The sequence below is a fragment of the Brevundimonas sp. genome, assembly GCF_031412435.1.
Lineage (GTDB): Bacteria > Pseudomonadota > Alphaproteobacteria > Caulobacterales > Caulobacteraceae > Brevundimonas.
Map to the genome: position 1 here is coordinate 1 of NZ_JANODA010000026.1, position 55,669 is coordinate 55,669.

At 66.4% G+C, this 55,669-nt stretch carries 52 protein-coding genes, 1 tRNA gene and 2 pseudogenes (1 of these 55 cut by a window edge); 36 read left to right on the top strand and 19 right to left on the bottom strand.

Annotation, left to right across the window (positions count from 1 at the left end; all coding sequences use genetic code 11):
- A pseudogene (locus RMO01_RS05100) lies at window positions 1-911 on the bottom strand (hypothetical protein); the annotation flags it as partial.
- A 153-nt stretch (window positions 912-1,064) separates the two neighbouring features.
- Between RMO01_RS05100 and RMO01_RS05105 the strand changes: the two are divergent.
- Complete coding sequence (locus tag RMO01_RS05105) at window positions 1,065-1,481, top strand: DUF983 domain-containing protein (protein ID WP_309627964.1); 417 nt, start codon at window positions 1,065-1,067, stop codon at window positions 1,479-1,481.
- Between the two features lie 5 nt (window positions 1,482-1,486).
- On the opposite strand, the gene RMO01_RS05110 is transcribed toward RMO01_RS05105, so the two are convergent.
- Window positions 1,487-1,563: transfer RNA gene (locus tag RMO01_RS05110), tRNA-Arg, on the bottom strand.
- Window positions 1,564-1,729: 166 nt separating this feature from the next.
- Between RMO01_RS05110 and RMO01_RS05115 the strand changes: the two genes are divergently transcribed.
- The 6 genes from RMO01_RS05115 to RMO01_RS05140 all read left to right on the top strand — a co-directional run bounded on the left by RMO01_RS05115 (window position 1,730) and on the right by RMO01_RS05140 (window position 8,426).
- Window positions 1,730-3,613, top strand: a complete 1,884-nt coding sequence (locus RMO01_RS05115; protein ID WP_309627965.1) for an ATP-binding protein — start codon at window positions 1,730-1,732, stop codon at window positions 3,611-3,613.
- Window positions 3,614-3,777: 164 nt separating this feature from the next.
- Window positions 3,778-4,218: an ABA4-like family protein gene (locus tag RMO01_RS05120; RefSeq protein WP_309627966.1), complete on the top strand. Its 441-nt coding sequence runs from the start codon at window positions 3,778-3,780 to the stop codon at window positions 4,216-4,218.
- Between the two features lie 39 nt (window positions 4,219-4,257).
- Window positions 4,258-4,992, top strand: a complete 735-nt coding sequence (locus tag RMO01_RS05125; RefSeq protein WP_309627967.1) for an SDR family NAD(P)-dependent oxidoreductase — start codon at window positions 4,258-4,260, stop codon at window positions 4,990-4,992.
- A complete protein-coding gene (locus RMO01_RS05130) occupies window positions 4,992-5,591 on the top strand; it encodes a 2-hydroxychromene-2-carboxylate isomerase (RefSeq protein ID WP_309627968.1) in 600 nt (199 codons plus the stop codon). The genes RMO01_RS05125 and RMO01_RS05130 overlap by 1 nt, the downstream gene beginning before the upstream one ends.
- A 70-nt stretch (window positions 5,592-5,661) precedes the next feature.
- A complete protein-coding gene (locus RMO01_RS05135; RefSeq protein ID WP_309627969.1) occupies window positions 5,662-8,142 on the top strand; it encodes a helicase-related protein in 2,481 nt (826 codons plus the stop codon).
- Window positions 8,139-8,426 carry a S4 domain-containing protein gene (locus RMO01_RS05140; RefSeq protein WP_309627970.1) on the top strand — a complete coding sequence of 96 codons (288 nt, stop codon included), beginning with the start codon at window positions 8,139-8,141 and terminating at the stop codon, window positions 8,424-8,426. Before RMO01_RS05135 ends, RMO01_RS05140 begins: the two co-directional genes overlap by 4 nt.
- A 3-nt stretch (window positions 8,427-8,429) precedes the next feature.
- Here RMO01_RS05140 and RMO01_RS05145 read toward each other — a convergent pair whose 3' ends face one another.
- Window positions 8,430-9,062 carry a YceI family protein gene (locus tag RMO01_RS05145; protein ID WP_309627971.1) on the bottom strand — a complete coding sequence of 211 codons (633 nt, stop codon included), beginning with the start codon at window positions 9,060-9,062 and terminating at the stop codon, window positions 8,430-8,432.
- A 197-nt stretch (window positions 9,063-9,259) separates the two neighbouring features.
- On the opposite strand from RMO01_RS05145, the gene fdxA reads away from it, so the two are divergent.
- Both fdxA and RMO01_RS05155 read left to right on the top strand, forming a co-directional pair.
- On the top strand, window positions 9,260-9,601 hold the full coding sequence (fdxA, locus tag RMO01_RS05150) for a ferredoxin FdxA (protein ID WP_309627972.1): 342 nt from the start codon (window positions 9,260-9,262) through the stop codon (window positions 9,599-9,601).
- 302 nt (window positions 9,602-9,903) lie between these two features.
- Complete coding sequence (locus tag RMO01_RS05155) at window positions 9,904-10,464, top strand: CarD family transcriptional regulator (RefSeq protein WP_309627973.1); 561 nt, start codon at window positions 9,904-9,906, stop codon at window positions 10,462-10,464.
- A 58-nt stretch (window positions 10,465-10,522) separates the two neighbouring features.
- Here the strand turns inward: RMO01_RS05155 and RMO01_RS05160 are convergent, their stop codons facing one another.
- On the bottom strand, window positions 10,523-10,990 hold the full coding sequence (locus RMO01_RS05160) for a DUF3617 family protein (RefSeq protein ID WP_309627974.1): 468 nt from the start codon (window positions 10,988-10,990) through the stop codon (window positions 10,523-10,525).
- Window positions 10,991-11,228: 238 nt separating this feature from the next.
- Here RMO01_RS05160 and rpmB point away from each other — a divergent pair, with 238 nt between their 5' ends.
- The 6 genes from rpmB (at window position 11,229) to RMO01_RS05190 (ending at window position 16,039) form a co-directional block, all read left to right on the top strand.
- Window positions 11,229-11,525 carry a 50S ribosomal protein L28 gene (gene rpmB, locus RMO01_RS05165; protein ID WP_303695109.1) on the top strand — a complete coding sequence of 99 codons (297 nt, stop codon included), beginning with the start codon at window positions 11,229-11,231 and terminating at the stop codon, window positions 11,523-11,525.
- An 82-nt stretch (window positions 11,526-11,607) separates the two neighbouring features.
- Entirely contained in the window at window positions 11,608-11,946 is a 339-nt protein-coding gene (locus tag RMO01_RS05170; RefSeq protein WP_309627975.1) for an MmcQ/YjbR family DNA-binding protein, read from the top strand.
- Window positions 11,947-12,049: 103 nt separating this feature from the next.
- Window positions 12,050-13,783 carry a M1 family metallopeptidase gene (locus tag RMO01_RS05175; protein ID WP_309628019.1) on the top strand — a complete coding sequence of 578 codons (1,734 nt, stop codon included), beginning with the start codon at window positions 12,050-12,052 and terminating at the stop codon, window positions 13,781-13,783.
- Between the two features lie 5 nt (window positions 13,784-13,788).
- Window positions 13,789-15,483, top strand: coding sequence for a M1 family metallopeptidase (locus tag RMO01_RS05180; protein WP_309627976.1), 1,695 nt, complete (start codon window positions 13,789-13,791; stop codon window positions 15,481-15,483).
- 67 nt (window positions 15,484-15,550) lie between these two features.
- Window positions 15,551-15,691 (top strand): hypothetical protein, encoded by a 141-nt coding sequence (locus RMO01_RS05185; RefSeq protein WP_309627977.1) that lies wholly within the window; start codon window positions 15,551-15,553, stop codon window positions 15,689-15,691.
- A 93-nt stretch (window positions 15,692-15,784) separates the two neighbouring features.
- Entirely contained in the window at window positions 15,785-16,039 is a 255-nt protein-coding gene (locus tag RMO01_RS05190; protein WP_309627978.1) for a hypothetical protein, read from the top strand.
- Between the two features lie 3 nt (window positions 16,040-16,042).
- Here the strand turns inward: RMO01_RS05190 and RMO01_RS05195 are convergent, their stop codons facing one another.
- Window positions 16,043-16,843, bottom strand: coding sequence for a transglutaminase family protein (locus tag RMO01_RS05195; RefSeq protein ID WP_309627979.1), 801 nt, complete (start codon window positions 16,841-16,843; stop codon window positions 16,043-16,045).
- Window positions 16,844-17,282: 439 nt separating this feature from the next.
- On the opposite strand from RMO01_RS05195, the gene RMO01_RS05200 reads away from it, so the two are divergent.
- On the top strand, window positions 17,283-18,053 hold the full coding sequence (locus tag RMO01_RS05200) for a sulfite exporter TauE/SafE family protein (protein ID WP_309627980.1): 771 nt from the start codon (window positions 17,283-17,285) through the stop codon (window positions 18,051-18,053).
- Between the two features lie 184 nt (window positions 18,054-18,237).
- Here the strand turns inward: RMO01_RS05200 and RMO01_RS05205 are convergent, their stop codons facing one another.
- Window positions 18,238-19,380 carry a DUF2332 family protein gene (locus RMO01_RS05205; protein WP_309627981.1) on the bottom strand — a complete coding sequence of 381 codons (1,143 nt, stop codon included), beginning with the start codon at window positions 19,378-19,380 and terminating at the stop codon, window positions 18,238-18,240.
- Window positions 19,381-19,753: 373 nt separating this feature from the next.
- Here RMO01_RS05205 and RMO01_RS05210 point away from each other — a divergent pair, with 373 nt between their 5' ends.
- The 4 genes from RMO01_RS05210 to RMO01_RS05230 all read left to right on the top strand — a co-directional run bounded on the left by RMO01_RS05210 (window position 19,754) and on the right by RMO01_RS05230 (window position 27,915).
- Complete coding sequence (locus RMO01_RS05210; protein ID WP_309627982.1) at window positions 19,754-21,673, top strand: methyl-accepting chemotaxis protein; 1,920 nt, start codon at window positions 19,754-19,756, stop codon at window positions 21,671-21,673.
- Between the two features lie 385 nt (window positions 21,674-22,058).
- A complete protein-coding gene (locus RMO01_RS05215) occupies window positions 22,059-24,530 on the top strand; it encodes a TonB-dependent receptor domain-containing protein (RefSeq protein ID WP_309627983.1) in 2,472 nt (823 codons plus the stop codon).
- Window positions 24,531-24,927: 397 nt separating this feature from the next.
- A complete protein-coding gene (locus tag RMO01_RS05225; protein WP_309627984.1) occupies window positions 24,928-25,188 on the top strand; it encodes a methyl-accepting chemotaxis protein in 261 nt (86 codons plus the stop codon).
- 354 nt (window positions 25,189-25,542) lie between these two features.
- On the top strand, window positions 25,543-27,915 hold the full coding sequence (locus tag RMO01_RS05230) for a TonB-dependent receptor domain-containing protein (RefSeq protein WP_309627985.1): 2,373 nt from the start codon (window positions 25,543-25,545) through the stop codon (window positions 27,913-27,915).
- A 158-nt stretch (window positions 27,916-28,073) separates the two neighbouring features.
- Here the strand turns inward: RMO01_RS05230 and RMO01_RS05235 are convergent, their stop codons facing one another.
- From RMO01_RS05235 to RMO01_RS05245, 3 genes are all read right to left on the bottom strand, one after another.
- The gene (locus RMO01_RS05235) at window positions 28,074-28,634 is read right to left on the bottom strand and encodes an HNH endonuclease (protein ID WP_309627986.1); all 561 of its coding nucleotides are present in this window, start codon (window positions 28,632-28,634) and stop codon (window positions 28,074-28,076) included.
- Between the two features lie 120 nt (window positions 28,635-28,754).
- Complete coding sequence (locus RMO01_RS05240; RefSeq protein ID WP_409013049.1) at window positions 28,755-29,429, bottom strand: trimeric intracellular cation channel family protein; 675 nt, start codon at window positions 29,427-29,429, stop codon at window positions 28,755-28,757.
- A 40-nt stretch (window positions 29,430-29,469) separates the two neighbouring features.
- On the bottom strand, window positions 29,470-30,117 hold the full coding sequence (locus RMO01_RS05245) for a DNA-3-methyladenine glycosylase 2 family protein (RefSeq protein ID WP_309627987.1): 648 nt from the start codon (window positions 30,115-30,117) through the stop codon (window positions 29,470-29,472).
- A gap of 45 nt (window positions 30,118-30,162) precedes the next feature.
- Between RMO01_RS05245 and RMO01_RS05250 the strand changes: the two genes are divergently transcribed.
- From RMO01_RS05250 to RMO01_RS05265, 4 genes are all read left to right on the top strand, one after another.
- Window positions 30,163-31,287, top strand: a complete 1,125-nt coding sequence (locus RMO01_RS05250; RefSeq protein WP_309627988.1) for a JmjC domain-containing protein — start codon at window positions 30,163-30,165, stop codon at window positions 31,285-31,287.
- Between the two features lie 88 nt (window positions 31,288-31,375).
- Window positions 31,376-32,503, top strand: coding sequence for a JmjC domain-containing protein (locus tag RMO01_RS05255; protein ID WP_309627989.1), 1,128 nt, complete (start codon window positions 31,376-31,378; stop codon window positions 32,501-32,503).
- A gap of 4 nt (window positions 32,504-32,507) precedes the next feature.
- Complete coding sequence (gene gluQRS, locus RMO01_RS05260; RefSeq protein WP_309627990.1) at window positions 32,508-33,353, top strand: tRNA glutamyl-Q(34) synthetase GluQRS; 846 nt, start codon at window positions 32,508-32,510, stop codon at window positions 33,351-33,353.
- Between the two features lie 41 nt (window positions 33,354-33,394).
- A complete protein-coding gene (locus RMO01_RS05265; protein WP_309627991.1) occupies window positions 33,395-34,306 on the top strand; it encodes a DMT family transporter in 912 nt (303 codons plus the stop codon).
- 31 nt (window positions 34,307-34,337) lie between these two features.
- Here RMO01_RS05265 and RMO01_RS05270 read toward each other — a convergent pair whose 3' ends face one another.
- The 3 genes from RMO01_RS05270 to RMO01_RS05280 all read right to left on the bottom strand — a co-directional run bounded on the left by RMO01_RS05270 (window position 34,338) and on the right by RMO01_RS05280 (window position 36,647).
- Window positions 34,338-34,541, bottom strand: coding sequence for a cold-shock protein (locus RMO01_RS05270; RefSeq protein ID WP_077356590.1), 204 nt, complete (start codon window positions 34,539-34,541; stop codon window positions 34,338-34,340).
- 207 nt (window positions 34,542-34,748) lie between these two features.
- Window positions 34,749-35,510 (bottom strand): extensin family protein, encoded by a 762-nt coding sequence (locus RMO01_RS05275; protein ID WP_309627992.1) that lies wholly within the window; start codon window positions 35,508-35,510, stop codon window positions 34,749-34,751.
- 48 nt (window positions 35,511-35,558) lie between these two features.
- A complete protein-coding gene (locus tag RMO01_RS05280) occupies window positions 35,559-36,647 on the bottom strand; it encodes a serine hydrolase domain-containing protein (protein ID WP_309627993.1) in 1,089 nt (362 codons plus the stop codon).
- Window positions 36,648-36,729: 82 nt separating this feature from the next.
- On the opposite strand from RMO01_RS05280, the gene ppk2 reads away from it, so the two are divergent.
- Window positions 36,730-37,476, top strand: a complete 747-nt coding sequence (gene ppk2 / locus RMO01_RS05285) for a polyphosphate kinase 2 (RefSeq protein WP_309627994.1) — start codon at window positions 36,730-36,732, stop codon at window positions 37,474-37,476.
- 56 nt (window positions 37,477-37,532) lie between these two features.
- Window positions 37,533-38,405 carry an alpha/beta hydrolase gene (locus RMO01_RS05290; protein WP_309627995.1) on the top strand — a complete coding sequence of 291 codons (873 nt, stop codon included), beginning with the start codon at window positions 37,533-37,535 and terminating at the stop codon, window positions 38,403-38,405.
- A gap of 19 nt (window positions 38,406-38,424) precedes the next feature.
- Here the strand turns inward: RMO01_RS05290 and RMO01_RS05295 are convergent, their stop codons facing one another.
- Window positions 38,425-38,778: a hypothetical protein gene (locus tag RMO01_RS05295; protein ID WP_309627996.1), complete on the bottom strand. Its 354-nt coding sequence runs from the start codon at window positions 38,776-38,778 to the stop codon at window positions 38,425-38,427.
- A gap of 114 nt (window positions 38,779-38,892) precedes the next feature.
- Here RMO01_RS05295 and uvrC point away from each other — a divergent pair, with 114 nt between their 5' ends.
- Window positions 38,893-40,788 carry an excinuclease ABC subunit UvrC gene (uvrC, locus tag RMO01_RS05300; protein WP_309627997.1) on the top strand — a complete coding sequence of 632 codons (1,896 nt, stop codon included), beginning with the start codon at window positions 38,893-38,895 and terminating at the stop codon, window positions 40,786-40,788.
- Between the two features lie 279 nt (window positions 40,789-41,067).
- Window positions 41,068-43,056, top strand: coding sequence for an ATP-binding protein (locus RMO01_RS05305; RefSeq protein ID WP_309627998.1), 1,989 nt, complete (start codon window positions 41,068-41,070; stop codon window positions 43,054-43,056).
- A 69-nt stretch (window positions 43,057-43,125) separates the two neighbouring features.
- Here the strand turns inward: RMO01_RS05305 and RMO01_RS05310 are convergent, their stop codons facing one another.
- Window positions 43,126-43,764, bottom strand: a complete 639-nt coding sequence (locus RMO01_RS05310) for a methyltransferase domain-containing protein (protein ID WP_309627999.1) — start codon at window positions 43,762-43,764, stop codon at window positions 43,126-43,128.
- A gap of 86 nt (window positions 43,765-43,850) precedes the next feature.
- On the opposite strand from RMO01_RS05310, the gene RMO01_RS05315 reads away from it, so the two are divergent.
- From RMO01_RS05315 to pgsA, 3 genes and pseudogenes are all read left to right on the top strand, one after another.
- Window positions 43,851-44,729, top strand: a complete 879-nt coding sequence (locus RMO01_RS05315) for a LysR family transcriptional regulator (protein ID WP_309628000.1) — start codon at window positions 43,851-43,853, stop codon at window positions 44,727-44,729.
- Between the two features lie 120 nt (window positions 44,730-44,849).
- Window positions 44,850-45,476, top strand: a complete 627-nt coding sequence (locus RMO01_RS05320; RefSeq protein ID WP_309628001.1) for a carbonic anhydrase — start codon at window positions 44,850-44,852, stop codon at window positions 45,474-45,476.
- 59 nt (window positions 45,477-45,535) lie between these two features.
- Window positions 45,536-46,156 (top strand): annotated as a pseudogene (gene pgsA / locus RMO01_RS05325) (CDP-diacylglycerol--glycerol-3-phosphate 3-phosphatidyltransferase); the annotation flags it as partial.
- Window positions 46,157-46,307: 151 nt separating this feature from the next.
- Here pgsA and RMO01_RS05330 read toward each other — a convergent pair.
- Entirely contained in the window at window positions 46,308-48,398 is a 2,091-nt protein-coding gene (locus RMO01_RS05330) for a S46 family peptidase (protein ID WP_309628002.1), read from the bottom strand.
- A gap of 173 nt (window positions 48,399-48,571) precedes the next feature.
- Between RMO01_RS05330 and RMO01_RS05335 the strand changes: the two genes are divergently transcribed.
- Genes RMO01_RS05335 through RMO01_RS05345 form a run of 3 tightly spaced genes read left to right on the top strand, consistent with a single transcriptional unit; the run spans window position 48,572 to window position 51,555 of the window.
- Window positions 48,572-49,744 carry an ABC transporter permease gene (locus RMO01_RS05335; RefSeq protein ID WP_309628003.1) on the top strand — a complete coding sequence of 391 codons (1,173 nt, stop codon included), beginning with the start codon at window positions 48,572-48,574 and terminating at the stop codon, window positions 49,742-49,744.
- Window positions 49,741-50,508 carry an ABC transporter ATP-binding protein gene (locus RMO01_RS05340; RefSeq protein ID WP_309628004.1) on the top strand — a complete coding sequence of 256 codons (768 nt, stop codon included), beginning with the start codon at window positions 49,741-49,743 and terminating at the stop codon, window positions 50,506-50,508. The genes RMO01_RS05335 and RMO01_RS05340 overlap by 4 nt, the downstream gene beginning before the upstream one ends.
- A 24-nt stretch (window positions 50,509-50,532) precedes the next feature.
- Window positions 50,533-51,555 (top strand): HlyD family efflux transporter periplasmic adaptor subunit, encoded by a 1,023-nt coding sequence (locus RMO01_RS05345; RefSeq protein ID WP_309628005.1) that lies wholly within the window; start codon window positions 50,533-50,535, stop codon window positions 51,553-51,555.
- Between the two features lie 230 nt (window positions 51,556-51,785).
- Here RMO01_RS05345 and RMO01_RS05350 read toward each other — a convergent pair whose 3' ends face one another.
- A complete protein-coding gene (locus RMO01_RS05350) occupies window positions 51,786-51,938 on the bottom strand; it encodes a hypothetical protein (protein WP_309628006.1) in 153 nt (50 codons plus the stop codon).
- A gap of 151 nt (window positions 51,939-52,089) precedes the next feature.
- On the opposite strand from RMO01_RS05350, the gene RMO01_RS05355 reads away from it, so the two are divergent.
- Window positions 52,090-52,305 (top strand): DUF1289 domain-containing protein, encoded by a 216-nt coding sequence (locus RMO01_RS05355; RefSeq protein ID WP_309628007.1) that lies wholly within the window; start codon window positions 52,090-52,092, stop codon window positions 52,303-52,305.
- 131 nt (window positions 52,306-52,436) lie between these two features.
- The gene (locus RMO01_RS05360) at window positions 52,437-52,931 is read left to right on the top strand and encodes a TIGR02281 family clan AA aspartic protease (protein ID WP_309628008.1); all 495 of its coding nucleotides are present in this window, start codon (window positions 52,437-52,439) and stop codon (window positions 52,929-52,931) included.
- A gap of 248 nt (window positions 52,932-53,179) precedes the next feature.
- On the opposite strand, the gene RMO01_RS05365 is transcribed toward RMO01_RS05360, so the two are convergent.
- The 3 genes from RMO01_RS05365 to RMO01_RS05375 form a co-directional block, all read right to left on the bottom strand.
- On the bottom strand, window positions 53,180-54,364 hold the full coding sequence (locus RMO01_RS05365; protein ID WP_309628009.1) for an alpha/beta fold hydrolase: 1,185 nt from the start codon (window positions 54,362-54,364) through the stop codon (window positions 53,180-53,182).
- A 235-nt stretch (window positions 54,365-54,599) separates the two neighbouring features.
- The gene (locus RMO01_RS05370) at window positions 54,600-55,424 is read right to left on the bottom strand and encodes a sulfite exporter TauE/SafE family protein (protein WP_309628010.1); all 825 of its coding nucleotides are present in this window, start codon (window positions 55,422-55,424) and stop codon (window positions 54,600-54,602) included.
- A 37-nt stretch (window positions 55,425-55,461) separates the two neighbouring features.
- Window positions 55,462-55,669 carry the 3' end of a hypothetical protein gene (locus tag RMO01_RS05375; RefSeq protein WP_309628011.1) on the bottom strand. 470 nt of this gene lie beyond the right edge of the window, so the window shows 208 of its 678 coding nt (coding positions 471-678); the start codon falls outside the window, past its right edge — the gene reads right to left on this strand; it ends in the stop codon at window positions 55,462-55,464.

Consider the following 55,669-nt stretch of genomic DNA (forward strand, 5'->3'; position numbering starts at 1 on the left):
AACAGGGTCAGGTCCACGCTCTGGCGCCGGTCGCCGAACCCCTTGCCGGGGGCCAGGGCCGTGACCGCGGCGAACCGGTCGCCGACCATCGGATCGGTCAGCCAGATGGCCTTGGTCGCCCCCGCCATGCGGGCGACGATGGCGGCGTCGGTGGTGTCGTCGCGCGTGACCTCCACGCCGCTCGCGGCCCCCGCCGTGCCGCCGATGACGACGGTCCAGGTCGCGCCCTCGCCCACGGCAGTGACGGCCTGGCCCTCGGGCACCGAGATCCGCATGGCGGTATAGTCCGGCCCGACCGCCCAGCGCGCCTCGCGGCCGGTGCCCAGATCGGCGGCCTTCGACAGGTCCATCCGCGCGGCCGTGTCGAACACGACCCAGACGGCTGCCCCGCGCCGGAAGACCGCCGCGCCCACGGGGGCCGTCCAGCCGAACTTCAGGGCAACCTGCTGATCCGTCCTCGTCGCCGTGACCGGCACGGCGCCGCCCGACGGGACCGCCTCGGCCGGGGTCGCGGCCGCCGCCGTCGATCCGGCGGGATAGAGGTTCAGCCACACGGCCCCGTCGTCGGTGCCGGAGCGGGCCTCGGCCCCCTCCGCAAGGGTCAGGACAAGTTCGGTGGCGTCCAGGGCCGCGCGGGTCTCGACCTTCTCGACGCCGGGGGGCGGGTCGACCTTCAGACGCGTGACGTCGGGCGCGGCGGTCGAACCGATGCGGACGACGACGCTCTGTCCGTCGCGGCGGATGCGCGCCCGCGATCCGACAACGCCGGCGAACTCGACCCGGGTGAAGCCCCGGTTGGCCCCGATCCGGATGGTGATGGGATCCAGCGCGGCCGTGAATTCCTGCGCGATCGCGGGGACGGCCCCGGCGATCGGGGCGAACGCGATCGTCCCGGCGGCACCGAGTGCCACCGTGGTTCGTCCGAATGCGGTCCTGGAGCGGGCAGCGGCCATACGCGCGCACACTCGCGCGAACGCCCTTTCGACGCGGTTAACGGGATGTGACCGATCGGCCCTTGAAGCGTTGGACGATAAGGCCGACGTCATCCCGGTCAGGAGTCCAGAATGTCACCCCCCGCCGCCCCCGAGTATCCAACACTGTCCACGCTCTCGACCGGACTGCGTTGCCGTTGTCCCCGCTGCGGCAAGGGTCCGCTGCTGCAGGGCTATCTGACCATTCGCCCGGCCTGCCCCGCCTGCGGCCTGGACTACAGTTTCGCCGAGCCCGCCGACGGGCCCGCCTTCTTCGCCATGTCCGCGATCGGCATCCTGGGCATGATGGCGTTCATGGGGTTCGAGTTCACCGTTCACCCGCCGATCTGGGTCCATTTCGCCGTCACCTTCCCCCTGATCGCGGCGGCCTGCCTGCTGGTCCTGCGACCGTTCAAGGGCTGGCTGGTGTCAGAGCAGTACGTCCACAAGGCCGCGCCGCCCGAGTGGGAAAGCATCGGCGGCCACGGCGACGGGTCGAAGTGGAAATGAAGGCGTGGCGACCCCGGAGGGACTCGAACCCCCGACCTCTGCTTTAGGAAAGCCTTGCTCTATCCGGCTGAGCTACGGGGTCACGCGATGGCGTCGTAGCCGCTGACGTCGGCGGAGGGAAGCCGGCACGATGCGCGCGAGCGGCCGGCGGCCTTAATCACACCGGCTAACGCGCGCTTAAGCCTCGCATACTATTGTTCGGCCAGTCGACGCCCCGGGGGACGTCGGGAAGGCCGGACCAGACCAGGATGCTCGTCACTGCACGCCGTACCGATCGGTTGATCGATCTGGAGATGATGCGCGTCGCCGTTGGCAACACCCTGCCCACACTGGGCGTGTTCGTGGCTGCCGCCGTGGGCCTGTATCTCGTCAGCCGTTCGCCCGGGGAACGATTCTACGACCTCTGGCTGGCCGTGGTCCTGGGCCTCTGCGCCTTGCGCATGGTCGTCAGTCAGCTCCTGGCGCGAGGCCTCGCCCGCTATGCCCAGGACAGCCGGACATACCCCTTTCCCGACGCCCTTTGTCAGGCGCACCGCATCGGCTACATCCTCGGCGCGCTGACACTGGTGGCCGTGGCGCTCTTCAGGATGCCGCAGGAACCCGAGCGGGTTCAGTTCGCCCAGATCATCATCTTTTCCGCCCTGGCCGCGGGTGCCGTGGGCGTGCTCGCGCCGATGCCACGAACCGGCATGGCCTATATCGCGATGCTGCTTCTGCCGCCCGGCTTGATGATCGCGATATCGACGACGATGTCGCCGCTCGTCGGACTTCTGAGCCTGCCCTTCTCCGTCGTGATGGCGTTCGGCATCCGCAACAACCACCAGCTCCTCCGGCGGTCGATCCAGAGCCAGCAGGATATCTCGGACCTGATGCAGACGCTGCGGGAAAAAAATCACGCGATCGCTGCGGCGAACACCCATCTGGAACAACGGGTCACGGAACGGACTGCCGAGTTGCAGGCGATGGCCGTCAGGGCCGAGGCGGCCAATCGGGCCAAAACGGCCTTTCTGGCCACCATGAGCCACGAGATCCGGACCCCGCTGAACGGCATCCTGGGCATGGCACAGGCGATGCACGCATCACGCATCAGCGTCGGCCAGAAACGCCGGCTGGACACGATCCTTGAATCGGGGCGGCTGCTGTCCGGCATCCTGAACGACGTCCTCGACATCAGTCGTGCCGAGGCCGGCAAGCTGGAGCTGCGGCCCGCGCCGACCGACATGGACGCTCTGATCGACGGCGTGGTGCGTCTGTACGGACCCATGGCCTGCGACAAGGGTCTGGCCCTCCTGCGGGAACGGGGGCCATGTGTCGAAGGCCTGCGCGAGGGCGACGAGGTGCGTCTGCGACAGGTCATGGGCAACCTGGTCGCCAATGCCATCAAGTTCACCGAGCGGGGCCAGGTCGTCATCCGGACGTGGTCGAGCGAAGACTCCTGGAGCTGCGCGATCAGCGACACGGGCCCGGGCCTTGACGAACACGATCGCGAGTCGGTGTTCGATCGCTTCGTTCACGGCCCCGACATCGGGGCGCATCGCCCGGGTGGAACGGGCCTGGGGCTGGCCATATGCCGGGATCTGACCGCGGCGATGGGCGGCAGGATCGATCTGGTCTCCGAGCCCGGCCGGGGATCGGTCTTCACCGTCCATCTGCCCCTGGCATTGTGTCCCGGTTCGACCCTTGCCCCGCCTGATGCGGCGGTCGCGTCGCGCGCGATCGAACACCACCACAACCGGATCCTGGTCGTGGACGACAACGCCGCCAACCGTCAGGTCCTGCAGGCCCTGCTGGGTGCCATGGCGGCCGAGGTGACTGTGGCTTGCGATGGACGCGAGGCGGTGCGCCTGTGGTCCGAGGGTACCTGGGACGTCGTGCTGATGGACATCAACATGCCCGTCATGGATGGTCTGGACGCGACGCGCGCCATCCGCGGGATCGAGGCCACGCGGGGCCAGGTGCCGATGCCGATCGTCGCGGTGACGGCCAGCGTCCTCAGCCACGAGACCGGCCGCTACTACGCCGCCGGCATGACGGAGGTCCTGGCCAAGCCGATCGAACTGGCGGAATTGGCGGGATTGCTGACCCGATTGCGCGCCCCGGCCGACGGCCTTGCGGCCGTGGCGGCCGCCTGATCGCCAACCGGTTTACGCATTGTGGTTAATCGGTCTTAAGATACAATATCTTGGGGTGAACAAACCCCGAATCGGGCTGTGTCACTGATTCGGTCCTGATTCGTTTCGCCCCTGTTCCGTTGCATCGCCCTCGCCTGTTAAGCTCCGCTGGCCAGGAGACGCCGATGACCCTCGATACCCTGTTCAACATCGCCAATACCGTGGCCCTGGTCGGGTGGATCATCCTGGCGCTGGCCCCCTTGCGGCGCGGTCTGGTGATCGTGGCCGCGCGCTGCATCGCCGTCGCCCTGGCGGTCACCTATACAGTGCTGCTGGTCCAGGCGGTCGCGAGCGGCGGGCTGGGTGGCGACCTGACCACCCTGTCAGGCCTGACCGAGGGCTTCAGCAAGCCGGAGGCGGTGCTGGTGGGCTGGGTTCACTATCTGGCCTTCGACCTGTGGGTCGGGTCCTGGGCGATCGAGGATGCGGGCAAACGCAGCGTGCCACACTGGGCGATGGTGCCCGTCCTGTTCCTGACCCTGATGGCGGGGCCGGTCGGGCTGCTGACCTATCTGGCGGTTCGGGCGGGCCTGGGCCGTCGCCCTGCGCCCGCGTTGACGACTTAGTTTTGATATGAAACGGTCTCCTATTCGCAGGAGACCGCCATGCCCCTGAAGCCATCCTGTCTGATCGTCGGTGCCGGCGACGGGGTCGGGGCCGCCATCGCCCGGGCCTTTGCCCGGGAGGGTCTGGCGGTCTGCATCACCCGGCGACCGCGCAATCTGGATCAGCTGGAAGCCGTCGCCGCCTCCATCCGCGCCGAGGGTGGCGAGGCCCATGCGTTCGGCGTCGACGCCCGCGTCGAGGCCGAGATGATCGCACTGGTCGACAGGATCGAGGCCGAGGTCGGCCCGCTCCAGGTCGTGGTGTTCAACATCGGGGCCAATGTGCGCTTCTCCGTCATCGACACCACGGCCCAGGTCTATTCCAAGGTGTGGGAGATGGCGGCCCTGTCCGGCTTCTTCACGGGCCGCGAGGCCGCGCGCGTCATGGCTCCGCGCGGCCGGGGCACGATCCTGTTCACCGGGGCCACGGCCTCGACGCGTGGCGGAGCCGGTTTCTCGGCCTTCGCCGGGGCCAAGGCGGCGCTGCGGCAACTGGCCCAAAGCCTGGCCCGCGAGATGGGACCGCAAGGCATCCACGTCGCCCACGTGGTGGTGGACGGGATGATCGACGGTGTGTTTGCCCGCTCCATCGCGCCAGACATCCAGGCCTTGCTGGACGACGACGCCATCCTGAAACCCGACGAGATCGCCAGGAACTACGTCTGGCTGCACAACCAGCAACGCAGCGCCTGGACCTTCGAACTGGACCTGCGCCCCTGGAAGGAGACCTGGTAATGGCCAAGACCATCGACTTCATCTTCGATTTCGCCAGTCCCAACGGCTATTTCGCCCGCAAGGCCCTGACGGGTGTCGCGGAGCGGACGGGGGCCACGATCAACCTGATCCCGTGTTTGCTGGGGGGTCTGTTCAAGGCCACCGGCAACCAGGCCCCGATGGTCGCTTTCGGCGGCATCAAGGGCAAGATGGACTACGAGATGCTGGAGATCCGGCGCTTCATCGCCCGGCACGGCCTCGCCGCCTTCCGCATGAATCCGAACTTTCCCATCAACAGCCTGACTGCCATGCGTGGCCTGTGCGCCGTCGAACCGGGCCCGGATTTCGACACCTATGTCGAGGCCGTTTCGGCTGGATTCTGGGAAGGCCGTCTGGCGATGGGTGACCCGGCCGTACTCGCGTCGGTCCTGACAGAAGCCGGTCTGGATGCCGAGGCGATCCTGACGGCGGCCCAGACCGATCCGGTGAAGGCCAGGCTGGCCGACAATACGGCCGCTGCCGTCGACCGCGGTGCCTTCGGCGTGCCCACCTTTTTCGTGGGCAGCGAGATGTTCTTCGGCAAGGAACGGCTCGGTCAGGTGGAGGAGATGCTGAGTTAACCCTCTCCCGCAAGGGGAGAGGGAACAACGTCTTGAGGAACCCTGAGCAAATCGCCACCTTGGTAAGATCATGAGCGACCGCCCCACCGGCCTCGCCCCGTCCCGCGTCGTCGCGGTGCTGGGGCCGACCAATACCGGCAAGACCCATCTGGCGGTCGAGCGGATGCTGGGCCATGCCTCGGGCATGATCGGCCTGCCGTTGCGGCTGCTGGCGCGCGAGATCTACGAGCGGATCGTCAAGCAGCGGGGCGCCAACGCCGTCGCCCTGATCACCGGCGAAGAGAAGATCATCCCGCCCCGGCCCCATTTCTGGGTCTGCACCGTCGAGGCCATGCCGCTGGAGCGCGAGGTCGAGTTCCTGGCCATCGACGAGATCCAGTTGGCGGCCGATCCCGAGCGCGGCCACGTCTTCACCTCGCGCCTGTTGCACGCCCGCGGCCGGTTCGAGACCATGTTTCTGGGGGCCGCGACCATGGCCCCCCTGATGCGGCGACTGATCCCCGACGTGGAGATCGTCACCCGCGAGCGGCTGTCCAACCTGACCTATGCCGGGTCCAAGAAGCTGACCCGCCTGCCCCGGCGCAGCGCCATCGTCGCGTTCAGCACCGAGCAGGTCTATGCCATCGCCGAGCTGATCCGGCGCCAGCGCGGCGGGGCAGCGGTGGTGATGGGCTCGCTCAGCCCCCGGACCCGCAACGCCCAGGTCGCCCTGTTCCAGTCGGGCGAGGTCGACTTCCTGGTCGCCACCGACGCCATCGGCATGGGGCTGAACATGGATGTCGACCATGTCGCCTTCGCCGGGATGCGCAAGTTCGACGGGCGGCGGACCCGCTGGCTGCACGCCCACGAGATCGCCCAGATCGCCGGCCGTGCCGGACGCCACATCCGCGACGGGACCTTCGGCGTGACGGGCGAGGCCGAGGAGCTGGACGAGGACCTGGTCGAGCAGGTGGTCGAGCACCGCTTCGACCCGATCCAGGCGATCGAGTGGCGCAACGCCCGGCTGGATTTCGACACCCTGCCCGACCTGTTGCGCTCGCTGGTCCAGACGCCCGGCGTCCCGGGATTGAAGCTGACCGGACAGGCGCTGGACGAGACCCTGCTGCGCCGGGCCCTGCAGGACGACGAGGTCAAGCGCATCGGCCGGTCGCGCGGGACCATCATGCGGCTTTGGGAAGCGTGTCAGCTGCCCGACTTCCAGAAGACCACGCTGGAGGAACACGTCCGCCTGTCGCGCGACGTCTTCCATGCCCTGACCGGCAAGAGGGGGCGGCTGACCGACGACTGGTTCGCGCCGAGGTTCGCCGAGGTCGATCGCGACGACGGCCAGATCGACCAGCTGTCGGCGCGTCTCGCGGGGGTGCGGACGTTGAGCTACATCGCCAACCGGCCCGACTGGCTGGACGGGATGAAGGGCTGGCGCGAGCGGACGCGGTCGCTGGAGGATCGTCTGTCCGACGTTCTGCACGAACGGCTGACGGCCCGGTTCGTCGACCGCAAGACGACCGCCCTGATGCGCTCACTCCACGACCGCGAGGGCACGATGGCCGAGGTCGCCGAGGACGGCGTGGTCAGTGTCGACGGCGAGGCGGTCGGGCACCTGGAGGGCGTGCGGTTCGCCGTCGCGTCCGGCGGATCGGCCCTCGCCGACCGGACGCTGAAGACCGCCGCCCTGCGCGCCGTGGGGCCGGAGATCGCGCGGCGGCTCGGCAAGCTGGCCAGCGACGGCGATGAAGCCTTCTCCGTGACACCGGAGGGCGACGTCATGTGGGCAGGGGCGCTGGCAGCCCGCATCGTCAATGCCGAGCCCTTCAGCCCGCGCGTGCGGCTGATCGGGGAACTGGGGCCCCAGGCCGCGCGGGACCGGGCCCAGCGCCGCATCGAGGCGTGGCTGGCGGCCGAGGCCGGCCGGGCGCTGCGTGATCTGCGACGCCTCAAGACGGCGATCGAGAGCGGGGCGCTGAAGGGCCTGCCGCGCGGGATCGCCTTCCGGCTGCTGGAGGCGGGCGGCGTCATCGACCGACGCGACGTGGAGCGCGACCTCGCCGCCCTGAGCCAGGTCGAGCGGCGCACGATCAAGACCTTTGCCATCCGCGTCGGCACCCATTCCGTCTGGCTGCCGGGCACGCAGAAGCCACGCGCCCGGGCCATGGCGCAGGCTTTCGTCGCGGGCGAGCCTTTCCGGGCCAAACCCGACGGCCTGGCCCTGTTGCCGATCCCCGCCCCGTCCGCCCGTGCACTGGCGGCCTTCGGCGTGCGCGCCGCCGGACCCTGGGCAGTGCCGGTCGACGACCTCGAGCGCGCCGAAACGCTAAGGCGCGAGACCAAAGGGACGCTGTCCGACGAGGCGCTGAGGACCCTGGGCTGGACCGCCGGAGACGCCAGGGCGATCTGGTCCGCGTTGAAGGTCGTGCGCGCCCAGATGCCGGATCGCGAGGGCAAGGCCCCCGTGGTCGTGAAGGATTCGCCCTTCGCCAAGCTGGCGGAACTGACGGCGAAGCCTGCACCGCCTCGCCGCAATCGCACCCGTCGCAGGAAGGCGGCCGGTTGAGCGTCGAAACCGTCCGCATCGATGTCTGGCTGTGGCGCGCCCGGTTCGCAAAGACCCGGTCGCTGGCCGCCGCCTTGGTCGAGCGCGGCGCGGTGCGTCTGACCCATCAGGGGCGCCAGACCCGGCTCGACAAGCCCAGCCGAGGGGTTCACCCCGGCGACGAGATCGTCTTCGCCCGCGAGGGCCGGATCACCTCGGTGCGGGTCGAGGCCCTGGGCGAGCGGCGCGGACCCCCGGCGGAGGCCCGCGCCCTCTATGTCCCGATCGGGGATGACCCCGAATAGGGTTTATTCGGCGATGTTGAACTCGCCTTCGATGTGCAGCTTCACCTCGTCGGACACGGCCGGCAGGGCGTAGTTGATGCCGAACTCCGAGCGCTTGATCGTGGCCTCGCCGTCGAAGCCGGCCTTGTAGGCGCCCATGGCGGTGCCGGCCTGGTTGAACTGGACCTCGATGGTGACCGGCCGGGTGACGCCGCGCAGGGTCAGGTCGCCGACCACCGTGGCCTCATTGGCGTCGTCCGCGTCCACGGTGACCGAGCGCGACACGAAGGTGGCGGTCGGGTGGTTGGCGGTGTCGAAGAAGTCGGCGGTCTGGAGGTGGGCCCTCAGCCGGTCGTCAGCGGGGTCGACGTCCGTCAGGGGGATGGTGGCGGTCAGGGTGCTGGCCGACGGGTTGGCGGGGTCGATCGTCAGGTCCGCCTTCACGTTCACGAACTGGCCGTAATAGGTCGAGAAGCCGAGGTGATTGACCGACCAGGTGATCTTGCCGTGGCCGGAATCCAGCGCATAGGCGCCGGCGCGGACTTCGGCGGGGTTCTGGGTCAGCGCGGACTGGGCGACGACGGCCCCACCCCCGATGAGTCCCAGGGCAAGGACCCCGGCGAAGGTGGATCGAACGAGCAGGCGACGGTTCAGCATGGGGTAAACTCCTGGAATGGGGAAAACAGCGCTAACTGCAATCAGCACTGATGCAAATAGGCAAGCTATTCGTGAGGGCAAGGTTTATGCGTCGATCGGAGCCCGCCGGGCGAGTTGACAGGGGCGAGGCGCGCCTGCATGTCCGGAACACCCGAGAGGGTGTTTCGCCCAACCTTCCAGAACACCGATTTTCGCCCATGACCTACATCGTCACCGACGCCTGCGTGAAATGTAAGTTCATGGACTGTATCGAGGTCTGTCCCGTGGACTGCTTCTACGAGGGCGAGAACTTCCTGGTCATCGCGCCAGACGAATGCATCGACTGTGGCGTCTGTGAACCGGAGTGCCCCGTCGACGCCATCGTGCCCGACACCGAGGATGAGCCCGACGGCAAATGGCTTCAGGTCAACGCCGAATACGCGAAGTCCTGGCCGAATATCACCGTCAAGGGCACGCCTCCGGCGGATCGCGAACAGTACGAACGCGAAACCGGCAAGTTCGAGAAGTATTTCTCTCCGGCGCCCGGCAAAGGGTCCTGACTTCAAAAAAGCTCCGGGTCAGGAATAGCGCCGGTTTCGCAAGGGACGCTTGCGACGTTTTGAAATTGCCTCGTTTTGTGATATGTTCCTTCACATTGGGTCGGGCGGAATGCGTTTCATGCGCGCCGCCCGCGTTTGCGACAGAACCTCGTCCATGAAGACGGGGTCGGCCAGAGGTTGGGTTATCCGTTTCCACGACTGACGACTGCATCATTCCGATCGGTGACCCCCGTCGCCGGTCCGGGAGCAATTGTCCGTCGCGCCTTCGATGACCCGTCCCCTGCGTCCGGGAAAGGAATGACATGACCACCAAGAGCGTTCTGGAATTCAAGGTTGGCGATGCTGTCGTCTATCCGGCGCACGGCGTCGGCAAGGTCGCGGCGGTCGAGACCCAGGAAATCGCGGGCATGTCGCTGGAGGTCTACGTCGTGACCTTCGACCACGAGAAGATGACCCTGCGCGTCCCGACCAAGAAGGCCAAGACCGCCGGCCTGCGCTCGCTGGCCGCTGACGACGTGGTCACCAAGGCCCTGACGACGCTGAAGGGCCGCGCCCGCATCAAGCGCACGATGTGGAGCCGCCGCGCGCAGGAATACGAAGCCAAGATCAACTCGGGCGACCTCGTCTCCATCGCCGAAGTGGTCCGCGACCTGCACCGCGCCGATTCGCAGCCGGAACAGTCCTACTCTGAGCGTCAGCTCTATGAATCGGCCCTCGACCGGATGGCTCGCGAAGTCGCCGCCGCCAACCGCATCGACAAGGACGCGGCCGTCCAGCTGCTGTCCAAGTCGCTGAGCGCCAAGAAGGCCGTCATCGCCGCCGCCGAAGCCGCCGAAGCCGAGGAAGAAGCCGAAGCCGCATAGGTCCGGGCGTTGCGCTGGAATGCAAAAGGCCCGGTGGAAACACCGGGCCTTTTCTTTGTCAGAAGTATTCGGCGCCCGCCGGACAGACCGCCGCCACACGGCGCGCCGTGATCGAGGCCGGAAGATAGGGCGTGCCGCGCGCCAGCTGGGCCCCGCCGGTGAAGCGGAAGTTTTCCTGCTGATACGAACCGCCGAGACGCACGTTCACCCGACGGCCGCGATGATCGGTGCAGGTCCCCTCGAACCGGGCCGTGCCGCCGCCGACGACACGGGTCGGATAGACGCACTGCCAGCGGCGCGTGGACAGGCCGCCGAAGAAGCGGTTGATCTCCGACGGCCGCACGCATTTCGTTTCGGTCGAGCGGATGCCCACGGCGCTGGTCGTATACTCCCAGTAGCCCGGCAGGACCTCGGTCACGGCGGCCTGCGCATGCAGCGGGGAGGACGGCGCGGCCAGCAGGATCGCCCCGGCCAGGGCAGGGGCGGCGACGGCGACGGTGCGCATCAGAAGGGAAGGCAGGGTCATCGTGGATCTCATCCTCGGGACAGTCCCGTGAGCTTAAGCATTGAAACGCGGCGATTGAACGACGCATGAACGCCTGACCGCCGAGACTCGGTTCCGGAGCCAATCTGGCCTCCAAAGCCTTGACGGCGCGGGATCGGTTCCTCTATACGGCCCCCTCTCGCGCGGGGGTCCACCCTCGCGCGCATTCGTTTCATGCGCTCTCCACGGTTCGGGGCAGCGCCACCTCAAGGATAAGACGATGTCGCGTCGTTGCGAACTCACCGGTGTCGGGCCGATGGTCGGCCACTCGGTCAGCCACTCGAACATCAAGACCAAGCGCCGCTTTTTGCCGTCGCTGAAGAAGGTCAAGCTGGCGTCGGAGGCCTTGGGCCAGTCGTACAGCCTGCGCATCTCGAACGCCGCGCTGCGCACCCTCGACTTCAAGGGCGGCCTGGACCCCTTCATCGTCAAGGCCAAGGACGAGCAGCTGTCGATCACCGCGCAGCGTATCAAGCGTCAGATCAAGGCCAAGCTGGCTGAACAAGCCGCCGCCTGATTCCTGACGGACAATGAGTTTGAACGAGGCCGGTGGAAACACCGGCCTTTTTCTTTGGCCGCGGTGGCGGCACACTCGCCCGATGACCCGCGACGAGATGTACGCTTACGCCCTGTCCCTGCCCGACGTCGAGGAATCGACATTGCACGGGGTCCGCTGCGTGCGGCTACGGGGCAAGCTGCTGATCAACGATACCCGCCTGCCCGAGGCCGTCTCCCTGTCGCTGGACCATGGCGACATCGACCTGTTGATGGAGACCGAACCGCAGACCTATTTCAAGACGCCGCATTTTGAGGGCTGGCCCGCGGTTCTGGTTCGCTACGAAGCCGCCGATGACGGCCGGCTGCGGGAGCAGATCGACAAGGCCTGGGCGCGGCGGGCGACGAGGGCACAGCAGAAGACGCGCGGACTCGACCTCTAAGATTACAGGGAGTTCATTTGCCGGAGCGAGCCCATCGCCTACCGTCCCGCTGTCAACAGGATGGGGCTTGGTTATGCCGGTAACTTTTGGACGTGCCGTGGCGATGACCAGCGCGCTGGCGCTGATGGCGACCGCCGCATCGGCGATGGCCCAGGACGCCCCGGCCCGTCAGCCGACCGCCTTCACCCTCGAAACCGACAATCCGCGCACCCCGGAGCAGGAGGCCGTCCGCTTCGACAAGGCCGATGTTTCGATCAAGGTCCTGCCCGAGCAGAAGGCCATCGAGGGCGTCGCCGTCCTCGACTTCACAGTGCTCGCCCCGATCCAGCGTCTGGCGGTCGAACTCGACACCCTGTTCACGATCTCCGAGATCCGGCTGGACGGCGAGGTGGTGCCCGCCGACCGCTGGTCCAACCCCGAGGGGCGCGTGACGGTCGAGGTTCCGGCGGGTCTGGCGACCGGCGTCACCCCGACCCTGACCATCACCTATGCCGGCGTCCCTCGCGTCGCTCCGCGCGCGCCGTGGAACGGCGGCTGGGTCTGGTCGACCGCACCCACGGGTGAGCCCTGGATCGGCACGGCGGTCCAGCTGAACGGCTGCGACCTGGTCTGGCCCTGTATCGACAACTCCAACGCCGAGCCCGGCCAGCTCGACATGCACATCACCACGCCCGGCAATGTCTCGGCCCCGGGACCCGGTGTGTTCAAGGGCATGACCGCGAACGCTGACGGGACGAAGACCTGGAGCTGGAGCATCGCCAATCCGAACATCTACGCCGGAATGATCAACGTCGGCCCCTATGAAGAGGTCACGGCGAGCTACGCCAGCCGGTTCGGCAACACGATTCCGATGCACTACTGGCATCTGCGGTCCGACGACCCGGCCAAGGTCCAGCGCCTGTTCGCCGAGTTCGCCCCCATGCTCGACTTCTTCGAATCGACCATCGGCCCCTACCCGTTCGGCGACTCCAAGATGGGGGTGGTCGAGACGCCCTACCTCGGGATGGAGCACCAGACGATCAACGCCTACGGCAATGGCTACAAGATCGAGACTCGCGGCTACGACACTCTGCTGCAGCACGAGTTCGCGCACGAGTGGTTCGCCAACCAGCTGACCAACCGCAATGCCGACGACATGTGGCTACACGAGGGGCTGGGCTCTTACATGCAGCCGCTCTACGCCCGCTACCTGCACGGCGAGCGGTTCATGCAGTCCGAGCTTCAGCGTCAGCGCGAGGGCCTGGTGAACGCCTTCCCGGTCGTCTCGGGGACGAACCGGACGGTCAACCAGGTCTATGGCGGCTCGGAAGGTCCCGGCGGCGACATCTATTCCAAGGGCTCTCTGATCGCCCACACTTTGCGGATGACGATTGGCGACGACGACTTCTACGAGGTCATCCGGCGTCTGGTGTACGGCCGCCCCGACCCGCGCCCCGGCAACTTCACGCCACAGATCAGTTCGACGCGCGAGATGAACGCCATCGTCAACGCAGTGACCGGTCAGAACTATGACTGGTTCTTCGACGCCTATCTGTACCAGGCGGCTCTGCCGGTCCTGACCCGGACGCGCGAAGGCGATCAGCTGACTCTGGCCTGGACCACCGACGGCGGCGGCGACTTCCCCTTGCCGGTCGACATCGAGATCGACGGCGAAGCCCGCATCGTACCCATGCCGGGCGGAAGCACGACGATCACCGTCCCGGTTGGCGCGACTGTGCTGATCGATCCCCAGAACAAGCTGCTGCGTCAGCTCGACGTCATTGACGACTGGCAAGCGTACAACCGGGCCGAACGCGAGCGGGCCGCCGCCGAACGCCTCGCCCGCTCCGCCAGCTGACCTGCATGCTGAAACCCCTCGTCTCCGTCCTCGTCCTGATCGCGGCCGCCACGCCGGCCCTGGCCCAGACGCCGGCGCCGCGCCAGTCCACCCCCTTCACTCTGCAGAGCGGTCAGCCGCGCACCAGCGAACAGACGAACGTGCGCTTCGACCAGGCCGATCTGTCGATCAAGGTCTTCCCCGATCAACGCCGTATCGAGGGGGTGGCGGTGCTGGATTTCACGGCGACGACCGGCACGATCTATTGGATGCAGGTGGAGCTCGACACCGTCTTCTCCATCGACTCGATCGCGGTCGACGGCGTCGATCTCTATCGCGACGACAACTGGCGCAATGATGAGGGCCGGCTGGCCATCCACCTCGGCCGCGATCTCGAACCGGGCCAGTCGGTCCGGATCCGCATCGCCTATTCCGGCCAGCCGCGTGTTGCGCCGCGCGCACCCTGGTCCGGCGGTTTCGTCTGGTCGACGACGCCGACCGGCGAACCCTGGATCGCAACGGCGGTGCAGGGCGAAGGCTGCGACATCTTCTGGCCCTGCATTGACCATCCGCTGAACGAGCCCGGCCGGGTCAATCTGCACATCACCGTGCCGACGGGCCTGTCAGCGCCGTCCAACGGCCGCTTCCTGGGCCGCGAGGACCACGGCGACGGCTGGACGACCTGGAACTGGACCGCCGCCAATCCAAACACCTACGCCATCGCCCTGAACATCGGCCCCTATGAAGAGCTGACCGCCACCTACCACAGCCGGTTCGGGAACAGCTTCCCGATGTCCTTCTGGCATCTGAAGTCCGACGATCCGGAACGGGTCGCCGCCCTGTTCGCCGAATTCCCGCGGATGCTCGACTTTTACGAGGCGACCGTCGGCCCCTTCCCGTTCGGCGACGAGAAGATGGGAGTAGTGGAGACGCCGCACCTGGGCATGGAACACCAGACGATCAACGCCTACGGCAACGGCTATCGGCTGGACGGCAAGGGCTACGACTGGCTGCTGCAGCACGAGCTGGCCCACGAATGGTTCGGCAACCAGATGACCAACATCGACGCCGACGACCTGTGGCTGCACGAGGGGCTCGGCTCCTACATGCAGCCGCTCTACGGCCGCTGGCTGCACGGCGATCGCTACATGCAGACCGAGCTGGCGAAGATGCAGCAGGATCTGGTCAATCGCTTCCCGGTCGTCTCGGGCTCGCACAAGACGGACGCCGAGGTCTCCGACGGCCCCGGCAACGACATCTATTTCAAGGGCGCCCTGTTCGCCCATACCCTGCGCCTGCTGATCGGCGACGAGGCCTTCTTCCGCTCGGTGACCACCCTGGTCTATGGCCGCCCCGATCCGAGACCCGGCAATTTCACCACCCTGTATCGCTCGACCCGGGAATTCATCGACATCGTCAATGCCGAGACTGGCAAGGACTACGGCTGGTTGTTCCGGGGCTATCTCTACAACGCCGCCCTGCCCGATCTGGTCGAGATCCGCGAGGGCGACCGCCTGTCGCTGCGCTGGGTCACCGGCGATGGCGCCGCCTTCCCTATGCCGGTCGAGGTCGAGATTGACGGCGTGGTCCAGACCGTGGCCATGACCGCAGGCGAGGGTTCGGTCACCGTCCCGGCCGGCGCCCATGTGGTTATCGATCCAGCCAACAAGGCGTTGCGCCGGCTGGCGTTCATCGAGGAGTGGCGGGCGCGGGCGTCATGAATCGTGGGGTCGCCCCCTGACACGCCATGTTAAGCGTCACCATGAACAGACCCACGGGAACCCTGCCATGAAAGCCGTCGCCCTCGCTCTCGCCCTGTCCCTGCTTTCGGGCGCCGCCGGCGCTCAAGAAAACCCCGTTCAGCGCGAGGCCTCCGACCCCACGGGCCTGTTCATCGCCAAAATCGAGGCCAGGCTCTGGTACGAATAGACCGGTCGTCTGTCCGACAACGTCCTGACCGAGGGTTTCACCCTGTGGAACAGCATCATCGGCGAAGGCAGCGCGGAGGAAGCCGCCTCCAACGTGCTGGTCAGCGTCAAGGTCACCTCTCAGGACGGCGAGCGGTTCGTGACCATCCCCCTGGTCGTTGACCTGGTCGGGGAGGATGGCGAGGTGCTCCACAGCCAGACCACCGACGGTCTGCTGACCTCGGACCAGGGCCACTCGGTCCAGGCCTTCCTTTTCAAGGACGCGACCTGCCTGGGCGACATCCAGATCCGTGCCACCCTCGGCCCGGAAACCCACAGCGAGCCGGTCGTCTTCGCCTGCGGCGAATAGGGTTCAGGCCGCCTTCAAGGTCCCGTCATCGACCGCCTCCGCGGTGATCGACTGGCGCACCATCTCGCAGGTCCCCTGGGTCGACAGGAAGGCGATGTCGGCGGCGTCGCGGCCGCAGGCGATCCGCACCAGACCCTCGATCGGCGCCAGGCCCGTCGGATCGACCAGCCACCAGCCGTTCGACAGCCAGACCTCAAAGATGGCATGGAAGTCGGGCGGGTTCAGCTGGTGCGCATAGGCGCTGACCGCCCGCGCCGGAATGCCCGAGGCGCGGCACAGCGTGATGCCCATATGGGTGAAGTCGCGGCACACGCCCGCCCGGTCGATGAAGGTCCGGGCCGCTGTGGTCTCGGAGTCTGACACGCCGCGCTCATAGTCGATGTTCTCGGTGATCCAGTTGAGGATCGCCAGCACCCGCTCGCCGCCCGTCGTCTCGCCGAACTGCCGCTCAACGAACCGGCCGAACTGGTCCGACGGGCAATAGCGGCTGGCCCACAGATAGGTCAGCACCTCGGCCGGAAGGTCGTTCCAGTCGTGCTGGGTCACGCCGGGCGGAAGCCCCAGCAGCGAGCCGTTGTCGACCACCGCCTCATAGGTCAGGGCGACTTCGCCGCCCAGCCGCGCGCGCAGGGTGCGGGCGCCGAACTCCGTGTCCTCGTCTTCATGCAGATCCTGGGTCGGTGTGACCGTCATCCGCTCTTCGACGATGTCCTGACCCGGCCAGTTCGCGACCTGAATCTTGTAGATCGCGTCGGTCGGGGGATCGAAACGATAGACGAGTTCGGCGCGGACGCGGATTTTCATGGACGACCTGATCTGAGGGATGAGCCGACAACGCCGCGCACGGGCGGCCGTTCCGGATCGGGTGTTGTCCTCTAGCAGGTCAACCGGCGCAGGATAGTGGCGCCCCTCCAGGGTTCGAGATCGATGTCTCGGTACAGGAGGCGGGAGCGAGCAAAAGGCCGCGACCGCGGCTGCGGCGCTGATGAAGATCGCCACACGGGAGTCTGACCGCCGCAATGTCGGGGCGGCTTTGATCGACGCCACGTCGCTTGACCCACAAGCGGATGAGCGTTGAGGGTTTTGACCCGGCCTGAAGCCCGGATGGATTGGGTCCCGAGAACGCGATCGAGGGAGGACCGGCCGCCACATCCGGTCCAGTCGCGACATTTCATTATCGCCTTGGCAGGTACATCGACAGTGACATGTCTTCGAACCGCTACAAGCCGCAGAGACCGCCCAAATGCTGACCGACCCCCTGTTCTACGCAGTCGCCATACCAGCCGTGATCCTGCTGGGGCTGACAAAGGGCGGTTTCGCGGGGATTGGAGTTGTGGCCGTGCCACTGATGGCTTTGGTCATCTCGCCGCTTGAGGCCGCCGCGATCATCCTGCCTATTCTGTTGGCTCAGGACGTCATCGGCGTTTGGAACTTTCGCAAGACCTGGGACAAGGAGCTGGTGGGCCTGATGCTGCCGTCGGCGGCGGTGGGAATTTTTGTGGGATGGCTGCTGGCCGCCAGGGTGCAGGTGGCGGCGGTCGAACTGGCCATCGGCCTGATCGCGGTGACGTTCTCGCTACAGCAACTCTGGACCAAGCGGGCCCTCAAGACGGCCGAGGCGATTGAGGCCGGGCCGGGCCGCCGGTGGTTCGGCGCCCTGTGTGGCCTGGTCTCCGGGTTCACCAGCCAGGTGGCCCATGCCGGCGCCCCGCCGTTCCAGATTTACGTCCTCCCCCGCCGCCTTCCGCGCGACATGTTCATCGGGACCAGCGCGGTGTTCTTCGCCGCGGTAAACTGGATGAAGCTGCCGGCCTACGTCGCGCTCGGGCAGTTCACGCCCCAGGTGCTGACCATGGCGGCAGTGCTACTGCCATTGGCTTTGGTGTCTACGGTGGCCGGAGTGTGGTTGGTGCGCCGGGTGCCGACGGAGGGCTTCTACAACCTGATCTATGTCGTTCTGGCTGCCGTCGGCGTCAAGCTGGCTTGGGACGGGGCGAATGGCCTGTTCGGCTGACGGAATCGTTCATTACTGCAACAATGGGCCGGTCGCCGTTCGCTCTGTGGAGGCTCCGCTCGCGGTTGGCCTCGGCCAAGCCTTCGCCCTGCCGACCCGAAAAACGTTACGCTACGATTCCAGTCGAAATCCTTGCCGGATGCGTTGCGGCGATCGGTCCAACCCACCTCCCGCTTTAGCGTCTCTAGGCACTGGCCATCTTCGACGGCAGAGGTTCGAAATCCCCGGACGCCCTGTCGGCCGGCGAAAACTGCGTAGCGCGTTCACTGAATGAACCCATCGACGCCGCGCCGCGCCATCTCAGCCAGTCTCCGTATGGATGGCATGTGGCCAGCACGTCGCTGCGGCCAGTCGGCCACGAAGTCAGCCGCAGTTCCACAGTTTGCCGATCCGGCGTCCATTCGAATTGGATCCAGATAAGTGGCCGGTCTGGCGAAGCCTTGTCACCTGCGTTCGCCATCATCGTGGAGAGATGTTGGCGCTCGTCAGCGTCCAGATATTGCAGAACCATGGTGTGTACGACGGCCCGACAGTGACCTGTCGGCTGGGGTTCCGCGAGCCGTTCCGCCAACCAGGCCGCTGCATGTCCCTGATCGACGCGGGGTGGCTGCACTATGGCGATTTTCAGTGCCTGCGCGAGGCGCTCCGATCGCGTCGGCTGATCCGCCCAGACGAATGACATCAGCCGTTCGCGGTCTACGGCGTCGGACGCGCGAAGCGGCTGGAGATCGACCCCCCGCGCGGTCGCGATCGACACCGGGCGAACGGGTGGCGGCGGTCCCCACCAGTCTGGCGCGACTTTCACCTGAGACAGCGGATCACCCGCACAAACCGACCCAAGTCGGTAGTCGTAGCGATCGAGATTCAAGTTCAGACCGCAACTTGAGCCAAGCTCCAGCAAGTCGAACGGCATGGGCTGCGTCAGCGGAGCGGCCATCAGCGCAGACATAATGGCCCCGGCCCGGGCGACCTCATTCGTCTGGGTGGGATGCCGGATCCAGTCGGCGATGAACTGGTCGGATCGCGAGAGGGCGACAGCGACGGCGCCGTCGAAGTCTTCGTGCTCGCGTCGGTATAGCGCGGCCAGAGACTGGGGAGATCCGCGTCGCGCGAGTGCGTGAAGCGCTCCGTTGACCCGCAGCCCGACGGCGGCGGCAGCGGGGTCGCCCGGCCAGTTGCGAATCGCGGCCTCGGTCAGCGGCGCGAGGAACAGCTGCCTGTCGGCGGCTTCCAGAATGTCGGCGATGAAAGGCGATCCCAACGCCCGGCAGCGATCGGCCTGCCGCGAGAGCTCATGCTCGGGAGAGACGGCGGCGAGGCCAATCATTCAATCACCAACCGCATACACCCGTACCTCGACTGAACAGAACTCTAAGCTGCAAGTATTGTCTTGGGATCGGTGCACGTCGTTCGGTCCGACCCAATGAACGCCAGACGCCTTCATTTCCTCGCTTGGGTAGAGAGGTCGCCTTAACACCCCATGAACGCGCCATAGACCCGCCCGATCTTTTCAGGCGACGGGGTAGGGATATCCCCTATCCGAGCTTAACCATCTATTCAGCGGCGGTCGCCTAACAGCGGGAGGGGCGTCGAGTGAATAGATGCCTGTCCAGATTCACGAGGCTGTCTACCTCCATGGCTTTTCATTGTTGCACGCCTTTCGTGACGTATTCTCGAGATAAGCAAGTGAGCGCGAGACTATGATCAACATGATGTCGACAATGAAGATCCCGCGAAAGTTAAGCCTTTCTTTCGTTCTGGTCTGTGTGTCCGCCGCCATCATGATGGCGGTGTTCTTCGGCACGATCATGATGATCCGCGCGTCCATCAACAGCAACAATCTGACCCGCACGATCGAAGCTCATGCGATGTCTCTGGAGACTTCCATTCTGCGTCAGAACAGCCAGTTCCGCGGATTCCTGGTGACCGGCGACGAAACCTACCTCAAATCCTACTACGAGGGCCAAGAGGAATATGATCGCGTCGTTGTCGAACTGAACGCACTGCTTTCGGACGCGGACAAGCTGGCGCTGGTAGAGAAATCGCGCGTCGCCACCGTGGCCTGGCGCGCGGATTGGGGCGATCGCTTGATCGCCCTGGTGCGTGCGGGACAGCGCGAAGCGGCAGCGCAGGCGGTTCGAGACGCCGGCAAACTGGTCCTGGTGAGCGACGCGGTGCTGCCGTTACGGGAGCTTCGCGAGGGCGAAGCGACGTTGACCGCCGCCAACCTGGAGCGGCAACAGGCCGCCATCCTCACGGCCATCGTCGCTCTGATCGTCGGCGGCATCGCCTTGATCGGCATCGCGATGTTCCTGTCGGCGATGCTGAGTCGAATGATCGCGCGACCCATAACGACGCTGACATCCGCCATGGGGCAACTGGCCAACGGCGACAATGAGATCGTCGTGGACGCCGACCGCGCCGATGAGCTGGGCGACATGGCTCGCGCCGTCATGGTCTTCCGCGATACAGCGTTGGCCAAACTGGAGGCGGACGCCGCGAAGTCTTTGGCAGATCTGGCCAAAACAGCGGCGGAACGCGACAAGGCTGAAGCGGATACCGCGCAGAGAGAGGTGGTCGAGGCTCTGGATACCGCGCTCGAAGCGCTTGCGGCCGGGGACCTTACCCATGTCATCAGCACGCCGTTTGCGCCGGAGTACGAGCGTCTGCGCACGGCGTTCAACGTCGCCGTCCAGGGGCTGGAGGAAAGCCTCGCCGGCGTCGCCGGTTCGGCGCAAAGCGTCCGGCTCGGCGCGACCCAGATCTGCTCGGCGTCGGAACATCTGTCGCAACGGACAGAGGAGCAAGCCTCCACCCTGCAGGACACGACGACGACGACCAATCAGGTCACGGACATGGTGGGAGGCACGGCCCGGAGCGCCGCCGACGCCCGTAACGCGATTACCATGGCCAACGGGGACGCGACCGATGGGCGCGCCATCGTGGATCAGGCGATCTCCGCAATGGATGCGATCAAGGTCGGATCGCAGGAGATCAGCGAGATCATCACCATGATCGACGGCATCGCCCTGCAGACCAACCTTCTGGCGCTCAACGCCGGGGTCGAGGCCGCGCGCGCCGGCGAAACGGGCAGAGGCTTCGCCGTCGTCGCCGGCGAAGTGCGCGAACTGGCCAAGCGCACCGTGGACGCCGCCAAGGAGATCAAACAGCTGATCGTCAAGTCGTCCGAGGAAGTTAAGCTCGGCGTCGACCGTGTCGGCGAGACCGGCGAAATGCTGGCGCGAGTGGTATCCAAGATTGGCGACGCCAACGCTCTCGTCGTCGATATCGCCCACGGGGCTCAGGTCCAGGCGGAAAGCATGAAGCAGGTCAACGGCGCCGTTGCCAGCATGGATCGGACCACCCAGCAGAACGCGGCGATGGCCGAAGAAGCCACTGCGGCCGCACGGATTCTGGCGACCGAAGCCGACGAGCTGGCGACACTGGTCGCTCGCTTCCGCCTCAATTCGACCCGCACGGAGGCCGCCAAAGCAACGCCAGTCCCGCGCGAACGAGCCGCTGCGCCATCCTTCTCTAGGCCGCTGCGCGAAGCGCCGCGAACGGTCGGCGCTCTGGCCCTGAAAGCGGATGTGCTTGAGGACGACTGGCAGGAATTCTAGTCGGGATGCCCACGGCGCGGCGTATGCGCCGACCGTGGCTCCCGACGTCAGAAGCCCGTAGCCGCCGCCGCTTCTAGCGACGTCGTCCGGCTGCAAAAATCTCTACGATCCACCCGTGCCTGCAGTTCCGGCTGGCGCATGCGCGCGCTGGCTCCGGACGAGCGCCGCCCGCTGGTCCGCCGCAGATCGCGCCGGCCCGGAGGGTGGCCTGCGCATGGCGGCGCCTGTAGGTATTTCTACTTAGCCTGGAATACGTATCTATACTTAGGCGATGCTGAAATTCTAACATTTAGACTTTTATGGCAAGTCTCTATTCTGTTTTCACTTAACCAAAAATAATCGTTTCTTGTATAGATGAACTGAAATACCCATTCCGGAGGTTCTCTTGAAATCCCTGTATCTCACCGCCGCGCTGGCGCCCCTTCTTTTTGCGCTGCCGTCTCACGCCCAGACGACGCAGCCTGAAGCCCGGCCGACGGCCTGGGAGGCCAGCCGTGTTCGGGCCAATGACGACATGGTCGCAACGGGCGTTGCGCGGGCACGGGACCGTCTGGACAGCGCCACCTCGACCAGCTCGATCAGCACCAGCGAGATCGTCAAGATCAATCCGACGTCGCTGAGTGATCTGCTGCGCACCGTGCCGGGCATTCGCGCCGAGGCCGGCGCCGGCGAAGGCAACGGCAGCTATACCGTTCGCGGCCTGCCCCTGGTTGGTGGCGGCGCCAAGTATCTGCAGCTGCAGGAAGACGGTCTGCCCGTCCTTCAGTTCGGCGACATCCTGTCGCTGACGCCGGACATTTTCCTGCGCGCCGACTTCAACGTCGGTCAGATCGAGTCGATCCGCGGCGGATCCTCGTCGACCTTCGCCTCCAACGCGCCTGGCGGTGTGATCAACCTGATCTCCAACACCGGTGAGGTCGAAGGGGGTTCGGTCCAGTTCTCGACCGGTCTGAACTATGAGACCTATCGCGCGGACTTTTCGGCCGGTGGTCACCTGAGTGACACCCTGCGGTATCATATCGGCGGCTTCTACCGCGAAGGCGAGGGGCTGCGTGACACCGGCTTCAACGGCAATGGTGGCGGTCAGATCAAGTTCAACGTCACCAAGGAATTCGACGGCGGCTTCCTGCGCCTCGAAGGCAAGTGGCTGGACGATACCTACACGCAGTATGCGATCGTGCCGTTGGCGGTGTCGGGTACGAACGACGATCCGAACTACTCGAGCATCAACAACTTCCCGGTCACCACCAGCACGCTGTACTCCAATGCGTCCGTGGTGTTGCCCTATCTGAACGGCGACAATGAGCTGACGCGCAGCCGGCCGCAGGACGGCACCCATGTGCAGGCGCGGTCCATCGGGTTCCAGAGCCGGTTCAATGTTCTCGGCTGGAACATCGCGCAGCATATGCGGTATTCGGAGCACTCGGGCAGCATCCGGACCAACTATCCGCTGGCGATCCTGCCGGCGACTGCGGCGACGGGGGCCGTGCCGGGCCGTCTCGTCTATGCCGCCGGCCCGCAGACCGGCCAGACCATCACCAACCTGACTGGCCTGAACGGCAACGGTCTGGTGTCGTCCAATATCGTGGCGAACCGCGACATCCAGAGCCTGAACAACTTCGCCAGTGACATTCGCGCCAGCCGCGTGTGGAACGTGGCCAGCGGCGAGCTGACCGGCACCTTCGGCATCTATAACGCCCGTCAGGACGTCGACTTTGATCGCCAGTACATGCCGTATCTCTCGGACGTCGTCGGCGGCGGCAATGTTGCGCCGATCGACATCGTCAACCTGAACGGCACCCCGAGAACCCAGGGCGGAGTCAGTGCCTTCTCCGGGATCGGGGGCGCCAACTCCAGCCAGGAAAACGAGGTCACCTACGACATCTTCGCGCCCTATGCCTCGATGAACTATCGCCAGGGTAAACTGGCGGTCGGCGCTTCGGTGCGCCTTGAGACCGGCAAGGCCGAAGGCTTCTTCTACAACGGTCTGACCACCGACGTCCGGGCCATTGATGCCAACGGCGACGGTGTGATCTCCACCCTCGAGCAGAGATTCTCGACGACACCCCGGGCCGCGCCGGTCGACTACGACTACGACTACGTGTCCTATTCGATCAGCGCCAACTACCGCATCTCCCAGTCGCTCTCGACGTTTGCGCGTTACAGCGAGGGCGGACGGGCCGCCGCGGACAAGATTGTCGGCACCGCAGCCCTGAATCCCGCCGGTGGCCTCGTCAACGACAGTTCGTCCTACGACCCCGTCACCCAGGCGGAAGGCGGCTTCAAGTTCCGTTCGGGCGGTCTGTTCGCCAACCTGACCGGCTTCTGGGCCGAGGTCAGCGAGACGAACACCCAGATCAAGCCCGATGCGACCGGGGCCACCACGATCGTGCTGGTGACGCGCGGTTACTCCGCCTACGGCGCCGAGTTCGAAGGCGGCATCCGCCGGGGTCCGTTCAGCCTGACCGCCGGCGCGACCGCGACCGAGGCTGAAATCCTCGAGGCGGAAGACGCCACCCTGGTCGGTGGTATTCCGCGCCGTCAGCCCAAAGTGATCTTCCAACTGATGCCACAGTACGACACCGACCTGTTCACAATCGGGGCCAGCGTCGTCGGGACGACCAGCAGCTACACCCAGGATACGAACCGGCTGAGAATGCCGGGCTACACCACGGTGAACGCCTTCCTGCAGGTCCGTCCGATCGACCGGGTCGTCGTGTCCCTGAATGCCAACAACCTGTTCGACACCATGGCGATCACGGAAGTCTCGGCCGCCACGATGCCCGCGTCGGGCTTCCTGTTCGCCCAGACGCTGCCGGGTCGTAACATCAGTGCAGCGGTCCGGTTCTACTTCTGACCCGAGACCCGCGACCCGGAACTGAAATCTGGCGCATTCCGATCTGACCTTGTCCGCAAGGTTGGATCGGTCCCCGCCGAACCCGTGCGCTTCCCGCTGCCTGGCCTTCGGCCAGGCAGCGGTTTTCTGACCCGGCGCCGACATCAATGCAGATCGATGTCTGAACTCGACTGCTCACACTGATGGGTGGTGTAAGGTCCGAACGGACGACCCGCTGACCAAAAGTCCGTCTGTCACTGTTGGACGTATGCCAGGCAAGCTCGTCGGATCTCTGGTCACTCTTCGCTTCTGCCGCTTCCGCGCATGGGTTCGCCGATGCCCCCCAAGGCATCGGGCCGCCTCGGAGATGTTGAAGTCGACGTCGACCAGGGTCTCGTGAATACGTTCCCACCCCAAGGTGTTGGTCGAGGCCGCTCGCGCTGGCGAAACCGGCCGGGGTTTCGCCGTCGTCGCCGGCGAAGTCCGTGAACTGGACAAGCGCCCCGGGGACGCCGCCAGGGATATCAACGAGTTGATCGTCAAGTCGTCCGGGGAAGTCAAACTCGGTGTCGACCGCTTCGGCGAGACTGGCGAGATGCTGACGCGTGTGGTGTCCAGGATCGGCCTGCCGGGTGGTCCGATCCATGCTGGCAACGGCGCCATGCCCACAGGGCCTTGATCGACTTTTGCTGGCCGTCTTCAGGCTCCAGGTCGGTGGCTGGACGACGCCAGAAATTGCCAGGGAACGCACGTCTGCATAGGTATGTTTACTTAGTCCGGACTACGTATCAATACTTATAAGTCTGGCCAGATGTTAGATTTAAGCTGTTGTTCGGATCAGATATTCTTTCAGCGCTTAACCAATAATACTCGTTTCAAGCACAATTCAAATGAAAACCCATCCTTGGAGACTCATTTGAAACCCCTGTATCTCACCGCTGCGCTCGCGCCCCTCCTTCTCGGTGCGCCGTCTCATGCCCAGACAGAGCAAGACCCGGCTCGGCAGACCGCCTGGGAAGCCAGCCGCACGCGTGTGAGCGACGATGTCGTGGTCACCGGGGTGGCCCGCGCCAGAGATCGGCTAGACAGCGCCACCTCGACCAGTTCCATGAATGACGTTGAGATTTCCAAGATCGGCGCTGCGTCCATCAGCGAGCTGTTCCGCACTATCCCTGGCATCCGTGCTGAAGCCTCGGGCGGTGACGTCAACGGCAACTATACCATCCGCGGTTTGCCGATGGTCGGTAGCGGCGCAAAGTATCTTCAGTTCCAGGAAGACGGTCTGCCCGTTCTTGAGTTCGGGGACATCTTGGCGCTGACGTCGGATTACTTTATCCGCTATGATTTCAATGTCGGCCAGATCGAGTCGATCCGGGGCGGGTCCGCCTCGACCTTCGCTTCCAATGCGCCAGGCGGGGTGATCAACCTCATCTCCCAAACGGGTGAGGTCGAAGGCGGATCGTTCCAGGTTTCGACCGGTCTGGACTACGATAGCTCGCGCGCCGACTTCAACTACGGCGGCCACCTGACCGACACCTTGCGGTTCAATGTCGGCGGCTTCTACCGTGAAGGCGAAGGTCCTCGCGAGTCCGGTTTCGACGGCAACCACGGCGGCCAGCTGAAATTCAACCTGACCCAGGATTTCGAAGGGGGCTTCTTCCGTCTGGAGGGCAAGTTCCTGGACGATACGGTGATCGGGTACGGGCCCGCGCCGTTGCGTGTCTCGGGGACGAACGACGATCCTGACTATTCGGACGTCGCGAATTTTTCGATCCAGGACGACACCCTGACGTCGCGCAATATCTCGACCTTCCCGCTGCTCGACGGCGACAACAATCTGACCCAGGCGAACCTTCAGGACGGCAACCACGCCGTGGTCCGCTCGCTGGGCTTCCAGACCCGGTTCGACGTCGCGGGTTGGACGATCCAGGAGCATATGCGGTACTCTGACCAGTCGGGCGACCAAACTCTGAACTATGCGCTTGCCATCGTTCCCGCGTCGGTCCTCCCGTTCGCATTCGGCGCACGGCCGGGCACCCTGGCCTATGCGACGGGCCCGCGTCGGGGTGCGCCGATCACCAATCCGGCCACGCTGAACGGCAACGGCCTTGTCACCTTCTCGACCCTGGTCAACACCGACGTTCACAGCCTCGACAACTTCACCAACGATCTGCGCGCCAGCCGCGTCTGGGACATCGGCGGCGGCCAGCTGACGACCACTGCGGGTCTTTACAACGCCGAGCAGGACCTCGTGTACGACCGGCGTTACATTCCCTTCTTCCAGGACGTCGTCGGTGGCGGTGACACCGCGTTGATCGACATCGTCAACACCAACCAGACGCGTCGCACCCAGGACGGGGTGTTCAACTTCTTCGGACCCGCCGGCGCCGGTTCGAACAACCGAACCGATGTCCGTTACAGCGTGACGGCGCCCTACGGCTCGTTCAACTACCGTCATGGGAAGATCGCAGTCGGCGGCTCTGTTCGCTTCGATAGCGGCGACGTCAGCGGCTTCACCGCCGCCAATGGCGCCACCGACGTGCGGACCATCGACGTCGACAACAACGGCGTGATCACCGACGCGGAACGCACCTTCGCCTTCGCCCCGGCCGGCAGCGCCACGCCGGTGGACTACAGCTATGACTACACATCGTACTCTGCCAGCGTGAACTATCGCATCTCCGAGTCCTTCTCGACCTTCGCGCGCTACAGCAGCGGCGGCCGCGCGGCGGCCGACAAGATCCTCCGGTCACCGGCGATCAGTTCGGTCACGGGCGACCTGGTGCAGACCGGCGCCGCCTACGATCCGGTGAAGCAGGCCGAAATCGGCCTGAAGTACAGGACGGACGGCTTGTTCGGGAACGTCACCGGCTTCTGGGCAGAGGTCAACGAGACCAACCAACAGATCCGGCCGGGCGCCAACGGCGTCACTCAACTGCTCCTCGTCACGCGGGGTTATCAAGCGCTGGGCGCCGAGTTCGAGGGCGGGATCCGGCACGGTTCCTTCAGTCTCGCGGCCGGCGCGACCGTCACCAGCGCCGAGATCACCGAAGCCGAAGACCCGGCTCTGGTCGGCAACTCGCCGCGTCGCCAGGCTGACGTGATCTTCCAGTTGATGCCTCAGTATGAGACGAATCTGTTCACGGTCGGCGCGAGCATCGTCGGCACCACCGAAAGCTTCACCCAGGATCAGAACCAGCTCAAACTGCCGGCCTACGCGACTGTGAACGCCTTCTTGCAGGTGCGGCCGATCGACCGGGTCGTTCTGTCACTGAACGCCAGCAATCTGTTCGACGAAATGGCGATCACCGACGTGTCCGCAGACACTCTGCCGGCGGCCGGCGTGGTTCTCGCCCAGACGCTGCCCGGCCGAACCGTCAGCGCGAGCGTGCGCTTCTACTTCTAGCAGCTGTCCACCGGGGGACTTCTAGCGTTGCGGGGTGTCCCCCGCCGACTCTGCCCCTGGCGAGAACGACCACCATCAGATGGCCGGGCCGACAGGCCCAGCCATCTGATGCCGGCGACCAGGGGCGTTTGAGCACCCTCGGGCAACCAGAATGAACCCTAGGGCTCCAGCTCGATGTCCCAGTAGAGGTAGTCGAGCCAGCTCTGGTGCAGGTAGTGCGGCGGGAACCGCCGTCCCGCGTCCTGCAGCTGGAAGGCGTTGGGCCGGTGCGGCGCGCGGCGGATCGGCATGTGCGCCTGTTGCGGCGTCCGCCCGCCTTTCTTCAGGTTACAGGGCGAACAGGCGGCGACGATGTTCTCCCACGTCGTGCGCCCGCCGCGGCTGCGCGGGATGACATGGTCGAACGTCAGCTCGGCCGTGTCGCCGCAATACTGGCAGGTGAAGCCGTCGCGCAGGAAGACGTTGAAGCGAGTGAAGGCCGGGCTGCGGTTCTGGTCGACATAGCTCTTCAGCGCGATCACGCTGGGGATCTGCATCTCCATCGACGGACTGCGCACGACCCGGTCATAGACGGACACTACATCCACGCGCTCTTGATAGACCGCCTTCACCGCCTCTTCCCACGGCCAGAGCGACAGTGGGTAATAGGACAACGGGCGGAAATCGGCGTTCAGCACCAGGGCCGGAAAGCCGGAAGGCGGCTTGTGAAGGACCTGCATCAGACCCTCCCGCTCACGCCGGAAATCGAGGAAATCGGACTGAAGACGTCTCTCCTTCTCTCTAGTGGGGTCAGCCTATCCGTGATTCGTGCGCACCGCCATGACGGGCGTGCAGCGGTTTCATGACGTACCTTTTTTGACGAGGCCGCCGGGGAAGGCCGGCAGGCTCCAGCCCCAGGCCAGGGCCCCCGCCCGGAGACCGAAACCGGCCGGGGCCGCGATCAAGGCGGCCGGCCAGTGGTCCAGACCCAGCTGGCGCGCCACGACATAGAGGGTCGCCGCCAGCAGCGCCGCCGAAATGGTGATCTCCCGCCGCAGCAGGATCGACGGCTGCCCCGCCAGAATGTCGCGCACGATACCGCCGAAACAGGCCGTCAGCGCTCCCATGACGATGCAGATCAGGGGCGGCACGCCGAATGCTTCCGCCTTCGCCGCGCCGAGTACGCCGTAAGCCCCGAGCCCGATCGCATCGAGCCACAGCAGCGCTCGAAACCGCCAGGCCCCCGCCCCGACCAGCCACACCGCCAGAGCGGCCGCCAGACAGACCGCGATGTAGCGCCAGTCCTGGACCCAGAAGACCGGGGCATCGATCAGCAAGTCTCGCAGGGTTCCGCCGCCCACGCCGGTGATGGCGCCGAAGAAGGCGAAGGTGACCAGGTCGTGCTTTTCGCGCGCCGCAGCCAGCGCGCCCGTCGCGGCAAACACGGCGACGCCGGCGAAATCGAGCGCGCCCAGCACCGTTTCCGGATGGGCGAGCGCGGGGCTCAGAATGTTGGGATCGACCAGTGCGTTCACGGCTTTCTTGATTCCCTACCGTCTCGCGCGCGGCGCTCGTCTACTTGAGGGCATGGTCTAACACGATCTGTCCCTTCTTCACCCCGACGTACCAGGCCCAGAGCAGATGAACCGCCACGCCCCGGTGCGGCCGCCACATCTCCGCGCGAGCATAGGCCGCCCTCGTGTCCGGCCGATGCTCCAGCCCGTCGGCCCACTTGATCGCCTCCTGCAAGGCGATGTCGCCGCCGGGAAAGACATCCAGCCGCCCGTCGCAGATCAGCAGATAGGCTTCCGCCGTCCACAGGCCAACGCCCTTCAGCGACACCAGCGCCGCGATCGCCGCCTCGTCGTCGAGCGTCGACAGGTGCTCCAGATCGACCGTCCCATCCAGCTGGGCCCGGGCGATGCCCTGGCCATAGGTCGCCTTCTGACGCGACAGACCCATGCCGCGCAGGCTGTCGAGGTCGTGGGCCAACAGGTTCGCAGGCGTGATCTCTCCCAGCCCCGCCTGCAGCCGCGCCCAGACCGAGGCGGCCGATGCCAGCGACACCTGCTGATCCACGATCATCCGGAACAGGCCGGGAAACCCCCTGTCCCCGACCCTCCAGTCGAACGATGGCGTCTGGGCGTGGGCGCGGGCCAGAGCCGGGTCGATGCGGACCAGTTCCTCGCGCGCGACGGCCAGTTGTTCAGGTGTCAGGGGCATTCCGGTCCAGTCGACAAACGGCGAGCCGAACCCTAGCGTCCGGCCATGCTCAGTCTGGACGATCTTCTGGCCCCGATCACGCCTTCGGTGTTCCACGCCGACTATGACGACCGGAAACCGCTGCATATCCCGGCCGCGCCCGGCGCGCCGAAGCACGCCCTGCTGGACTGGGCCCGGTTCAACGCCCTGCTGGACCAGACCTCGATCTGGACGGCCCACAGCCTGAAGGTCCTGTACAACGGCCAGCGGGTCCCGCCGCCCCGGTACTGCCACGACGCCGCGACCGGATCGGGCGTGGCTAACCGGCCCTCGCCCGCCAAGGTGAAAGTCCTGCTGGCCCAGGGCTCCAGCCTGGTGCTGGATGAGGTGCAGGATCTGGTCCCATCGATCCGCGCCCTGACGCCCGCCCTTGGCCGCGCCTTCGCCGGCCAGGTCAGCGCCAACCTCTACTGCTCTTTCGGCGGCGTGCAGGCCTTCGGAACCCATTTCGACCTGCATCACGTCTTCGCCGTCCAGTGCGAGGGCGAGAAGGTCTGGACCCTCTATTCCAACCGCGCCGACGCCCCGACGACCTTCCCGATCGACTCCGAAGAGACCCGCGCCTGGCTGGCTGCGAACCGGGGCCCGGTCATGACCCAGGTTCGGATGCGACCCGGCGACGTCCTGTATCTTCCGCGCGGCTGGTATCACGACGCACTGGCGACCGAGGGCGCCTCGCTGCACGTCACCTATTCGATCACCCCGGCAGACGGGCGCACCGTCTTCGACGTCCTGAAGCGGCTGACACAGGACGACGCCACCTTCCGCCACTTCCTGCGGCCCGCCGGCGGGCCAGTGCTGAAAGCCCAGCTCGCCGACATGGGCCGCCGTCTGTCCGCCCTCGCCTCCAGCGACCTTTTCGCCGACGAGATCGCCATGGCCCAGGAACGGCTGATCCCGCGCGAACCAGGCTACGTCCTGCCGAACCGCCCGACCCTGACGCTCTACGGTCGGGGCCCAGGTCCCGCCCCCGCCGTCACGGGCCCCGCAGCCGTCGCCCTCGACTGGGCCATGGACCAGCCGCGCCTCGCGCTGGAGGACATGATCGCCCAGTTCGACTTCGTGCCCGAGGCGGACCTCCGCGCCATGATCGACGCCGCCGTCCGCACGGGCGCCCTGGCCCGGCTTTGAACCCGACCGTCGTCGCCCGCGTCCGGTCCAATCGACAAACGGCGGTTCGGACCCTAGCGTTCGCGGCATGTTCCCTGGCGAACCCGTGATGCGCGATCTCGAACAGCTACTCAGCCCCGTACCCGTCGACACCTTCTTCGGCGGCGCGCGCGCACGACCCATCCACATCCCCGCCGGTGATGACGCATCCAAGCGATCGATCCTCGACTGGACGACCTTCAACCGCCTGTTGTCCCAGACCTCGATCTGGACGGCCGCGACCCTGCGCATGGTGCGCGACGGCGAGCCGATTCCCCCCGAGCAGTATTGCGTCCTGGTCGATACCCAGTCCGTTAAGATGATGCGGCCCTCCCCCGCCAAAATCGAGGTCCATCTGGCCGGCGGCGCCAGTCTGGTCGCCAACGACGTCCAGCGTCTGACTCCTGCGATCGCCGAACTGTGCGACGCGCTCAGTCAGACCTTCGCCGGTCTGGTCGCGGCCAACGCCTATTGTTCCTTCGGCGGGATCCAGGCCTTCCGGACCCACTACGACCTGCACGACGTCTTCGCGATCCAGACCGAAGGCGAGAAGGTTTGGCGGCTCTATGCCAATCGCGCCGACGATCCGGTCGAGCCGCCGCCCCACCCCGACCCTCGCGACTTCTATGCAGCCACGCGCGGGCCTCTGATGCAGGAGGTCCGGATGCGGCCGGGCGACGTCCTCTACCTGCCGCGCGGCTGGTATCACGACGCCCTGGCGACCGAAGGCGCGTCGCTGCATCTGACCCTGTCGGTCGCGCCGCTGTATGGCCGGATCCTGTTCCCGCTTCTGGAGCAGGCGGCGATGCAGGACCCGTCCTTCCGGGCCTGGTTGCCGCCCGCTGGCGCCGGCGGCGGCGCGGCCCTTTCCGGCCAGCTCACCCAACTGATGAAGCGACTGACCGACATCGCCCTGTCGCCCTTCTTCCGCGACGAGATCGCCATGGCCCAGGCACGTCTGACACCGCGCCCCGCGACCTACGCCCTGCCTGAGCGCAAGGCGCTGACCGCATTTCGGCCGACGGGTCTGATGGGGCCCCGCTTCGAGGGCCCCGCAGCGATGGCTATGAACTGGGCCCTGTCCCAGCAACAGTTCGTGCTCGAGGACATGATCGCCCAGTTCGATTTCGTCCCGGAGCCGGCCCTGCGCGACGCCGTCGCCCTGGCCGAGGCGACCGGGGCGGTCAAACGTCTCTAGGCGCATGACCTTCGTCACCCGTTTCGCGCCGTCGCCGACAGGCCGGCTCCACCGCGGCCACGCCTTTGCCGCCCTGACCGCCTGGACGGCGGCGAAGGCGGCGGGCGGGCGTTTCCTGCTGCGGATCGAGGACACCGACTTCACCCGCTGCCGCCCGGAATACGAGGAGGCGATCCTCGACGATCTCGCCTGGCTCGGTCTCGACTGGGAGCACCCCGTCCGCCGTCAATCAGAGCATCGCGCCGACTACGACGCCGCACTGGACCGCCTGCGGGACATGGGACTCCTCTACCGCTGCTTCCGCACGCGCAAGGAGCTGATGGCCCTGGCCGGAATGGCGCCTCACGCCGACGACCCGACCGACGCCGAGGCCTTCGCCGGCGGCCCCCTCTCCGACGATGAAGAGGCCGCAAGGCTGGCGTCCGGCCAACCCTTCGCCTGGCGTATTTCGCTCGCCGCCGCGCGCGACCGGCTGGGCGACTTCCATCACCTGACCTGGATCGAAGAGGCCGCCGATCCCGGCATCAGGACCGCCACGCCCGGGGAGCTCGGCGACATGGTCCTCGGGCGAAAGGACATCGGGGCCGGCTATGTCATCGCCTCGGTCGTGGACGATGCGCTGCAGGGCGTGACCCATGTCGTCCGGGGCGAGGACCTGATCGAAACCACCTCGGTCCAGCGCCTGCTCCAGGCCCTGCTCGACCTGCCCACTCCGAGCTACCGCCACCACCCCCTTCTGCTCGGCCCCGACGGCAAGCGCTACGCCAAGCGGGACGGGTCGGTGACACTGGCGGCGTTGCGCGACGCCGGGGTGGCGCCGGAGGTGTTGCGGGCGGAGCTTGGGTTCTGATCCCTCTCCCTCTGGGAGAGGGGAAGGGCTATGCGATCCCCATGCCCGCCGCCTCCCCCTCCCGCCTGATCCCGCTCCTCGTCGTGCTGGCCTCCGCCAGCATCCTCGGCCTCGCGCCGATCCTCGTGCGCCTGACCGAGACCGGCCCGGCCGCCGCCGGGTTCTGGCGGCTGCTGTTCGCCATGCCCCTGCTGCTCATCCTCGTCGGTCGTCCCGGCGGCGAAGGCTTCGGACGGCCATCGAAATGGATGCTGCTGGCGGGCCTGTTCTTCGCCTTCGACCTCAGCTTCTGGCACTACGGCATCGTCATGACCTCGGTCGCCAATGCGACGGTGCTGTGCAACCTGACGCCCGTCGTCGTCACCCTGGTCGGCTGGTTCTTCTTCAAGGAGCGGCCGGCGCGGCTGTTCATCCTGGCCCTGGCGCTCGCGATGGGCGGCGCCTTCGCCATGGCGGCGGGCGCCGCGCCGGGTCAGGGGACCAACCCGATCCTCGGCGACATCTTCTCCCTGTCCGTGGCCCTCTGGTACTCGGGTTATTTCCTGACGGTGAAACAGGCGCGAACCACGGCGGGCGCTCTCAGGATCACCTTCTGGGCCACGGCGGCAGGCATCCCGATCATGGCGGCGGCGGCGCTTCTTCTGGGCGAGGACATGATCCCCGCGACGGCCGCCGGCTGGGCCGCCTGCATCGGCATGGGCGTCATGCATGTGGCGGGACAGGGCGGCGTCGCCTGGGCCCTGGGCAAGCTCCCGGCCTCGATCACCGCCGTGACCATCCTGATCCAGCCGATCGTGGCGGCGGCCCTCGGCTGGGTCATCTTCGGCGAGACCCTCTCTCCGGTTCAGGCCCTCGGCGGCGCCCTCGTCCTGGCCGCCATCGTCCTCGCCCAGTGGTCGACCCGGGCCAGAAGCAAAACGGGCGCGGCTCCCGAAGGAACCGCGCCCGCCTGAGTATCGCTTCAGCGACCTCGATCCCTGTGGATCAGAGGAGCTTCAGGTCCACGGCCGAGGTCTTGCCGCGCTGGGATTCCAGCTCGTAGGACACCTTGGCGTTCTCATCGAGGCCCGTCAGGCCAGCCTTCTGCACGGCGGTGATGTGAACAAACACATCGGCGCCGCCGCTTTCCGGCTGGATGAAGCCGAAGCCTTTCGTGGGGTTGAACCACTTGACCGTACCGGTCGCCATTGTTGCGTCTCCATAAACGCGCTTTTCCAGGCGGACGCCCTGTCGAGGGGGTCCGACAATCCATCTGGACAGCTCGTTCAGGCGAAGGAGCGAAACGCAGGTTTGGACCCCACGCGAAATCCGGATTGCGCAGGTGTTTTCTCTCAGCAGCCAGGCCCGGTCAACCGGAAACGATTCGTGCGTCAGGCGAGCGTCTACGGAAGGAAATTACGCGCAGAGCCCGCGCGCCGCCCCGTCGAGGTGAATATGATCCTTGTGCGCATCATTGTAGTCGGGCGTCAGGACCGTCGAGAACACCCGGCAGGCCCCGTCCCGCAGGCGTCGCAACAGGCCGGAACCCTCTGTTCCGTTCGGACCTTGCCCGTCCCAGTCGGCCTGGACCGACACCGTCCGGCCATCCGCCAGGGTCACCGAGGCGACGTCCAGAGCGTTGGCACGCGCGTGCTCGCTCGGCCGATCGGAGGTCTCCGTCGAGCCATAGATCCGGCGACAGGAATAGGTCCCGTAGTTGTTCACCGCGATGGCGCGGGAGCCATAGGTCGCCTCCGCCGCCGGCTGCAGAACCTGTCGATCCCAGATGACGTAGCGCACCGCCAGCGGGCACTGCATTGTCAGGCCGCCGGGCCTCAGCGGCGTTACGGCGCCGCCTGTGATGGTCACCGCGCCGCGCACCTGACAGAAGCCGCCGTCGTCCTTGTCGTCGGCCCGCCGGACCTCGACGCCCGCGTCACGCAGCGTCTGGATGCAGGCGTCGGTCACGCCCTGAACTTCTTCCGGCGGGGCGGAGAACGAGACCTGGAAATCGGCGACCTTGGCCTCCGTCGCCTGACCCAGGGGCTGGTTGAGATCCAGCGGCTTCCACGGCAGGTCCTGCGGCGGGACGAAGGCGTTCATCAGCGCGAAGGCCGCGCAGACGCCCAGCGCCAGCTCCCACATCAGGTTCCAGAAATCGGCGAAATCACGCTTCATGCCCCATCAACATGACGGGGCCGAAGGCGATCCACCAGACCGTTTGGATCAGATCGACTGAATGAGGCCGGGGATGAGGGTCTGACAGGCCGGCCTGCCCCGCTGCGCGTCGTTCGAAACGGCCACGAAGGCCTTGCCGATACCGGGGGCGACCCAGGTCGAGGCGTACCACATCGTGTTGGACCCATCGTGGGTCAGACACACGCCCTGCGCCCACGGCTGACCCGGCGGGACGATCCAGCCTCCGGCATAGGGCGGCTGGCCCTCGCCGACCGGCTGCATCAGCACCGCCAGCGTTTCCGGCGTGAGCCAGCCGGCCCCGTCGTTCAGGAACACCCGCAGGAAGCGGCCGTAGTCCTGCAAGCTCATGTGCACGGTGCCTGCGGGCCCCAGCGCCGCCGGGTTGTCGGTCACCGGACCCGTCGGATCGATGCCCTGACCTCCGCCGTGGCCCCAGGGCTGGTCCCCTGCAGGCGCGCCAAAGCCGCCGGTGGTGATGCCCAACGGACCGAACAGTTCGGTCCGCATCGCATCCTCCCAGGACGCGCCCGTGATGCGCTCGATGATGGCGCCGATCAGGATGTAGTTGCTGTTGGCGTAGCCGAAGGTTCCCGGCGTTCCGGCCGGTCGCGAGGCCAGCATCCTCAGGCCCAGGGCCCGTCTCTGGTCCGTCAACGACGCCGGATCGGCCCGGGCCGTCATCAACCAGGCCTGTCCGAGCGCCGTGGCGTCCGACAGGCCCGCGCGATGGGTCATGACCTGCTTGACCGGCACGTCCTTCCAGACCGCGTCCATTGTCATGTCCGGCAGAGCCTCGCCCAAAGTCGCCATCCAGGACGCCTGACCCTTGTCGACCAACCGCCCGTAGAGAGCCGCCGTCATCGCCTTGGTGTTCGACCCCAGGTGCCACAGGTCGTTCGCCGTGGCGGGCGCGCCGCCGACGTGCCTCACACCCTTCGCGCCGGTCCAGATCGCGCCGTCCCGTCCCACCACCATGCCGCCGAGGGCAGGCGTCTCCGCGCCGTCGAACACGGCCTGAAGGGCGGCGTCGAAACCGGCCGTGTCGCGGGCGCTCGCGCTGGACGCGCCGGTCAAGGCGGCCGCTGTCGCGGCGGCCATCATCTGTCTGCGGGTCATCATCATGCGCGAGAGACTAGTTTCGGTCTCTCGACGCGCCAGTGAATAAAACGCAACGTGGTGGTTCACGGAGACGAGACGCATGGCCAGGACCAAGGACTACGACAAGATGCTGGAGGCCTTGCAGGTGGAGCTCGTCGACACCCAGCACTGGGCCATCGAACAGGGGCTGAAGATCGTCGTCGTTTTCGAGGGCCGCGACACCGCAGGCAAGGACGGAGCGATCAAGCGCATCGTCGAATACGCCTCGCCCCGCCAGACCCGCATCGTCGCCCTGCCCAAGCCGACCGAGCGGGAATCCACCCAGTGGTATTTTCAGCGTTATGTCTCCCATCTGCCGGCGGCCGGCGAACTGGTTCTGCTGAACCGGTCCTGGTACAACCGTGCGGGGGTCGAGCCCGTCATGGAATTCTGCACGGCGCGCGAGCACGAGCATTTCCTCAATGACGCGCCGCGTTTCGAGCGGTCGCTGACCGGCTCCGGCATCATCCTGATCAAGCTGTGGCTCGACATCTCGAAGGACGAACAGGCCCGGCGGCTGGAGGAGCGGATGCGGGACCCGTTGAAGAAGTTCAAGGTCTCGTCCCTCGACGCCGAGGCCCAGATTCGCTGGGACGCCTATACCGCCGCCCGCGACCGCATGCTGGCCGAGACCCACCACCGCGACGCGCCGTGGACGATCATTGCAACCGACGACAAGAAGACCGCGCGCCTGAACATCATCCGTCACATCCTGCACCGCCTCGATCGTCCGGGCGCTAAGATCGGTCACGTGGACAAGGCTGTCGTGTTCGACGCCTCCCACATCAAGGGACGGCTGAACGCCTGACGACGGATTCCCACGTGCGCGCCGTTGATGGTCAGGGGGGTGTGGAGGATCAGCTCATGACCATCTCCCGCCGGTCGGCCGTGCTGGCCGTTGTCGCCTCTGTCGTCGCCGCAGGCCCCGCCTTCGCCCAGGTTGAACGGGGGCGATGGCGACAACGTCGCCATCGCCCGGCGAACGGCGCTTCCGGGATGCCGCATGTCCGCACCCCGGTCGGCCCGGACCCGCTTCAGTTCTACGATCTGTATGGCGGGGAGGCCGATGGGTCGATCCTGGCCTTCATCCACGGCGGCGGCTGGTCGCGCGGCGACGCGACCATGGTCCACGCCCTGCCCGACTACGCCCGGCGCCACGGTCTGAGCCTGGCCTCGATCAGCTATCGCCTTGTCCCCGATGTGACCCCGCGCGAGCAGGCGCAGGACGTGGCCGCCGCGGTCGCCCATCTGCGCCGGCATTTTCCGGGACGACGGATCGTCCTGCTGGGCCATTCGGCCGGGGCGCATCTGGCCGCGCTCGTCGGCGTCGATGCGGCCTATCTGGACGCCGTCGGCCTGGCGCCCGCCGATCTGGCCGGGGTCATCCTGCTGGACGGCGCGGGCTATGATGCGACCGGCGACCGGGGAGGCGGCTTCTCGGGCCGGGTGCTGAACCGGCTCTATGCGGACGCGTTCGGCGACCAGGCCGCCGCCCTATCGCCGACCCTGCTGGTCCGGGCGGGCCGGGCCTATCCGCCCTTCCTGATCTTCCACATCGAAAGTCGCGCCGACTCGCGCGACCAGAGCCAGGGCCTTGCGGAGGCCTTGCGCGCCGCCGGGGGCCATGCCGAGGTCGTGGTCGCACCCGCCGACAGCCACCGCGACATCAATGTCGAGTTCGGCGTCGCGGGCGATGCGGAGGGTGAACGCGCAGCCCGCTTCATCGCGGGCGGTTGAGGAGAACAGCCGTGGCGGCTCAGTTGGGCGTGGGCTGGTACGGAGTGGGAGGAGCAGGCTCGCCTGCGGCCGCAGCCTCATTGGCTCTCTGCGTCGCAGAGGTCGCGGCGTCGATCGCTGCAGCAGGTTCGGGCGCCGTCCGGGTCGTTTCGGCCGACAGCTTTTCTTCGGGCTCCGGAGCTTTCGCCGCCTCTTCTTTTTTGGGGGCAGGCTGGGGTTGAACCACAGGCGCAGGCTCTTCCTCGACGATCGGCACAGCCTCGATGAAATCCAGCTCGGCGGCCGGCGTCCCCGCCTCTCCGACGGCCGGCGCCTGTTGCCCGCACGCGGCCAGAAGACCTGAAAGGACACCCACGATGACGATGCGCTGCATGATGACGCTCCCCGAAACCGGAGACATGCCGCCGGTCGCGGGGAAGCTCCTCCATTCTCTGAAGCTGATCAAGCCGCTCTGACAGATCGCCGCGCGACGCCTATATTCGACGGGATGACCGTGGAGACCCCCGCCCCTGATTCGACACCCCTTGTCGCCGCCGACCTGATCCGCGACGAGGCCCGGCGCGCGCCCGACAAGCCGGGCGTCTATCGCATGTACGGCGAGGACGGGACCTGCCTCTATGTCGGCAAGGCGCGCTCGATCAAGAAGCGCATCCTGCAGTACGCCCAGGGCCGGTTCCACACCCAGCGCATCGGGCTGATGGTCTCCCTGACCCGGTCGATGGAGCTGGTGGTCACGGCCTCGGAGACCGAGGCCCTTCTGCTCGAATCCAACTTCATCAAGAAGCTGAAGCCGCGCTTCAACGTCGTGCTGCGCGACGACAAGTCCTTCGCCGAACTGATGATCAGGAAGGACCACCGCGCGCCCCAGGTCCGCAAGCATCGCGGCGCCCACACCACCGACGGCGACTATTTCGGCCCCTTCGCCTCGACCTGGGCGGTCAACCGGACGCTCAACACCCTGCAGAAGGCCTTCCTGCTCCGGTCCTGTTCGGACAGCGTGTACGAGACCCGCACCCGGCCCTGCATGCTGCACCAGATCAAGCGATGCTCCGCCCCCTGCACCGGCCTGATCAGCCTGGAGGACTACGGCGACCTGGTCGAGGAGGCGTCCCTGTTCCTGCGGGGCAAGTCGCGCGCCGTCATCGGCCGCCTGTCGCAGGAGATGACCACGGCTGCGGAGGCCATGGACTTCGAACAGGCCGCGCGCGTCCGCGACCGCATCCGGGCCCTGTCCGCCATCACCATGGAGAACTCCGTCAGCGCCGACAGCGTGGCCGAGGCCGACGTCTTCGCCCTGTTTAGCGAGGGCGGTCAGGCCTGCGTCCAGGTCTTCTTCTATCGCGGCGGACAGAACTGGGGCGGCCGGGCCTATTTCCCTCGCGTGGACAAGTCCGACACCGATGCCGAGATCCTGTCCGCCTTCCTCGGCCAGTTCTACGAGGACAAGCCGGTCGCCCGGCTGATCCTGTCCAACATCGTCCCCTTCGAGAAGGAACTGCTGGAAGAGGCCTTCTCGATGAAGGCGAAGGAGGCGGACGGCCGCCGTGTCGTCTCGATCGAACGGCCGATGCGCGGCGACAAGAAGTCGCTCGTCGACCACGCCCACACCAATGCCCGCGAGGCGCTCGGTCGCAAGATGGCCGAGGGTTCGGCCCAGGGCAAAATCCTCGCCGAGGTTTGCGAAGCCTTCGGTCTGGACGGGACGCCCGAGCGGATCGAGGTCTACGACAACGCCCACATCCAGGGCACCAATGCTGTCGGCGGCATGATCGTCGCGGGCCCCGAGGGCTTCCAGAAGTCCCAGTACCGCAAGTTCAACATCCGCGGCACGGACCTGACCCCCGGCGACGACTACGGAATGATGCGCGAGGTCATGCGGCGTCGCTTCAGCCGCCTGGTCAAGGACGAAGAGGAAGGGGCCGAGGAGGTGGTTCGGCCCGACCTGCTGCTGATCGACGGCGGCGCCGGCCAGCTGGCCGAGGTCCAGGCGGTGCTGGCCGACCTGGGTCTGGATGACATCCTGGCCGTGGGCGTGGCCAAGGGGCCGGACCGCGACGCGGGGATGGAGCGGTTCTTCGTGCCCGGCAAACCGCCCTTCATGCTGCCGCTGAAATCGCCGGCCCTCTACTACATCCAGCGTCTGCGCGACGAGGCCCACCGGTTCGCGAACGGCGCCCACCGTACCCGCCGCTCGATGGACATCAAGAAGAACCCGCTCGACGAAATCGAGGGCGTCGGCCCCGGCCGCAAGAAGGCCCTGCTGCACGCTTTCGGCTCCGCCAAGGGCGTCGGCCGCGCCGCCGTCGTCGATCTGGAAAAGGTCGAGGGCATCAACCGGGCGCTGGCCGAACGCATTCATGGTTTCTTCCGTCGCCCCTCCTGACGACGTCACACCTGGAGACCGCGCAACGGTTGGTGGTGCGGGTCAAAACCACTCTCATATGATCGCACCTCCTATACGGCAAAGCTTGAATAGAACGATCGCGGTCCAGGGTCGCCTTGCAGGATCGCGTGATCTGGCGTCAGTATTGTCTGTTTCGTCGCGACCATGACTTGATGTGGGAAAGCATTAACCGCCTCGTCCTAGGGTTGCCGGCTGGGGTAGGGCTTGTTGAGTATGATTACGCTTCCGACATCCGACTGTGAGACCCGACGGCTGGACATGGTTCATTCCTTCGGGCTGCTGAACGAGCCCCGCGCGCCGCAGCACGATGAAGTGGCCGCCCTGGCCAGCGACATCGCCGAAACACAATGGGGCGTGGTCAGCCTGGTAGGCGGCGAGCGCAACTGGTTCTCGGGATCGTTCAACTACTCGGATGACGAGGCGTGCCGCTGGACGTCGTTCTGCACTCATGTGGTCGCCAATCCGGACAGCGTGTTGTGGGTCGCTGACGCCCGTTCGGACTTCCGGTTTGCGAAGAATCCCCATGTGCTGGAAAATCCGCGAATCCGCTTCTACGCGGGCGCGCCGGTCGTGGTGAATGGTCTCGCGATCGGCGCCGTGGGCGTCTTCGATCCCGATCCCAGAGCGTTCGACAGCGCGCTGGCGCGGTCCTTGTCCCGCCTCGCCTCTATCATCGCGGAAGACCTCGCGGCGCGTCACCAGGCCCAGTCCCGCCAGGTCGCCTTGCTGGCCTCGGCTGACGCCATCGTCGAATGCGATGACCGGGGAACGATCATCGACTGGTCCGAGGGCGCGGAGCAGTTGTTCGGCTTCCCGGTGGCGGAAGCGTTGGGCGGCAATATCGACATGATCGTCCCGGCCGAATTCAAGGCGGAGCACCGTCGTGGCATTGAGCGGTGGCGGGTCGGCGGCGGCGCCCGCGTGGGTCGACGGATCGAACTCGTGGCATGCCACAGGGACGGTCACCCCATCGACATCGAACTCTGGATGTCTGTCGCGCACCAGCACGGTGTTCCCCATATCCACGCCAACATCCGCGACATCTCGGAGCGCAAGGCGCGGTCCTCCGAACTCAGGCTCGCCACCGCCCAGGCCAAGGCGGCGAACGAGGCGAAGTCGATATTCCTCGCCAATATGAGCCACGAGCTCCGCACGCCCCTCAACGGCGTTATCGCCGTCGCCGATCTGTTGGCGAAGACCGAACAGTCGGACTACCAGTGTGAACTGACCTCCCTGATCCGAGAATCATCCGATCACCTGGGAAACCTCATCGGCGACATTCTGGATCTGGCTCGCATCGAGTCCGGCGAACTGGTCCTCAGCGACACGCCGATGACGCTCTCCGAAATCGTCGAAAGCGTTCTCGGTCTCTCCAGCCTGGCGGCCCAGGAAAAGGGGCTGACGCTTTCCGCCGAACTCGCGCCCGACATCACCGGTCAGGTGATGGGCGACCCGCTGCGCCTGAAACAGGTGCTCGCCAATCTGATCACGAACGCGGTCAGGTTCACGGAGCAGGGATCTGTCTCGCTGCGTGTCAGCCGCGAGGGCGACCAGCATCGCTTCGAGGTACGCGACACCGGTCCTGGTTTCGATGACGCCCAGCGAGAGGTCATCTTCGGCCGGTTCCACCAGGCCGACGGCACCATCACGCGCCGTTTCGGCGGGACGGGCCTCGGCCTGTCCATATCCCGGGAGCTCGTCGCCGCGATGGGCGGAGATATAGATTGCCGCGGTGAGCCCGGGAACGGGGCGACATTCTGGTTCACAGTTCCGCTCGCTGGCGCCCAGGCCGACCCGGACGTCGAGGCCGTCAACGATGCCTCCACCCCCGGCTTGCGCCGAATTCTCGTCGTCGACGACAACGCCACCAACCGCCGGGTCGCCGAATTGATCCTGCAGACGATCGGCGTCGAGGTCGATTGCGTCGAGGATGGCGACCAGGCCGTGGAGGCGTTCATGGCGGGTCAGTACGACGCCATCCTGATGGACATGATGATGCCGGTCATGGACGGCATCGCCGCGACCGACGCGATCCGGACCCTTGAGACGAAGCACGGGCGCGCCCGGACACCCGTTGTCATGCTGACCGCCAATACCCTTCCCCAGCATGTCGAGGCCTGCCTCGAAGCCGGCGCGGACCTGCATCTCTCGAAACCCGTCAGCGCCGCCGGCCTGTTCGAGGCCCTGGACAAGGTCCGGCGGGTGGCTGAAGCGCCGGGGTCGTCACGCGAGACCGCCGTCGCCTGACGGCGCCGGGGCGATCTGCGGTTTACTCTCCCGCCCTTAGCCCAGCGGTCATTATCGCCGCAGGTCAGGTCACCGTTTGCGGGCCACGATAAAGGGACGGCGGTCGTTGCCCCTCGTTGCGTGGTTTTCTGTGGCGAGGATGTCAAAGCCGGCGGCGCTTACAAGCTGATACAACTCGGCTTCGCGGAAGACGCTGACATAGGGAGCCTTGCCGATCGCGCGCATCCCCGGCAGCAGGACCGTGCGAATGAGCGGGTTCATATCCCCGAGGCAGGGCGTCTTGGATATGAACAGCCCCCCCGCCGCAAGGAGAGCAAGGGCGCGGCCCAGCGTGCCCGGCACGTCCCGGACCATGTGGAGATAGTTGAATCCAAGCACCGCGTTGAACCGCCCTGATTCAAGCATCGGCGTCTCTGCCGTTCCGATGCCGAAGGAAAGGCCCGTGATCGGGTTGGCCAAACGCTTCTCTTCGGCGATCGCGATCATTCCGGCGGAGATATCCGTCGCCAGATAGCACTGCACGTCACCGGCAAGCCTGAGCGCCGTTGTTCCTGTTCCGCAACCCAGTTCCAGCACCCGGTCGTCCGGTTTCAGCAGGGTGCGGGTCCGGTCCACGGTGCGCTCATAGCCGGCCTGGTCCGCAATCTTGTCCGCCGCATACTTTCGCGAAATCCTGTCCCAGAACCGGGCGTCGCTTGCTGGACTCATGGTGGGGAGCTCCTTTGCAAGGCCGACTAACATATGCGCAGAAGAGGTAAATCACCGAAATCCGTGGCCGCAACATACGTAAATGCATGAAGATGATGGACTGGAACCATGTTCGCGCGTTTCACACCACGGCGGCGACCGGTTCCCTGTCGGCCGCGGCGCGCCGGCTTGGTCTGACGCAACCCACATTGTCGCGACAGGTTCTGGCGCTCGAGGCTGACCTGGGCCTGGCCTTGTTTGAACGGCGAGGCCGCAAACTCGTGCTGACCCAGATCGGTATGGATCTGCTCGATCATACTCGCATCATGGGCGATGCGGCGGACAACGTCGCCCTGGCCGCCAGCGGTCGGATTCAGGAGATCGGCGGGCGGGTCTCCATCTCCGTCACAGACACCTATGCCGCCTATATTCTTCCCGGCATCATCGAACGCATCCGATCAGAAGCCCCGCAGATCACGGTCGTGATCGTCGCATCGAACGAGCTCAGCGATCTGCATCGCAGGGAGGCGGACATCGCCGTCCGCCATGTGCGGCCTGATCGGCCGGGGCTGGTCGGTCAGCACATTCGCGATACGGAGGCGCATTTCTATGCATCGGAAGACTGGGTCGCCCGTAACGGCCTGCCGAGCGGCCCGGCCGATCTCGCCGAGGCGGGCCTTATGGGCTTCGACGACGGAAAGCGCTTTTCCGACTTTCTGCGCGAGATCGGCATTCCCGTTGACGCGGCTGACTTCCGCATCCTCTCGGATTCCTCGGTCGCAATCTGGGAAATGGTCAAACGCGGAATCGGTGTGGCGACGATGCTTCGCGAAATTGCCGAGCGGACGCCGGGCGTGGTGAACCTCTTGCCGGACATGACCCCGATCCCTGTTCCGATCTGGCTGGTCACACATCAGGAACTGCAGTCCAGCCCCCGCATCCGCATGGTCCAGACGATTCTGGCCGAGGAGTTGGCCCGGTTGTAGGGGCAGACCATTTGGTGGCCCGACGCCGGCAACTCACGGACAGTCCATCCCGCCATTCGATGTGTTCGTGCGGAGCGTCTCCCACTCCCCCCACCAGGACAGATTGCCTATACCGACCGCATGATTGATGAGTCGCTCGATCCCCTGATCTCCGGCTACCGCCGGTTCCGCGCCGACCGCTGGCCCGAGGCCAAGGCGGAGTACGAGGCCCTGGCCGCCGACGGGCAGACGCCGCACACATTGATCGTCGCCTGTTCCGACAGCCGCGCCGACCCGGCCCTGATCTTCGACGCCGCGCCAGGTCAGCTGTTCGTGGTCCGCAACGTCGCCAACCTGGTCCCGCCCTATGAGCCGGACGGCCAGTTGCATGGCGTCTCGGCCGCGCTGGAGTTCGGGGTCAAGGTCCTGAACGTCAGCCGCATCGTCGTCATGGGCCACGCCCACTGCGGCGGCGTCGCAGCCATGCGGGACGGCGCTCCGGACACCGTTCAGGACTTCGTCGCCCCCTGGATCGCGCAAGGCACGCCCGTTGTTCGACGCATCGCAGAAGCCTGCCCGCCCGGCGACCGCGAACAGGCGACGGAAGAGGCGGTGGTCCGCCTGTCCCTGGACAACCTGCGCACCTTCCCCTGGATCGCCGGGCGCGAGAGAGCCGGAACCCTCGAGCTCACCGGCCTTCACTTCGGCATCGCCGAGGGCATGCTGCGCAAACTGACCGGCGCCCCCCGATTTGAACCGCTAAGTTAGGCGCGCGTTCGCTGAACACCGCCTATGCTGGTCTCGCCAGCCCTGCACACGGAACCGACATGTCCCCCACGCACCACGTCAACCCGATCCCCAACATCCTGACCGGCCTGCGGCTCGTGGCCGGGGTGGTGATGTTCCTGATCCTGGCGGGCGCAACCGGCGGGGTGCCGATCCTGTCGTCCTATCTGAGCCCCGAGGACCAGTTCGGCCTCTATCGCGCGGCCTTCTACATCTTCGTCGTCGCCGCCTCGACCGACTGGGTCGACGGCTATCTTGCGCGGCGTTGGCATTCGGAGACGCGCTGGGGCGCGATCCTGGATCCGATCGCCGACAAGGTGCTCGTCACCGGCGCCATCCTGGGAGTCCTGACGAGCGGCTCGGTGCCCCAGATCGCCATCCCCTGCGGCCTGATCCTGTTCCGTGAGTTCGCCGTCTCGGCCCTGCGCGAGACCATCGCCGGCCGCGTGACGCTGGAAGTCACCCTGCTGGCCAAGTGGAAGACGACCGTCCAGCTGGTCGCCCTCGGCTGCCAGTTGTTCGCCCGCAACTGGGACGGATTCGGCCTGGACTTCGCGTACCTGCCCTGGTTCCAGCTGTTCGCCGACAGCCTGATCTGGTTCGCCGCCATCGCCACGGTCTGGACCGGCTGGCAGTATTTCGACACCGCTCGCCGCTCGCTGGCCAAACCGGATGCGGCGCAGACGCCTGCGCCGGTCAAACAGACCACCACGCCGCGCGCACCCGCGACGATCCACGCCGACCCGGCCCCGCAGGGCGAGGACCACTCGCTGGACCTGCCCTCCCCCGACGACCGCCGCTGAGGCCCGGGGGTCAGCGGACCCCCAGCTCCTCCGCCAGTCGGCCCATGTCGTAGACATCGCGCAGCGCCACGGTCACCGCGCCCGTGGTCACGATCACGCTGCGGTTGACGTTGCGGTCATAGCCATAGGCGTTGCGCTGGGTCAGGACGGTGGAGTCGAAGTTCGCCCCCAGTATCTCGCCCGCCGCATTGACCACCGGCGATCCTGACGAACCGCCGATCGTGTCGGACGACAGCGTCATGTTCAGCACGGTATCGGCGTCGATCCGGTCGCGTGCGGCCAGAAGCTTCGGCGCCACGTCGAACGGCGCGGCGCCCGTCGCCCGGTCCCACAGGCCGCCGAAGGTCGTGAACGGACCCCAGCGCTGACCGGGCACATCCGATCCCTCGATCTTGCCGTAGGTCAGCCGCAGGGTGCCGGTCGCATCCGGATAGACGGTGTCGCCATAGGCGGCGAACCGCGCGGCGGCCAGACGTTCGGCCGCCTGATCGGTCGGGGCCTGGACCCGCGTCTCCCAATCCCCGCGGACGGCCCGGGTAGGCTCCTGGATCGACAGCAGGTATTTGATCATCGGATCTTCAGACGCCTCGACGGCGGCGAGGCCACCCTCCCAAAGCGCGCGGCGCACGGCCGGATCGGCCAGGGTGGTGCCCTCGACCAGACGCGCCGACAGGGCCTCGGGACTCTCGCGGCCCAACAGGGTCCGCACGCGCGCATCATCGGCCGTCAGCCACTCTCGCGTCTTCGACAGCCACCACTCCATCCGCACCTGCTCCAGCGCCGGATAGGTCGGCCGCGCGGCGAACAGGGCCGACTGCACCGCCGACAGACGCGCATCGCCGAACTCCGGCAGCCGCTCGGCCGAAGGCTTGGCCCGCTCCTGCGCGCCCCGCACCAGGGCCCGCGCCCACAGGAACAGCTGCGACCCGCCGGCCACCGGCGTCGTCCCGATGCCCGTCCCGCCTTCCAGCAGGGCGTAGGCGGGATACAGTTCCCGCGCGATCGGCTGGACAGTGGACAGTGCGCCCCACGGGTCAGCGGCGGACGCGGCCATCGCCGGATCGGCTGCGACCCGTCGCCGGAAATCCGCCTCGCCTTCGGCCCGCGTCGCCATGAAGCCCGGGTCGGTCAGGGCCCGCATCCGGCCCAGTCCGCGCTTGTAGGTGTTCTCCAGACCCACGATCGGATCCATGGCCTGGAAGGCATGTTGATCGCTTTCTTCAGAGAACCGGATCAACCGCCCGCGCAGCTCGGACGCGATCAGCTGGTCCATCGGCAGGACCACGTCGCGCACGGTGAACAGCTGATCCTGGGTTAGCAGGCGCTGGGTCGCGCCGGGGCTGCCGGTCACGAACACCGGCGTGCCCTCGACCGGCTGGTCGGCATTCCAGACGAAGTGGGTCGCCGTCACCGCCGGGGCGTCGTTCTCGTACAGCCGAATGAAAGCCGCATCGATGGCGAAGCGCGGGAAGGAGAAGTTGTCGAGGTCACCGCCGAAGGTCGCCGCCCGATCCTCCGGCGCGAACGCCAGGCGGACGTCGGTGTACTTCTTGTAGGTATAGAGCTTGAACTGGCCGCCCCGATACAGCGTCACCACCTGGCATCGCTTGTCCGTGGCGTCACCGCAGGCCTCGGTCTCGATCCGCCCGATCTCGGCGTCACGCGCCCGGTTGAAGGCCTGGCCGGTCAGACCCTCCGCCGCCGCCCGAACCCGCTCGGTGACATCGGAGATGTCGGTCAGGATCTCGGCCGTGCCGCCCGGGCATTTCAGCTCGTCTTCACGCGTGCGCGGGGTGAAGCCCGTCTCGGCATAGTTGACCGCCTGGGTCGACAGATTGGCCACGCAGGTCGCGACGCAGTGATTGTTGGTCATGACCAGGCCTTCGCCCGACACGATCCCGGCCGAACAGCCGCCGAACTTCACCGAGCTCAGCCGCACCCGATCCAGCCAGGCCTGGTCGATCGAGGTGCCCAGCGTCGCGTTGGCCCGCGCGATGGGGAAGTTGTCGAACGTCCACATCCCCTCTTCGGAGGAGGCCGGGGCGGCGGCGAAGGCGAGCGCCGCCATTGAGACGGCGGCGGTAAGCGAACGATGGATCATGACGTCTTCCCTGGGCGCGCCGGCGACCCGGCGATTTTGCGCTTAGCTAGGCCTGCCGCCGACAGCGCGGCAAGCGTGGCCATAACAAGGCGTTTCCCCTTACCCCGATTTAACTTGGACGGAACCGATCCACGCGTCAGATAACGCTGCAAGTCAGGGGTGTTTCACAGACTATGTCGCTCGCGCTTTCCACGCTGCTCTTCGAGTGGCGCCGATACATGGCCGCCGTCATGGCCCTGGCCCTGTCCGGCCTGCTGGTTCTCGCCATGACCGGTGTCTTCATCGGCATCGGCAAGGGCTTCACTGCGACCATCGAGCGCTCGAGCGCCGACATCATCGTCATGCAGCCGGGCGCCAAATCACTGATCGGCGGCCCGTCCGGCGTGCCGCGCCGCTTCATTCCTCAGGTCTACAACAATCCCGAGGTCATAGAGGTCCAGCCTCTGGACGGCGCCGGCGGCAGCTTCCAGTCGATCAAGGACGTCGATCCGACGATGTCCCAGGCCGAGCGCGCCAAGATGGGCGCCCCGCGCCAGGAGTTCGTCCAGGCCTCGATCATCGACACCACGCCGGGCGCGGTGACGATCCCGACCGACTACTCCCAGGAACTGGTCGATGCCCTCCGCCAACCCTACACCGTCGCCATCGACGAGACGGCCACGGCCAAGCTGGGGGTGAAGCTCGGCGACCGGGCCCTCTACAATGGTCAGACGGTCACCGTCGTCGGCATCACCCGCGGCTATCCCAACATGATGCAGTCGACCGTCATCATGTCGCGCGACACCCTGCGCATGGTGGGCCAGGCCGATACCGGCCCCCGCGTCGGTCCGCTGATGGTCAAGCTGCGCGACCCGACGCAGGCCGTCCGCGTCGCGGCAGAGCTCAACGCCTCGGGCAATGGCCAGTGGAAGGCCTGGACGCGTCAGGAGCTGGCCGACGCCAACGCCGGCGCCATGTTCGAGGAAGGCATCCTGGTCATCATCATCGGCGGCTGCGTGGTGCTGGGCACCATCATCGGCGTGGCCATCACCTGGCAGACCTTGAGGGGCGCGATCATGGCCAACATCAAGGAGTTCGCCTCCCTGCGGGCGTTGGGCGTCGGCATGGGGTCGCTGAACCGGATCGTCATGGAGCTCAGTTTCTGGGTCGGCTGCGTGGGGGTCCTGGCCGCGATCCTGCTGACGATGGGCGTTCAGGCGTTCGCCCTGGCCAACGCCGTCATCATCTCCCTGCCGCCCATCCTGCTGATCGTCGTCGGCGGCGGCCTGATCGTCATCGCCATGCTGTCGGGCCTGTTGTCCCTCGGCATCCTCAAGAACAGCCAGCCGGCGGACCTGCTGCGATGACCGACTTCGTCCAGCACACCAAGGTCCACGGCAAGCATGGCGATTTCGCCATCGAGGCCAAGGGACTGGTCAAGCGGTTCAAGTCCGGCAAGGCCTTCGTCGAGGTCCTCAAGAAGGTCGACTTCGACGCCCGCCATGGCGACCTGACCATGGTCATGGGCCCGTCCGGCTCCGGCAAGTCGACCCTGATCGCCGCCCTGTCCGGCCTGCTGCGCCCCGAAGAAGGCCGCGTCGATGCGCTCGACGTCGACGATCTGTGGAAGCTGTCGCTCGGCAAGATCGACAAGTTCCGCCTCGATCACTGCGGCTTCATCTTCCAGGGCTTCAACCTGTTCCCCGCCCTGACTGCTCTTCAGCAGGTCGAGGTGGTTCTGAAGTTCCAGGGTCTGACGCCCGGTCAGGCCAAGAAGCGCGCCACCCAGGCGCTGGAAGAGGTGGGCCTCGGTCCGCGCCTGCACCAGCGCCCCGCCGCCCTGTCCGGTGGTGAGAAGCAGCGCGTCGCCATCGCGCGCGCCCTGGCCAAGGATCCCAAGATCCTGTTCGCCGACGAACCGACCTCCGCCCTCGACGGCGAGAACGGCCAGATCGTCATCCGTCTGCTGCGTCGCGCCGCAGACGAGTACGGCGCGGCGGTGATCTGCGTCACCCACGACCCCAGGCTCGAGGAATGGGCCGACCGGGTCATCAAGATCGAGGACGGCGTCATCATCTCCGACGAGCGCCGCACGCCCAATCCGAACGCCACCCTGGCGTCCCACCACTAAGACCGCCCGAGGATTCAAACCGTCATGCCCGCCTTCCTGAAGAACAAATGGCTCTGGATCGGCCTCGTGCTGGTCGTCCTGGCCGTCGTCGGCTTCTCCATCATGCGGAGCCAGGGCGAGGCCAAGAAGGCGGAAGCCGAGAAGGCCGAGGCCGAGAAGGTCGAGAGCCCCTACGCGGCCATCGCCAACGGCAAGGTCGATATCGAGGGCGGCATCATCCAGATCGCGGCCCGTCGCGGCGGCATCGTCCGCGAAGTCCTGGTCCAGGAAGGCGACACCGTCGTCGCGGGCCAGATCCTGGCCCGCCAGGAAGATGACGAAGCCCGTCTGGCGCTTCAGACGTCCAACGCGGACCTGAGCTCGGCCCAGAGCCAGCTCAACCTGATCCAGGTCGATATCCGCACCGCCCAGCGCGAGTTCGACCGGCTGGAGCGGCTGGTCGCCACCAACTTCGTCGCCGCCCAGCGCCTCGACCAGGCCCGCGACCAGATCGCCCAGGCCCAGGCCCGCCTCGGCTCGCAGCAGGCGGCTGTCCAGACCGCCCGCGCCCGCCGCGACCAGGCCGCCTACAATGTCGAACTGACGGTAATCCGCTCGCCGGCCGATGGCCGTATCGTGCGCCGCTACGCCAACCCGGGCGCCGGCGCCTCGACCCTGAACGTCTCGAACATGTTCGACCTGGAGCCGAACGCCCCGCGCATCGCCCGCGCCGAGATCGTCGAATCCGACATCCCCAACGTCACGACAGGCCAGGCCGTGGAGATCACCCCCGAAGGCGATCCGTCCAAGGTCTATGTCGGCACGGTCCTGCGCCGCGCCGCCGTCTTCGGCGCCCGGAAACTGGCCTCTGACGACCCCTCGCAACGCTCCGACGAACGCGTCGTGGAGGTCGTCGTCACCGCCGGCGACGCTCCTCTGCTGATCGGTCAGCGCGTGCTGGTGAAGTTCATGAAGCCCGGCCAGGCCGCCGGCGCCGCCCGCACCCCCACCGTCGGCGTCCCCGCCACACGTTCGATGCAGACCCCGGAACCACGGGCCGCGAGTTAGGCATTCCCATCTCCTCCCTGTTCGCCGCTGGGCGAATGGGGAGGTGGATGCGAGCCCTTGCGAGCAGACGGAGGGGGCGACACGATTTCGACGACGAGGGAGGCCAGCTTTCAACGTGGCCTCGCCCCCTCCGTCTCTCCGCTGCGCTTCGAGCCACCTCCCCATCGCTGCGCGACAGGGAGGAGACCACAGACAGAAGCCCCGGCCGATGGCCGGGGCTTTTTCGTATCTCAGCTCTTCTTCTCGTACCGGAAGGGCACGAAGTTGGACGGGTGGCTGACCACCCGCTCGCTTTGGCGAGACGGTCGATTGCCCACCAGCATCCCGCCCCAGAGGGCAAAGGACATCATGGCGTGCTGGAGGTTCTTCTCCTTGTCGTTCATCCTGGCGTCTCCTTTCGCTGAACGATGAAAAGAGACGCGTCGTGCTCGCAGGGGTTTTCACCCTCTCAGTCGTTTCGCGTCGATGACACCCTCGCACATCTTCGCCGAATTGCAAGTTTTTTAGTCCGACTTCGGATCAGTTTTCGCAATCATGTCTTCAAATGCAGCTCCGCCGCCACGCTCGATCGCCACGCCCTGCATCCAGGTGTGTATCGTCGACGGCCCCTCCGGCCTCTGTCTCGGCTGCTATCGGACACTTCAGGAGATCGGTGGATGGTCCCGGCTGACCGATCAACAACGCGCTGAAATCATGGCTGAACTTCCGGCCCGTGAAGCGAAGATCGACCCCGCCAAACTTGGGTTCTGAGCCTTAACCCTTCATCAGCCACGTCGCTTCACCGCATCCCAACGCGGCGCGTGCAGGGTGTGATCAGCCGCAGAAGCGGTCAGTCGCGAAGGTGTCCCGCGTTGCGTCTAGATATTCAGTCCGCGATCGTCATGGCCATTGCGACCGTCTCTTCGCTGAGCGTCGCCTGGTGGCTGACCCACCAGGAGCCTCGCACGGCCGAGGCTGCGGTCATGGTCGTCCCTGCTGAAGCCCCCGCCACGGTCCGAGCCGTCCCCGGACAACCCGCCCAGATCGCCCGCTCCGCCGACGGCCACTACTGGGCCGAGGCCGACATCGACGGCCGCGCCATCCGCGTCCTCGTCGACACCGGCGCCTCGGTCGTCGCCCTGACGCGCGAGGACGCCCTGCGCCTTGGCCTGCGTCTCACGCCCGCCGACTTCACGCAGACGGTCGAGACCGCGTCCGGTCCGGCCCGGGCCGCCGCCATCGAGCTGGACCACGTGGCCGTCGCCGGCGCCCGCGTGAACAAGGTCCGCGCCCTGGTCGTCGAGGCAGGCCTGCCCCACTCCCTTCTGGGCATGAGCTACCTCGGCCGCCTGTCCTCCTTCGAGGCGCGCCCGACCGGACTGACGCTGCGGCCTTAAAGCGCCGGCCTCCCCCATCAACGGCCCTCGGAAAGGTCGGCTATGGGTGGGAAATGGACCTGCGACTAGAACGGGACCGAGAGCCGCTCAGCGCCAGAAGCGGTCATTGGCATCGTGCCCCAAGTCCGAAATCTCATGCTGCGGCTGCCGCCGCTTTGTCACCCATGGTGCCGAGTGCTGCTCTGCGATTGGCCAAGACGAGGCGCTCGCCGAGCAACGCCACCCTCTCAGACAGTTATGTGAAGGCGTCAGAGCCCGTCCGTCGCTACCGCCTCCGGCCGCGCTTGCATCAGCGCCTCATGCTGCGCGTCGATCATAATGCGATTGGGGTCGTGCCCCGTCCGGCCCAGCGCCACATAGGTCTTCTGGGGAGCCGAAAGGTCATCGAAATAGGCGCGAGAGACCTCAGCCGGCGTGACGAGGTCCTCCTCGCCCTGCAGCATGTAGACCGGCATGGCGAAATCCATCCCAAGCCTGCGCAGGTCGATCCTGGGGCCCATGCCGTCGTTGGCAGCACCGACGAAGTTGAAGAAGGAATAGTCCTCGCCCGCCGTATAGTCGGCCTCGTAGGCGGGCGTGTCGTAGCCGGGACCGAAGGTGAACCAACCGGCAGGCGGCGGCTCGCTGACCATGGCTTCGTATCGGCGCGAGATTCGTCGCAGGATGCCGAAGGCGCGCGGGTCGGTCCACGGCGGCGCCCCTAGGGCTTCGAGCCGAGTGACGGCGTCGCTGTCGCCGGCGGCCGTCGCCAAGGACAGGGTGCGCGCATAGCCGACCTCCAAATCCTGCTGATAGTTCACAAGCTGGCCAGTTCCCACATAAGCGTGGAACAGGTTCGGGGCCGCCATCGCCATATGGGTCGCTAAGGCGGAGCCCCAGGATCCACCCATCAGGATGACCTTACGCTTGCCGAAGCGCTGGATCGCATAACGCGTTACCTCGATGCCGTCCGTCGTCAAAGCTTGCAGCGTAAGAGGTTCGTCCCCGGCCGGCCGGTTGGCGCCGTAGGTCTTGCCCGAGCCCCGCTGATCCCACTGCACGATGGTGAAGTCGTTTTCCCAGTCGTCGAAGATATTTCGGGCGAAGGGCGTGTTGGGATTTCCTGGCCCGCCGTGCACGATCACCACGACCGGATTTCCACAGTCTGCGCCGTCGACGACCACCCATTGTTCGATGCCGCCGATGGTGATGAAGCCAGCCTCATGGACTGCCTGTCCTGCTGCACAGGCAGGGGCCAAGTCTGAGGCGCTCGCATGGGCGATGCCGCCGATGCAGAGGGTCAGCCCCACCGCAATCAAACCCAGATTCTTCACAACGCCCCCCGAATGATGCGGTGTGATTACACGAAGGCCCCACTTTGGGAATTCGATTTCAGACGCCACGAAAAGCAGGGCAACGGCTGTCCACAACCGGACATCGTGAAGGCTCGACATGCGCCAGAATCGGACTTCCAGACCGACACCCCGGAATGTCCGCTATGGGTCGAAAACGGTCCTTGACCTGACGCCAGAAAGCGGTCCCGACGGAGAGTCTTAAACTGCCCAATTCCTGCAGTATTTCTGCAGAAAAGGCATAGTCCCCCTGACCCAAGTCGTCGGATTTTGCAGGATCTGACTGGCCGAAATCGTCACGAAATCACCGGCGATAGTAAAAGCTGCAATTCGCGCCCTACAGCGCCTTCACCACCACCGAGATCGCGGTGGCCAGCAGATAGATCGCGAACGCCTTCCTCAGCACCTTGCGATCCAGCCGGTGCGCCAGCCTTGCGCCATAGGGCGCCACCAGCGTTGTCAGCACCCCCATCGCCACCGCCGCCGGCACATTGACGTAACCGAGGCTCAGCGGCGGTCGGCCATCCGCGCCAAATCCGAAGATGATGAAGCCCAGGGTCGCCGCCGCCCCGATGGCGATGCCGAACCCCGAGGCGGTCGCCACCGCCTGATGGATCGGCCGTCCGCACAGGGTCATCAGCATGCCGCCGAAACTTCCGCCGCCCACGCCCATCATGGCCGACAAAAGTCCGATCAGCCCGCCGATCCCGCGCCGCCACCAGCCCGTCGGCAGGTCCTTGCGGACGTGAACCGTCTCCGGCAGCAGCCCCATCTGCGCCGCGACCACCGCCAGGCAGACGCCATAGACGATCGCCAGCCCCTCCATCGAGGTCAGCCCGGCGACAGCCGCCCCGGCCAGCGCCCCGGCCCCGACCCAGGGCGTCCAGGTCTTCAGCACCTGTTCGTCCACCGCACCGTGCGCCCGGTGCGCGCCCAGCGACCGCCAGGACGTCGCCACGATGGTCAGCAGGGAGGTGCCGATGGCGACATGCAGATTGCTCTCCCCGCCCAGCCCCAGCACCGAGAAGGCATAGAACAGCGCCGGCACCAGCACCGTCCCGCCGCCGACCCCGAACAGGCCGGCGATCAGGCCGCCCGCCAGCCCCGCCGCGAGCACCGCAGCGGCCAGCAGAGCCAGTTCGTTCAGGGGAAGGGAGGTCACCGACGGGCTTTAGCCCAGGCCGCGCCGCCTGTCCGGCTCAGAACCGCGCCGTGACGCCCAGTTGCACCACCGGGAAGAAGGCCTTGTCCTTGGCGTCCTCCTGGATCTCGCGCGCCTCCTGCTCCAGCCGCGCCCGGAAGGCCGGGTCGTTGGACAGGGTTCCGCCGCTGGAGGACAGGCCGACCTCCGGCTCCTGGCTCCAGGCCACCCCGACCATGCCGCGGAAGCCCCAGGTCCCCTCGCGA

What these genes read in the sequence shown, in the direction of transcription:
- RMO01_RS05105 (WP_309627964.1), top strand. Translation starts at nt 1,065, where the DNA reads ATGTCACCCCCCGCCGCCCCCGAGTATCCAACACTGTCCACGCTCTCG.
- RMO01_RS05115 (WP_309627965.1), top strand. Translation starts at nt 1,730, where the DNA reads ATGCTCGTCACTGCACGCCGTACCGATCGGTTGATCGATCTGGAGATG.
- RMO01_RS05120 (WP_309627966.1), top strand. Translation starts at nt 3,778, where the DNA reads ATGACCCTCGATACCCTGTTCAACATCGCCAATACCGTGGCCCTGGTC.
- RMO01_RS05125 (WP_309627967.1), top strand. Translation starts at nt 4,258, where the DNA reads ATGCCCCTGAAGCCATCCTGTCTGATCGTCGGTGCCGGCGACGGGGTC.
- RMO01_RS05130 (WP_309627968.1), top strand. Translation starts at nt 4,992, where the DNA reads ATGGCCAAGACCATCGACTTCATCTTCGATTTCGCCAGTCCCAACGGC.
- RMO01_RS05135 (WP_309627969.1), top strand. Translation starts at nt 5,662, where the DNA reads ATGAGCGACCGCCCCACCGGCCTCGCCCCGTCCCGCGTCGTCGCGGTG.
- RMO01_RS05145 (WP_309627971.1), bottom strand. Translation starts at nt 9,062, where the DNA reads ATGCTGAACCGTCGCCTGCTCGTTCGATCCACCTTCGCCGGGGTCCTT.
- fdxA (WP_309627972.1), top strand. Translation starts at nt 9,260, where the DNA reads ATGACCTACATCGTCACCGACGCCTGCGTGAAATGTAAGTTCATGGAC.
- RMO01_RS05155 (WP_309627973.1), top strand. Translation starts at nt 9,904, where the DNA reads ATGACCACCAAGAGCGTTCTGGAATTCAAGGTTGGCGATGCTGTCGTC.
- RMO01_RS05160 (WP_309627974.1), bottom strand. Translation starts at nt 10,990, where the DNA reads ATGACCCTGCCTTCCCTTCTGATGCGCACCGTCGCCGTCGCCGCCCCT.
- rpmB (WP_303695109.1), top strand. Translation starts at nt 11,229, where the DNA reads ATGTCGCGTCGTTGCGAACTCACCGGTGTCGGGCCGATGGTCGGCCAC.
- RMO01_RS05170 (WP_309627975.1), top strand. Translation starts at nt 11,608, where the DNA reads ATGACCCGCGACGAGATGTACGCTTACGCCCTGTCCCTGCCCGACGTC.
- RMO01_RS05175 (WP_309628019.1), top strand. Translation starts at nt 12,050, where the DNA reads ATGACCAGCGCGCTGGCGCTGATGGCGACCGCCGCATCGGCGATGGCC.
- RMO01_RS05180 (WP_309627976.1), top strand. Translation starts at nt 13,789, where the DNA reads ATGCTGAAACCCCTCGTCTCCGTCCTCGTCCTGATCGCGGCCGCCACG.
- RMO01_RS05185 (WP_309627977.1), top strand. Translation starts at nt 15,551, where the DNA reads ATGAAAGCCGTCGCCCTCGCTCTCGCCCTGTCCCTGCTTTCGGGCGCC.
- RMO01_RS05195 (WP_309627979.1), bottom strand. Translation starts at nt 16,843, where the DNA reads ATGAAAATCCGCGTCCGCGCCGAACTCGTCTATCGTTTCGATCCCCCG.
- RMO01_RS05200 (WP_309627980.1), top strand. Translation starts at nt 17,283, where the DNA reads ATGCTGACCGACCCCCTGTTCTACGCAGTCGCCATACCAGCCGTGATC.
- RMO01_RS05205 (WP_309627981.1), bottom strand. Translation starts at nt 19,380, where the DNA reads ATGATTGGCCTCGCCGCCGTCTCTCCCGAGCATGAGCTCTCGCGGCAG.
- RMO01_RS05210 (WP_309627982.1), top strand. Translation starts at nt 19,754, where the DNA reads ATGATCAACATGATGTCGACAATGAAGATCCCGCGAAAGTTAAGCCTT.
- RMO01_RS05235 (WP_309627986.1), bottom strand. Translation starts at nt 28,634, where the DNA reads ATGCAGGTCCTTCACAAGCCGCCTTCCGGCTTTCCGGCCCTGGTGCTG.
- RMO01_RS05245 (WP_309627987.1), bottom strand. Translation starts at nt 30,117, where the DNA reads ATGCCCCTGACACCTGAACAACTGGCCGTCGCGCGCGAGGAACTGGTC.
- RMO01_RS05250 (WP_309627988.1), top strand. Translation starts at nt 30,163, where the DNA reads ATGCTCAGTCTGGACGATCTTCTGGCCCCGATCACGCCTTCGGTGTTC.
- RMO01_RS05255 (WP_309627989.1), top strand. Translation starts at nt 31,376, where the DNA reads ATGCGCGATCTCGAACAGCTACTCAGCCCCGTACCCGTCGACACCTTC.
- gluQRS (WP_309627990.1), top strand. Translation starts at nt 32,508, where the DNA reads ATGACCTTCGTCACCCGTTTCGCGCCGTCGCCGACAGGCCGGCTCCAC.
- RMO01_RS05265 (WP_309627991.1), top strand. Translation starts at nt 33,395, where the DNA reads ATGCCCGCCGCCTCCCCCTCCCGCCTGATCCCGCTCCTCGTCGTGCTG.
- RMO01_RS05270 (WP_077356590.1), bottom strand. Translation starts at nt 34,541, where the DNA reads ATGGCGACCGGTACGGTCAAGTGGTTCAACCCCACGAAAGGCTTCGGC.
- RMO01_RS05275 (WP_309627992.1), bottom strand. Translation starts at nt 35,510, where the DNA reads ATGAAGCGTGATTTCGCCGATTTCTGGAACCTGATGTGGGAGCTGGCG.
- RMO01_RS05280 (WP_309627993.1), bottom strand. Translation starts at nt 36,647, where the DNA reads ATGACCCGCAGACAGATGATGGCCGCCGCGACAGCGGCCGCCTTGACC.
- ppk2 (WP_309627994.1), top strand. Translation starts at nt 36,730, where the DNA reads ATGGCCAGGACCAAGGACTACGACAAGATGCTGGAGGCCTTGCAGGTG.
- RMO01_RS05290 (WP_309627995.1), top strand. Translation starts at nt 37,533, where the DNA reads ATGACCATCTCCCGCCGGTCGGCCGTGCTGGCCGTTGTCGCCTCTGTC.
- RMO01_RS05295 (WP_309627996.1), bottom strand. Translation starts at nt 38,778, where the DNA reads ATGCAGCGCATCGTCATCGTGGGTGTCCTTTCAGGTCTTCTGGCCGCG.
- uvrC (WP_309627997.1), top strand. Translation starts at nt 38,893, where the DNA reads ATGACCGTGGAGACCCCCGCCCCTGATTCGACACCCCTTGTCGCCGCC.
- RMO01_RS05305 (WP_309627998.1), top strand. Translation starts at nt 41,068, where the DNA reads ATGGTTCATTCCTTCGGGCTGCTGAACGAGCCCCGCGCGCCGCAGCAC.
- RMO01_RS05310 (WP_309627999.1), bottom strand. Translation starts at nt 43,764, where the DNA reads ATGAGTCCAGCAAGCGACGCCCGGTTCTGGGACAGGATTTCGCGAAAG.
- RMO01_RS05315 (WP_309628000.1), top strand. Translation starts at nt 43,851, where the DNA reads ATGAAGATGATGGACTGGAACCATGTTCGCGCGTTTCACACCACGGCG.
- RMO01_RS05320 (WP_309628001.1), top strand. Translation starts at nt 44,850, where the DNA reads ATGATTGATGAGTCGCTCGATCCCCTGATCTCCGGCTACCGCCGGTTC.
- RMO01_RS05330 (WP_309628002.1), bottom strand. Translation starts at nt 48,398, where the DNA reads ATGATCCATCGTTCGCTTACCGCCGCCGTCTCAATGGCGGCGCTCGCC.
- RMO01_RS05335 (WP_309628003.1), top strand. Translation starts at nt 48,572, where the DNA reads ATGTCGCTCGCGCTTTCCACGCTGCTCTTCGAGTGGCGCCGATACATG.
- RMO01_RS05340 (WP_309628004.1), top strand. Translation starts at nt 49,741, where the DNA reads ATGACCGACTTCGTCCAGCACACCAAGGTCCACGGCAAGCATGGCGAT.
- RMO01_RS05345 (WP_309628005.1), top strand. Translation starts at nt 50,533, where the DNA reads ATGCCCGCCTTCCTGAAGAACAAATGGCTCTGGATCGGCCTCGTGCTG.
- RMO01_RS05350 (WP_309628006.1), bottom strand. Translation starts at nt 51,938, where the DNA reads ATGAACGACAAGGAGAAGAACCTCCAGCACGCCATGATGTCCTTTGCC.
- RMO01_RS05355 (WP_309628007.1), top strand. Translation starts at nt 52,090, where the DNA reads ATGTCTTCAAATGCAGCTCCGCCGCCACGCTCGATCGCCACGCCCTGC.
- RMO01_RS05360 (WP_309628008.1), top strand. Translation starts at nt 52,437, where the DNA reads ATGGCCATTGCGACCGTCTCTTCGCTGAGCGTCGCCTGGTGGCTGACC.
- RMO01_RS05365 (WP_309628009.1), bottom strand. Translation starts at nt 54,364, where the DNA reads ATGTCGAGCCTTCACGATGTCCGGTTGTGGACAGCCGTTGCCCTGCTT.